The organism is Pseudomonas sp. P116, from assembly GCF_020149425.1.
Classification (GTDB): domain Bacteria; phylum Pseudomonadota; class Gammaproteobacteria; order Pseudomonadales; family Pseudomonadaceae; genus Aquipseudomonas; species Aquipseudomonas anatoliensis.
Map to the genome: position 1 here is coordinate 1 of NZ_JACVHB010000007.1, position 57,671 is coordinate 57,671.

A 57,671-nucleotide genomic window follows, 5' to 3' on the forward strand; every position below is an offset into this window, starting at 1 on the left:
GAACTCAGCAGTGAAACGATGCATCGCCGATGGTAGTGTGGGGTTTCCCCATGTGAGAGTAGGTCATCGTCAAGATTAAATTCCGAAACCCCAATTGCGAAAGCAGTTGGGGTTTTGTTTTGCCCGCAGGAAAGTTCTTACAGAATTTGTGGATATAGTCCGGTAGTCACCAAGAATCAATTCACACAGTCAATAATGACAGGCAGGGGGAAACCATCTTGCAGCTTTTCATTACGTGCCGCTCCGTCTCTGTTCAATCCCTGCCAGACATGTCCCACGTCATCAATACCTGAGTGATCGCCGCATCAATCACTTCAATCGAGGTGTCATCCCGAGCGAGGATGGAAATCCCCTGCAGGAAACTGTCAAAAACCGTCGCTAGGGCGGCTGCGACAGTACTGGCCGGTAACTCACCAGCACTCATTCCTCGGTTGACGCACGCCAGGATCCCCGCACGAGTCCTTGCACGTGACTGGGTGAGGGCTTCGACCACTCGGGCGTTTTCGGGGCTGGGTGCGCTCATTACGCCAAGGGTAACCATGCAACCCTTGGGGTGGCCATCCTCGCACTGCATGCGTGCCGACTGGCGCAGCGCGGTTTCGATGGCTTGGCGTGGTGGCAGTGTTTCGTCCCACAGGCATTGGGTAACTTGAGCGAAGGTCACCAGGTAACGCTGCACGCATTCATCAAACAGGGCTTCCTTTGAGCCGAACGCCGCGTAAAAGCTCGGCGCGGAAATTCCGCCGCCCAATTGTGCTTTCAGCAGGGCGAGGGAGGTGGAGTCATAGCCGTGTTGCCAGAACAATTGCATGGCTTGCTCGACGGCGTCGTCGCGGTCGAAATTGCGGGGGCGGCCCGTTCTTGCCATTTCAGAATTCCTCGGTGAGATGATTTAAATACTAGACGATACATAAATCGTTGACAACGAGTGGTCGCTGCCATCAGTATTTTATATCGATCGGTATTTAAATCTGTAACCACCACTCAAGGAATTTCCCGTGACCCCCTCAATCACCTTATCGGCGACGCCGAAGAGCCTGCCAATTGGGGCGTTGCTGGCGTTGGCCATGACTGGCTTTATCTGCATCGTCACCGAAACCCTACCTGCCGGTTTGCTGCCGTTGATCAGCGAAGGCCTGGCGATCTCTCCGTCGATGGCCGGCCAGATGGTCACGGCCTATGCGTTGGGCTCGGTGCTGGCGGTCATCCCGATGACCATCGCGACCCGTGGCTGGCGCCGGCGTAACGTGCTGTTGCTGACTATCGTCGGTTTCTTGCTGTTCAATACCATTACGGCGCTGTCCTCTCACTACGGCGTGACGCTGGTGGCGCGCTTCTTCGCTGGCGTATCAGCCGGGTTGACGTGGAGCTTGTTGGCCGGTTACGCGCGCCGAATGGTCGAGCCCGATCAGCAGGGCAAGGCGTTGGCGCTGGCCATGGTCGGCACACCAATTGCGCTGTCGCTGGGTGTGCCACTCGGTACATGGCTGGGTGGTCTGGTGGGTTGGCGCACCGCGTTTGGCATCATGTCGGGCCTGACGGTGATTCTGATCGTTTGGGTATTGGTGAAAGTACCTGACTACCCACCACAGCCCGCGCACCAACGCATGTCGCTGCGCAGTGTGCTGACCACGCCGGGTGTGCGGCCGGTGCTGGCGGTGGTGATCAGCTGGATGCTCGCGCACAACATCCTCTACACCTACATCGCACCGTTCGTGGCGTCGGCGGGGTTGGAAAGTCGGGTGGATCTGGTGTTGCTGGTCTTCGGGATCGCTGCGCTGGTGGGGATCTGGTTGACGGCGAAATTGGTTGAGCCGCTGTTGCGAAAAACTACACTCGTCAGCCTCGCGGCATTTGCGGCGGTTTGCGTGGTGCTGGGTTTTTCAGGGCGTGTGCCGGAAGTAATCTATATCGCAGTAGCGGTGTGGGGATTGAGCTTTGGCGGCGCCGCGACGTTGCTGCAAACCGCGCTGGCTGATGCTGCCGGCGATGGCGCAGACGTGGCGTTGTCACTGAATGTGGTGGCATGGAATAGCGCAATTGCCGGCAGCGGCGTTGTCGGTGGGGTACTGCTGGATACATGGGGCGTTGCGTCTTTTCCGTGGGCGATGACGCTGCTGGTGGCTGTCGGGTTTGCCATTGTCTGGCGGGCGCGAGGGCATGGCTTCAAGTCGGGGCCGCGTGGACATGGACGGCCGGTGGTTGCCGGGCACTGAGCCCCGAAGCGCTACCTTTCGAACGTCCCTTGCGCCCGGCGAAGAGGGACGTCGTCAATGGCAAAGCTTTCTATTCTCAGTCTGAAATGGCTGATCGTTGGCCCGCAGAGATTGGCGGCGTATTTACCTAGCTCGTCGTGGCCTCAGAGCAAACTCCACGAAACCCCGACATAAACTCCCATCCCTTCACCCGGCGTCGACCGCGCCGCATCCAGCCCCTTGTCGTCATACCCCGGCGTGACCGTCGCCGCATAGTGTTTGTTGGTCAAATTGCGCATGTCCACCCAGGTCTGCCAGTCACCCTTCGGCGCGTTGTACCCCAGCGTCGCGCCGAACAGCGCGTACGGATCGGCGTAGTAACTATTGGCGTAATCCACTGCAACTTTCGACACCAGTTGGGTGTTCAAAGCGGCGAAGAAACCCTGCGGCCAGTCGTAGCGCAATTCACCCTGGTAATAATGCATCGGCAACCCCGGCAGGCGGTTATCACCGAAGCGATCATCATCACGGTAGTGGAAATCGCTGAAGGTGTATGCCTGACGCAAACTTAACTGCTGCCCGTCGGCGGAAGACCAGAGTTTGCTGTTCAGGCTGGCTTCGACACCCTGGTGCACGGTGGGGCTGGCGTTGAGCTCATACGGCGTGACCGCGGTGGCATCTGGCAGCACCGAAAGCAACTCGTGGCGCACTTGCGCGTAGTACCAGGCCAGGCTCCATTCGCCCACGGCGCTGTCGCCACGACCGCCGAGTTCGAGGGTGGTCGCGGTCTGGTTTTGTAGTTCGATCGGGTCTTTTTGCGTACCAGTCGCCGCGCCACTGTTGGCAGGGAAGCGCACGTTGGAGCTGTAGATCAGCGACCACGGGTGCGGCGCTTCGACCGAGCGGCTGAGGTTGCCGAACACTTGCAGATCCGGGGTCACCTGGTAGCGCAGACCGAGACGGGGCGCGTAGTCCCAGTCGTTCATGCTGGTTTTGCCTCCGCTCTGCGGATAGGTGACGGCACTTTCGCGGCGGGTGTAGATGGCGGCGAGGCCGGTTGTCAGCCACAGGTCATCGGCGATTTCCAAGTCGTTACCGAAATGCAAAACGGTGTCAGAGCCCTGATAGGTGAAGTTGCGCATGCGCGTGCCCGGTGCGTAGGCGGCGGTGTTGCCGGTGGGGATGCGCACAAACTCACTGGCGCCATCGTTGGGCAGATGTTTGGTCACACGCAGGCCCACATTGCTGCGGCTTTCCATGCCCCACAAAGTGTCGCGGCGCTTGTAGTCGAAGGTGCCGCTGACGTCCGTGTAGGCAACCTTCAGACGATTCGGACCTTCGCGCAGATCCATCGGGTAGTCGTGGTAAACAAGGCCGGTCTGGATGCTGGAATCGTCGTCGATATAGAAGGTGGTCTTGTTGCCGATGAAGGTGCTGCCCGGCTGCTTGCGGCTGTCATCGCGCGACACGTACGCCGGGTTGGCTGCCCGTGGGTCGTGTTCGATGGAGTGCTTGGTCACGCGTCCGGCGAGGTCGTTGTCAGTTTCGCGGTAGCGGATATAGAAGCGGGTTTCCAGGTTCGGGTTGAAGCGATAACCGAAGTTGGCAATCAGGCCTTTGCTTTCGCTGGCGGTGTGATCCTGATAGCCGTCGGCGTTCGCATCGGTCAACGACACGTAGTAATCGAAGTCGCCGAGTACTTGCCCGGAACTGACCTGACGCTGCTGATAACCGTGGCTGCCGGCGGCATAGCGGACTTGCAGTTTCGGCGCGTCGTAGCCGGTATGGCTGACGTAATCGATGGCGCCACCGAGGGCCAGCGAGCCGCGATCGAAGCCGTTGGCGCCGCGCAGCACTTCAACATGGTCGACCCACAATGGTTCGAGCAATTCGTAAGGCGTGCCGCCGGGGCCGGTCAGCGGCAAGCCGTCGAGCATTGTGTAAAGCCCAGAAGCATGAGCGCCTGGCGCACGATTGATGCCCGAGCCGCGAATCGAAATCTTCACACCTTCGTTACCCGCCGACTGCGCATAAACCCCCGGCTGATAGGCCAGCACATCCTGATTGCTCGCCACACGGCCCTGCAGCGGCTGGCGCATGTCGACCACGTTGGTGGCGCCGGGCACTTCGGCCAGGCGCACCTTGGCGTCGTCGACAGCCGCGTCGGTGCCGCTGCGATCCTCGGCGGAAATCAGCACCTGCCCCAACTCCATACCTTGAGCCTGGGCCATGGTCGGGCAAGCGAGGGCCAGCCCCAACAGCGCGGTGGGTAGGGAATTGGGCGAAGGCATCGAGAAAACTCCAGACAAGACAGGCACGGGCAATGAACAGTGCGACGTTAGAAAGAACGAAGGAAACACATCACGATTTTGCTTATTGTCCGGGAATGGAAAACAACGCGCCATAAACTAATCTCACGAGTCTGGTTCACAGCAAATTCCCAATCAGTGAGGGCTCGATCATGGCAAAGGACAAGAAGAAAGCCGCAAAGACGCCTGAAACCCCCAGGTTGAAAAACAAGGATTACCTGGAGCAGTTACGCACGCTGCACGTCGAGCTGGTCAAATTGCAGGAGTGGGTTATCGCCAAGGGCGTGAAGGTTTGTATCGTCTTCGAGGGCCGCGATGGTGCGGGGAAGGGCGGGACAATCAAGGCGATCACCGAACGGGTCAGCCCACGGATCTTTCGCGTCGTGGCGCTGCCGGCGCCAACAGAACGCGAGAAAAGTCAGATGTACGTCCAGCGCTACCTGCCACATTTGCCCGCTGCGGGCGAAGTGGTGATCTTCGATCGCAGTTGGTACAACCGCGCGGGCGTCGAACGGGTGATGGGTTTCTGCACCGAAGAGCAAGCCAACAAGTTCCTCAGATCAACGCCGCTGGTCGAGCGCGCAATCGTCGAGTCTGGGGTGATCCTGATCAAATACTGGCTTGAGGTCAGCCCGCAGGAGCAGACCCGTCGGCTGGAAGCCCGAATCAACGATGGCCGCAAAACCTGGAAGCTGACGGGGATGGATCTTAAGTCCTACAGCCGCTGGTATGACTACTCACGCGCGCGTGACGAGATGTTCAAGCATACCGACACCAACCACGCCCCTTGGCTGGTGGCCGATTCCAACGACAAACGCCGGGCGCGACTGAACATCATCACTGATCTGTTGAGCCGCATTCCCTATGAGGACGTCGCACACGAGCCGGTCACGCTGCCCAAGCGGCAGAAACCGGGCAAGTACCGTGAACCGGACTATCAGTACAGACGTGTTGCAGACAAGTTCTGACGGCTCGCTCTCGGCCCAAAACCTGTCACCGATTTGTGCCGGTATCGGAAGGCTCATGGGTCAGCCTTCCGCCCGTCGACTGCGCTGAACCACCGCGCCACCGCTTCTTTCTATTAGGGAAGTCCCCCATGAGTTAAACCCTATGTTCGATCAGCGCAAGAAAGAATTACTGGCGGCATGGCGCAAACTGGCGACCCAGTCGCAATCGCAGATGGATCCGGAGCAGCAGTACGACGAACTGCTCAAGGCGGCGGATGAAATGGAGGAGGCGGGGCTGATTACCAGCGCCGAATGGCGGCAGTTGGTTCGGGATGCGGGCAGTGTGTTCACCAGCGACACGAGTCACACGCGTAGCTGATCGCGCTCAAACGGTTGACCCGCCTTACAAACCCTCAAGATTCAGGCCGCTCCTGACGCGGCCTTTTTTCGCCTTCGGTTGCTCTGCCTGGCCACTTCTCGACGTTTGCAGCAGACGCATAAACTCGGTTTTGTCGATCGGACGACTCATGAAGTAACCCTGTACTTCATTGCATTGATCAGCCCCCAGAATGTCCAGTTGCTCCGCGGTTTCGACGCCTTCAGCAGTGACGGTCAGGCCCATGGCCTTGCCCAGGCCGATGATCGCCTGCACCACCGCCCGATCATTGGCACCACTGCTGATCGAGGCGATGAAGCGCTTGTCGATCTTGATGCCATCGAACGGATACGCGCGCAGGTAACCGAGCGATGAGTATCCGGTGCCGAAGTCGTCCATGTTCAGGCGCACGCCCAGCTCTTTAAGAGCGTTCATGGTGGTCAGCGCGCCGTCGGTATCGTTGAGCATGACGTTTTCGGTGATCTCAAGCTCCAGTCGACTGGCCGGGAAGCGAGTGTCGACAAGCACTTCGCGGACATCCTCGACCACGTCGGTCATCGCGAATTGCGCAGGCGACAGATTGACCGATAGCAAAATGTCTTCCGGCCACGTCAGCGCCGTTTCGCAAGCCTCACGCAACACCCAGCGCCCGAGCGGGACGATCAGGTCTGTCTGCTCCGCTAACGAAATAAACAGGTCGGGCCCAAGCAAACCCTTGGTCGGATGCTGCCAGCGCACCAGTGCCTCGACTGAAACGATCTGCTTTCCATCAACTTTGTAACGCGGCTGGTAGTGCAGGATAAACTCGTTGTGCTTGAGCGCATGGCGCAGGTCGTCTTCCATTTGCCGGCGTGTCTGGATCTGGTCGCTCATGTGCGCTTCGAAATAACACCAGGTGTTCTTGCCCTCGGATTTGGCCTGATACAGCGCAATGTCGGCGTAGCGGATCAGCTCGCTGGGGATGTAACCGTGGTGTCGGCTAAGGGCGATGCCGATGCTGGCGCCGATGTGCAGCGGGTGATGTTCGAAGATCACCGGTTGATGCAGGTTGCCGATCAGGCGGGTGCAGAACTTGTTGATTTCGTTAGGCGTGTCCATGCCATTGAGCACCACGACAAATTCGTCCCCGCCAAGCCTGGCGACGATGTCATCTTCGCGGGTGCATTCACGCAAACGGGCGGCGACTTCTTGCAGTACCGCATCACCGGCCGGATGGCCGAGCGAATCATTGATCGGTTTGAAGTTGTCCAGATCGATCATCAGCAGCGACAGCGCCGGCGCGTGCTCCCTGAGCATCAGCGCTTCATCCAGATAGCGCGCGAGTTTGTTGCGATTAGGCAGCCCGGTCAGGGCATCGTGCATGGACAAGTGCTGGATTTGCGCATGGGCGGCGACCTCGTCGGTGATATCGCTGGCAGTGCCGCGATAACCGATGACGACATGTTTGTCGAAGATAGGGCGAGCCGAAAGACGGCAATGACGTTGCTGGCCGCAATGGTCGCGGTAGGTGCAACGCAGGTCGCTGGCGTGACCTTCCTCGTTGAGTTTCTTCAGCCACAGTTCCAGGGGCGTGGTGTCGCAAAACAGCAGTTGACCGATGTCCTTGCCCTGCCAAAGGGTTTGCGGGTAACCAGTCACTTCGCTGAATCGCGCCGACAGATAGGTCAGCGACAGATGTCGGTCGACCTCCCAGATCCAGTCCGAAGCGGCTTCCGCCACTGCACGAAAACGTTCCTCACTGGCTTCCAGGCCAAGGTTGGCGGCTTCCAGTGCAAGGTTGGAGGACTGCATCACCGCAAAACTTTCGTCGACATACCGCGACGAACGCAAAGCGTGGCGGAAGAAGTAGGCGGTCAGTAGCATCAATACCACCATCGTCGCACCGAGGGTGGGCAGCAGTGACCACAATAACTGCTGACCCGGCCGCTCCAGATCGGCTACCAGGCTATAACCGGTGCTGTCCAGCGGCACTCGCGGGCGCGCCGGGTCAAGGGCTTCATCCAGGGCAAGGGTCAGGTTTTTCAAGCCGTAACCGCTGCCGATCTTGCGCAGTTTGGTCGGGGTGAGTTTGTCGACGAATACCAGCACAGAGGTTTCCTGCGCAGTCTTCTGCGGCCGCTCATCGTTAGGCAAAATAACCGCTGCCGACACCAGCGCCGGCCAGCCTTCGAACAGTGAGTAGCGGCTGACGGGTTGGGTCAAGTCGCTTTGGCCTTGCACCTGATCCAGCAGTGAAGTCACGCTGACCTCCACGAACGCCGCGATATCCGTATCGAGCATTTGTCCGCGAACCACGGCGTATTTGGTGCGCTCGCGATCCAGCACGAACACGCCGTCATAGCCGTCAGCGGTGAACAGCGTTTTACCCAGGTTTTGCTCGGTATAGGCCCATTGGGTGTCGACCTGATCGCTCAGACGTTCATAGGCCGTGGTCCAGTAAGCGTAACTGGTGATGTAGTTTTTCGAGGCAGTGATGCGATTTTCGAGGGCGCGAACCGAGTAGAACTCGGTTTTGCGGACTTCTTCCTTATCCAGTCTGTTGGCGATGCCAAGCAACGCAACGGCAGCAGCAATCACTCCAGTGACAAATAGCGCACCCACGGCAACCGCCAGACGCCGGGTGACGATGCTCTGGCGGGGGGGAAGCGGCGCTGCGTAAGTGGAAATGTCCATTCGCTCGTCCTTGATCCGCTGTCTTCTGAATCTAGAACAGTGCCGCGGGGGCAATGTTCAGATTCTTCTTCAGGATCATGCTGATCGGAATCTGTAGAAGCGTAGTGAACACCGGGAGACTTTGCTTTTGCCAGTTTGCAACAAGTGACGACTGACCCGCCCAAGCCGCGCCGCAGAAGGCTTTGCGCGCCGAAGGCGGCGTCGCCCCGGTCAGCGGCGAATCCCGAAAGCACAAGACTTCCCGCTCAAAAACCGGATAATGGCCGCCATTCGTTTAGCCGTATTCTGGTAATCCCGCATGGAAATCAAGGTCAACTTTCTCGACAACCTTCGACTTGAAGCCAAGTTCGACGACTTCACGGTGATCGCCGATCAGCCCATCCGCTACAAGGGCGATGGCTCGGCACCGGGGCCGTTCGACTACTTCCTGGCGTCGTCGGCCTTGTGTGCGGCTTACTTTGTGAAGTTGTACTGCGACACGCGCAATATCCCTACGGAAAACATTCGCCTGTCGCAAAACAACATTGTCGACCCGGAAAACCGCTATAACCAGATCTTCAAGATCCAGGTCGAATTGCCGGCCGACATATCTGAAAAGGATCGCTTGGGCATCCTGCGCTCGATCGACCGCTGCACGGTGAAGAAGGTCGTGCAGACCGGCCCGGAATTCATCATCGAAGAAGTCGAGAATCTCGACGCCGATGCCCAGGCCTTGCTGATGCCGCACTCGGGCTCGGAGGCGGGTACCTACATCGCCGGCAAGGACCTGCCGCTGGAGCAGACCATCGCCAACATGTCGGCAATTCTCGCCGACCTGGGCATGAAAATCGAAATCGCTTCGTGGCGCAATATCGTGCCCAATGTGTGGTCGCTGCATATCCGGGACGCGCACTCGCCAATGTGTTTCACCAACGGCAAGGGCGCGACCAAGGAAGGCGCACTGGCGTCTGCGCTGGGTGAATTCATCGAGCGGCTGAACTGCAACTTCTTCTACAACGATCAGTTCTGGGGCGAAGACATCGCCAGCGCAGAATTTGTGCATTATCCGGACGAGCGCTGGTTCCAGCCTGGCCCGAAAGACGAATTGCCGAGCGAGATTCTCGACGAATACTGTCTTGAGATTTACAACCGCGATGGCGAGTTGCGTGGCTCGAACCTCTATGACACCAACTCCGGCAACACTCAGCGTGGCATCTGCTCGCTGCCGTTTGTGCGCCAGTCCGATAATGAAGTGGTGTACTTCCCGTCCAACCTGATCGAAAACCTGTTCCTCAGCAACGGCATGAGCGCCGGCAACACGTTGGCCGAAGCGCAGGTGCAGTGTCTGTCGGAAATCTTCGAGCGCGCGGTCAAACGCGAAATCCTCGAAGGTGAAATGGCGCTGCCGGATGTTCCGCAGGAAGTGCTGGAGAAATACCCGAGTATTCTCGCCGGCATCAAGGGCCTCGAAGAGCAAGGCTTCCCGGTGCTGGTCAAGGATGCGTCGCTGGGCGGTGAGTTTCCGGTGATGTGCGTGACCCTGATGAACCCGCGCACGGGTGGCGTGTTTGCCTCATTCGGCGCGCATCCAAGCCTGGAAGTCGCGCTGGAGCGCAGCCTGACCGAGCTGTTGCAGGGCCGCAGTTTTGAAGGTCTTAACGACCTGCCGCAGCCGACTTTTTCGGGGCAGGCAGTGACCGAACCGAACAACTTTGTTGAACATTTCATCGACTCCAGCGGTGTGGTGTCGTGGCGCTTCTTCAGTGCCAAGGCTGATTTCGAGTTCGTCGAGTGGGACTTCTCCGGTCACGGCGAAAACTCCAATGCCGAAGAAGCCGCAACTCTATTCGGCATCCTCGAAGACATGGGCAAAGAAGTCTACATGGCGGTCTACGAGCACATCGGCGCCAAGGCCTGCCGGATTCTGGTGCCGGGCTACTCGGAAATCTATCCGGTCGAAGACCTGATCTGGGACAACACCAACAAGGCCCTGCAATTTCGCGCCGACATCCTCAACCTGCACAGCCTGAGCAAAGTCGGCCTGCGCAACCTCGCCCAGGGTCTGGAAAAAAGCGAGCTGGACGATTACACCGACATCACCACCCTGATCGGCATCGAGTTCGACGACAACACGCCGTGGGGCAAGCTGACCATCCTCGAACTGCGCCTGCTGATTTACCTCGCGCTGCAAAAGTTTGATCAGGCGAAAGACCTCGTCGAAGCTTTCCTGCAATACAACGACAACACCGTCGAACGCGGCTTGTTCTACCAAGCGGTGAACGTGGTACTGGAAATGGAACTGGACGAAGATCTGGAACTGGCCGACTACGAAGCCAACTTCCGCCGCATGTTTGGCAACGAGCGCATGGACGCGGCCATTGGTTCGGTGAGCGGCAGCGTGCGTTTCTATGGTTTGACGCCGACGAGCATGAAGCTGGAAGGCCTCGATCGGCATTTGCGCTTGATCGAGAGCTATAAGAAGCTGCATTCGGCGCGGGCCAGCGTCGCGGTGTGATTTTGAAATGATCACCTGTGGCGAGGGAGCTTGCACCCTTGCCACAGTTTTCCGAAGTTAGCGCTTATGCGCAACATCCGCCAACTGCCCGGTATCGACTCGCACAAACACCGAATCACCCACCGCTGTCAGCACGTCGCCCGCAAACACCTCGCAGATCACCCGGGTTTTACGCCCGACCTCACCCTCGACTTTCGCCCGCAAGGTCAGCGCTACGCCCATCGGTGTCGGTTTGATGAACTTGATGCCGAGGTTGCCAGTGACGCAATCGATGCGGGGCAGGGTGCCGGCTTCGCGGTTTTCTGCGCGGTAGTGACAGGCCATCGCCGTCCAGTTGGAATGGCAGTCGACGAGCATCGCGATCAGTCCGCCGTAGACCAGATCCGGCCAGCCGCAGTATTTGGCATCCGGCAGATGCTCGGCGATGACGTGCACTCCGTCTTCATGCCAATGGCTCTTGATGTGCAGGCCGTGGGGGTTGCTGCCGCCGCAGCCGTAGCAAACGCCTTCGGGTGCGGCGCTGTCTTGCAGTGAGGTATCGAGGCTGGACATGGGTGTGGTCATCCTGAAGTAGTGAGCCCGGTCAGGCGATTGCGTCTGAATTCTCGGTCATTCTTCAGGCGTGATCCACGTGTCGACAACCCGTCGATCCAGCTCTTCCCAATACGCCATACCCAAAACCCGCGTGGTGTTCAGCCCGCGCAAATAGCCGCGCAACTGATTGGCGGTGTCCCGAATCAGCTGCCGGTCAGCGTCATCCTTGTTCAGCAGGACACTTTCGTACTGGACCAGGTATTCAGCCACGCGATCGCGATATTCCGACAGAACGGCGTCGCGGATCAGGTCAAATGTTCTCAAGGAGGATTCCTCATTCATCTTGTTCTAGTTGTGATCGAGTGTGTAATCAGTCTGCACATTGCGCAACTATCGGTTGAAGTAATAGTGACCATCAATAAACGCAAGTTCTGCTTTGCCGGCGATGGGCGGAAAATCGCCCCATCGAACACGCAGCTCAAGGAATTTGCGCGATGAACATTCTGACTCGACTGGCTCTGGCGGCCCTGCTGATGGGGGCTGTCGCTACACCGACATACGCCGACAATGCCCGGTCGTGTCATTTACAAACCATCACCGGCAGCAGCGCCACGTTGCAGCATTCGCAGACTGTTGGCGTGCTGTACAGCGAAAACACCCTGGACAACCTGCAATACCTTGAGCGTTATCACGACATGGCCATCAACGGCGCGAAAGATGCGCTCGACTCGCGGATTCGCGACGCTTTCGTCGCCAGTTCCGATCCGGAGCTGGCCATCGACTGGTTGATGAGTTCGTTACAACAGCAGTTCTTGTCCGTGACCGTCTACGACAGCCTCGACGCCTTGGTGCAGGCCCATCCCGATGTGGTGGTGAAACTCGACACGTTCAATCGTCTGCTGACCCAACGCAACAATCTGGTCGAAGCGCGTTTTACCGCGAGGTTCTACGACGCTGACTTGCAATACATCGGCAAGGCTGAAGGCGCTGTAGAAAAGCAGATGCCGTCGGTCTGGGTACATAACCAGGCGGCGCCGCAAATTGCCGCGCAGATCGACAAGCAACGTGACTTGCAACTCAACGCATTGAAGCAGTTCGACAACTCGCTCAAGGCGTTGGTCTCGGCAAGCTGAACATCGCAACCCCAATGGCAACGCCGTGAAGCTGAACCGTTGCCGGTTGAACCGAAACTTTATTTTCAGGATTACACCGATGCGTCCTTTATCTGTTTCTGCCATGGCTGTCGCTTCCGTGCTGCTGGCCGGCTGCGCCTCTGCACCGAACGACCCGACCCTGACTTTGCAGACCCGCAAGACGCCTGCGCAATACGCCGATTGCGTCGTGCCCAAGTTGCAGGGCATTGCGCTGAACCCGACCGTCTCGCAGACCCAGCGCAGTTACCGGATCGTGGTGCCGAGCAAGGTTTCGGCGGACAACGTGCTGGAAGCCTACAAGGCTGGCAGCGGCGGCAAGGTGTTCCTTTACGAGCGCCACCTGCTGGCCTCGAACTTCCTGCCATCAAGTTTTGAAAGGGCAGCCCAGGACTGCATCTGACTGCGCCCGTTAACCGTATCTGACAGAGCTCCTTTGGTTGGCCGCAACCAACCAATTTTTTGCCCCGCCCCTTAATTGGGTTGCGGGGTTTTTTTTGCTCGGATTTTGAGGGGGCGAGTCGCGTCGATTTTTTCCGGCATGTTCGGGGGCCACGGGCTCAAACCCATTTGAATTGCGCCGGGAATCTCGCGACAAAACAGGTTCCCGATTCGCGGTCTGAGGTGACGCTCAAGCTGCCGTTATGTGCCGTCGCAATCTGCGAAGCGATGTAAAGGCCCAGGCCCAGTCCTTCGCAGCGCTGCCCGGCTTCGGAGCGGGAGAAGGGCTCGAACAGCAGCGGCATCAACTGCGGCGCAATCGGTGTGCCCTGGTTGGTCAGCGAGATCACAATCTCGTCGTTTTCGGCCCAGGCGTTGAGGATGATCGGTTCACTGGTTGAACCATGGGTGACCGCATTGCCCAGCAGATTGGAGAGCATCTGGCTGATGCGCAAGGCATCGCAATAAACACCTGTCGGCACATCCAGCGTATGAATGAACGTTGCCTGCGGATGGGACACCTGAATCTCTTCAAGCGTCATCCGCAGCGTGCGCTGCAAGTCGTCTACCAGTTTTCGCTGCACTGGAATGCCACCGCCGAGGCGTCCGCGGGCAAAGTCGAGGATGTTTTCTATCAGCACACCCATGCGTACAGAACTGGTGCGGATCGCCGCGATGAAATTGAGCGAACGCTTGTCCTGGGTTTTGGTTTCGAGCAAATCGGCACTCATGCGAATGGCGCTCAGCGGTGTGCGCAGATCATGCCCCAGGACCGCGATGAACTGCTCGCGCAGCCGGCCCATCTCATTGGCACTGTCCAGTTCGGCTTTGGCGGCGTGCAGACGCGTTTGCGTGTCGAGGCTCATGGCGATCAGTTGCGCGAACAGCGTCAGCGTCTTGGCGATGGCCGGTTCGTCGAGATTGGCCGGGACGGAGTCGATCGCACACAGCGTGCCAAAAAAGTCTCCATTGGCTTTGACGATAGGAATGGAGATGTAGCTCTCCAGTCCATAGGTTCTCGGCGTGTGATGCACTGAAAAGAGCGGATGCAGGCTGGCATGGCCGAAGATGACAGGCTGTTTATGCTGGCGGATCTCGTGGCAAATGGTCGATTCGAGGACCAGTTCACCGCCGGGTTTGAGGCCGAAATCGATCGAGTCGTCGACCGCGCACGCCACCCAGTTTTTTTCGGTAACCCGGGCCACCGCCGCGAAACGCATGCCGGTGATGTGCTTGACCATGCTCAGGATGACAGGCACCGCATCAATGCTGCGGATGGCTTCAATGTCTGATGTGAACTCAGGGTTGGTCATGGCGGCGCTTCGAAATAATGTCGTCGAGAGACTATCTCTTATTGCCAGTCATGGCTAATTGGCCCGTCCGAAAAAAGGGCGCCATGGCTTGTCCAGGCGCCCTTGCGTGTGCCGAGGTGAGGGTTACACGACTCAGAACTTGTATTTGGCCGTCAGCATGTAGCTGCGCGGAGTGCCGTAGTTGTCATTGGAACCCCAGGTGACGTTACTGCCGATGGCGGAGTAGTAAACGCGGTCGAAGATGTTGTTCGCGTTGACCTGCAGGTCGAGGTGTTTGCTGACTTCGTAACCGGCCATCAGGTCGGCGGTCGCGTAGCTGCCCTGTTCGAGACGATAGCTGCTGCCATTGGCGAGTGCGATGTCGTTATACATACGGCTCTGCCAGTAAACGCTGCCACCGACGCGGAGTTTTTCCAGTGGGCCTTGCAGGCGATACATCGTCGAGACCTTGAACAAGTGCTCAGGCGTGTCGCTGTCGAATTTCTGATTGTTGTTGGCCGGGTTTTCGTCCTTGATGTAATGCGCGCGGGTGTAAGTGTAGCCAGCGCCGAGCTGCCAGTTTTCGGTCAGCGCGCCTTGCAGCTCCATGTCGATGCCTTGGCTGCGCACTTTGCCGGACGCGTTATAGCAGGTCATCACCGGGCAACCCAACTGGTTGTCCGCTGTGGTCGAGCGGCCGGTCTGGTCCATCTGAAACACGGCCAGGCTGGCGTTGAGTGCACCGTTGAAATATTCACCCTTGATGCCGACCTCGTAGTTCTCGCCGACGATGGGCTCCAGCACTTTGCCGGAGAGGTCTTTGCTGGTTTGTGGGGTGAAGATGTCGGTGTAGCTGGCATAAACGGAATGGTGGTCGTCAAACTTGTAGATCAGCCCGGCATAACGCGTCAGGTTGCGGGTGATTTTATAGTCGCCGTCGGTGGTGCGGTCATCGTAGTCATACCAGTCCAGACGGCTGCCGAGGATCAGCGTCAGCGGATCAGCGAGGCTCAAACGGGTGGTCAGGTAAACCGCATCCTGAGTGGTGACGCTGCGCGTCTTGCCATCACGCACGAAGTTGGGCTTGGGTGCACCGATCGGCCAGGCCGTGGTGTAGGGATCATATTCCTTGGTAGTCGCATCGTAGACGCGATTGCTGGCGCCGACGACCAGCTCGTGGGTGCGGCCGAAGGCCTCGAACGGGCCGCTGGCAAATCCGTCGAAAGCGTGCTGCTTGTCGGTATGGTGCGATTGATAGGCCGTGGTTTCCAGCGGGCCGGCGTAACGCGACAGGTACGAACCAGAGAATTCGCCGTTCAGCGTTGAGGAGGAGCCGGCTACATGCAGTTTCCAGTCGTTGTCGAAGCGATGCTCGATGTCACCGAAAACGGTGTCGATCTGCAGTTTCTTGTTTTCCCAATCCGTGCCCGGGTAGGTGGAGCGGGGCAGGTCGAGGTGGTGGCCGTTGGTGCCGATCGGCAAGCCGCCCCAGAAATAGTTGGTCTGCTCATTTTGCCGAGAGAAGCCCAGCGTCGCCGTCGTGGCGTCGCTGAGGTCGGCTTCACCGATGGCGTAGAACAGACCGTGATCATTTTGCTCTTTGTCGCGGAAACTGTCGGCGCCCTGATAGGAACCCACTACGCGGCCACGCAATGTGCCGCTTTCGTTGAGCGCGCCGGAGGCGTCGATCTCGCCGCGGTAATCATCCCAACTGCCGGCTGCACCCGTGAGCGTCACTTGCGGGGTTGCCGTCGGGCGTTTGCGCACCATGTTGATCGCTGCCGAAGGGTTGCCGGCACCGGTCACCAGGCCGGTCGCACCACGCACGATTTCAACCCGGTCGAACATCGCCAGATTCGGCTGCACTGCCATCGAGTACGGCTGGTAAGAGCTGGGCAGGCCGTCGTACATGATGTTGTCGATGTCGAAACCGCGGGCGCTGTAATTTTGCCGACCCGGGCCGCTGGATTGATTGAGGAACAACCCCGGCGTGCCCCGCACCACATCGTTGATGCTAGTCATGCCCTGATCATCCATGCGCTGGCGGGTGATGACGGTCACCGCCTGGGGCGTTTCGCGCATGGTCAGCGACAGTTTGGTCGCGGTCTGCATCGGGCCTGTGGTGTAGGACTCTGAACCTTCCGTTGTGCTGCTCATCTGCGTGGCGCCGATTTCGGTCGCACCCAGCTCCAGCGTGGCAGGCGCCGCGGTGTTTTCTGGCGTAGAAGGTGTCGCTTCAGCGGCCAGCGCTGGCGCGACGCCGGCCATGCAAATGGCCATTGCCAACAAGTTAGGCGAAAGGTTCGAACGGCGATAACGGGTATGAAACGACATCAATCTGCTTCCCCAAGGATACTAAAACGAATCTGATGCATATGCGTGTAGGAATTATTCGCATTAGTCTGTCAGATTGATCCCCTCGGAGAAAGCCGTACGAGTCAGTTAGTTAACAAATTTTTCACATCTGGCTTATGACTGAACAGTCATCGCCGGGAAGTGGATGAAGGTTGGGATTGAAAAAAAACGGCCGATCAATTTGATTTGATCGGCCGTTTTTAAACCAGAGGAGGGCGTTGCGCGAGTATCAGCTTAAATCTGTGGCCTGATGCCGCTCGGGTACCTGGCTCGCCTCATCACCCCAAGTGCGGTTGACGCGCTGTCCACGGATGACGGCTGGTCGCTTGGCTATGTCTTCTGCCCAGCGCTGCACGTGGGTGTATTCATGGGCCGCGAGAAACTCCGCCGCCGAATAAACATTGTTGCGCACCAGTTGGCCGTACCACGGCCAGACTGCGATGTCGGCGATGGTGTAGCTGTCGCCAGCCAGGTACGGGCTCTCGGCCAGGCGCCGATCAAGCACATCGAGCTGCCGCTTGGCCTCCATCGTGAACCGATTGATGGGGTACTCAAGCTTCTCCGGCGCATAGGCATAGAAATGTCCGAACCCACCGCCCAAGTAAGGCGCCGAGCCCATCTGCCAGAATAGCCAGTTCAGGGTTTCGGTGCGTCCAGCCGGATCTTCAGGCAGGAAGGCGCCGAACTTTTCCGCGAGATACAGCAGGATCGAGCCCGACTCGAACACCCGAATCGGTGGCTCGACACTGCGGTCGAGCAGTGCAGGAATTTTCGAGTTGGGATTGATCTCGACAAATCCGCTGGAGAACTGATCGCCCTCGCCAATGCGGATCAGCCACGCATCGTACTCGGCGGCGCTGTGGCCCAGCGCCAGCAACTCCTCGAGCAGGATGGTCACCTTGACTCCATTGGGCGTGGCCAGCGAGTAGAGCTGCAGCGGATGCGTGCCAACCGGCAGAGTTTTCTCGTGCGTCGGCCCGGCAATCGGACGATTGATGCTGGCAAACTGGCCGCCGGACGCTGCTTCGTTTTTCCAGACTTTGGGCGGAACGTAGGCTGTGTTGCTCATGAAACAGACCTCATCGTGGCTGGCTGAGAATAGAGGGACACCGTAGAGAAAGATGTCGTTTCATTCAATGCTTCAGATTTGAGTCATTAGCCGCCCGCGACAAAAACTCGCTGATCAGCGTAATAACCTGCTGTTGGATCACCTCACGCGTACGTCCACCCTCGCCATCGGTGCAGATGATGCCATCACCGGGCACGTCCTCTTCGAGCATGGCCATCGCCCCCGGTTTGCACAGCGACAGAAAGCTGAAATGACTGGCATCGCCAATTTCAACGTACTGGCTCGACGTTTTCGGCAGACGCTTGGCCAGGTCGGCGGACTCCAACTCGGCCGGCAGATCTTCAGACGGCACACCCGCTGCGATCACCAAGACCGGTACTGGCAGCGCTGCGAGGCTGGCATCCGTGAAGCCGCGTGACAAACCCAGGTCCAATGCCACCACGGCAGTGACGCGCGTGTCGCGCAAATCGGCGGCAAGTCGGGCTTTTGATGCCGGGTTGCTCGCGGGATTCATGGTTTGGTAAACGCCGCAACTGGCTAACTTCTGATGAGCGCTGCACTCGCGGGCAAACCGGTCCGGGTCGAAACGCGCGCCGGCGATTTCCATTGCTGTCCAGCCGCCAAGTGAATGACCGACAACGGCAATACGCCGCGTCGCGACAGCGCCAGATTTTTCCGGCTGAGCCGTCACCGCATCGATGGCCCGGCCAATGTCCGCAGGACGCTGCCATAACTGCGCCGCCGCTTGCGGGCTACGGTCATGGGTGGTGCTGCCGGGATGATTGACCGCCGCGACGATGTAACCCTGATGCGCCAGCGCGCTGGCCAGCCATGCCTGGTTAGTCCAATTGCCGCGATACCCGTGGGAAAGCACCACCAATGGGTGTTCGCCTTCCGCCGGTGGTGCGTTTTCGACAGACATAACACCGACAAAAGCCGGATTGTCGGCGATCAACTTGGGGGCAGTGGTGGTTACACGAGAAGGGTACCAAACGACCATTTCCAACGGACGGATGTTGTCCGCGTCAGGCAGTGTAGAGCGCTGGAAACCGATAGGCGTGTCGTCAGCGAATGCGTGGGTGGTCAGGCAGAGCAGGAGCAGGAGCAGGGCGCAGAAAGCCTTTTTCATTGTTTTTATCTTCCATGATGAGCCTCGATTGGCGATGTGGACTTTGCCTTAGTCCGCATGTTTCAGCGAGTATCTTCTAGCGCCCCGATGACACCTGTTCCATCGGCCAGCGCAGCTTCAAATGTTCGATTAGATAGTCCATGAAGGCTTTGACCTTCGGCGTCATTGCCGCGCGATCCTGTACGCAGGCGTAAATCTCCATGGGTTCGACAATTGCGTGTGTTGCGCCGTGACGGGTTTCGAACAGCGGCAGCAATTGACCGCTGGCGATGTAAGGCGCTGCCACAAACTGCGCCAGACGCGTGATGCCGGCGCCGCTGATTGCCATCTGCGCCAGTGCGTCGATGTCGTCGCTGATTGCTGTGGCATTGATGTTTGCCTCGTAACGCTGGCCGTCGCGTAGAAAACTCCAGCGCAGAAATCGCCCATCCAGGGGATAACGAAACGCCAGGCATGCATGGTTTTGCAGGTCGTGCGGTGATTGCGGCACGCCTGCGCGTTCGAGATAGGCGGGAGCGGCGCACAGGATGAAGGGCAGCGAAACGATCTTGCGCGCGACAGTGCCTTCTTCCAGTTGCGGTTTGATCCGCAGGCTCAGATCGATGCCGTCCTGAATGTGGTTGATCTTGCCGTCGGTGGTCGACAGCTCAAGCAGCAGGCGCGGATGTTGTGCGGCGAAACCGGCGATCAGTGGAGCGAGCACATGCCGGCCGAATGCACAGGTAGAAGCGATGCTCAGGCGCCCCTGCAATTGGGTTTCTTCATTACTGATTGAGCTTTGCGCCGACTCCAGATCCGCCGCGATGCGTTTGACCTTTTCGTAGTACACCGCGCCGTTTTCAGTCAGCGCCATGCTCCGCGTCGTGCGTTGCAGCAAGCGCACGCCGAGATGCGCCTCCAGGCGATTGATCGTCTGGCTCACCGCCGCTGCACTGACGCCCAGGATTTTGGCAGCACCGACAATGGAGCCCGATTCGACCACTTTGATAAAACTGGCAATCGCCGCTAACAGATTCATCCATGGCCTGCCGGGAAGAGGATTCGTAAGTAATGCTTTATAAAGTACCTGTGGTTGGCCGTCTAGTTGAGGGCAAAGGGCTTTGCTAAGGTGCCCGCTCCCTGTCAATGGATGCAAAAGCCATATGAATCAAAGAACAAGCTCCGACGCCCTGTATGTCAGCCGCCGCAAGCTGTCAGCACGTGCCACGCCCTACGTGTTTGCGTTGTACATGGCGACGATCATGGCGTTTCTGATGTCGCTGGTAATCACCGCCGCCAATTCCGGCATTGATAACGACTACCTGAGTAATGCGCTGCACGCATACAAACTGGCGATGCCGGTGGCATTCCTGTGCATCCTCTTCGTTCGGCCCATCGTGATCAAACTGGTGGCGATGACGGTGCATCCGCATCGTTGAAGTCGCGTTTTTCCTGAACCCACTCAGGGGGTTAGGGCCGCTTCGCGACCCAGCTGGAGCAAGCTCCCTCGCCACAGGGTGGGTGGCTCTGTCGTTCAGCCTCATGGGAAAAACAATCGAAACTTCGCCATCCACCCGACTGTCCAGACCCTTACAACTTCCGGCGGATGCGCTGCCGGAAAGCTTCATGCACCGGTGAAAGGCGAGGCACACGATGACGATGACAGTAGGAGATTTTCTGGTTGAGCGGCTCAGCCAATGGGGCGTCACGCGGATTTTTGGTTATCCGGGCGACGGCATCAATGGCGTGTTTGGCGCGCTCGACCGAGCCAACGGAAAGATCGAATTCATACAGGCGCGCCACGAAGAAATGGCCGCTTTCATGGCCTCGGCGCATGCCAAATTCACCGGTGAGCTGGGAGTGTGCATCGCCACTTCAGGCCCCGGCGCGTCACACCTGATCACCGGCCTCTACGATGCGCGGATGGATCACATGCCGGTGCTGGCGATTGTCGGTCAGCAGGCGCGCACCGCGTTGGGCAGTCACTACCAGCAGGAACTGGATCTGGTGTCGATGTTCAAGGACGTCGCTGGCGCTTTCGTGCAGCAGGCATCGGCGCCATCGCAGGTCCGCCATTTGCTTGATCGCGCGGTGCGCACGGCGATTGGCGAGCGCCGCGTCACTGCGGTCATCCTGCCCAATGACTTGCAGGATCTGGCCTATGAGGAACCGGCCCGTGCGCATGGCACCGCACATTCCGGTGTCGGCTACAGCAAGCCGAAAATCATGCCTTACGAGGCAGATTTGCAGCGCGCCGCCGAGGTTTTGAATGCCGGGGAAAAGGTCGCGATCCTGGTCGGCGCTGGTGCGCTGGAAGCGACTGACGAAGTGATCGCCGTGGCCGAAAAACTCGGCGCCGGTGTCGCCAAAGCACTGCTCGGCAAGGCCGTGCTCCCCGACGATTTGCCGTGGGTCACTGGCAGCATCGGCCTGCTCGGCACCGAGCCCAGCTACAAGTTGATGACCGAGTGCGACACCTTGCTGATGATCGGCTCGGGTTTCCCGTATTCAGAATTCCTGCCCAAGGAAGGCCAGGCGCGCGGCGTGCAGATCGATTTGCAGCCCGACATGCTCAGCCTGCGTTATCCGATGGAAGTCAATCTGCAGGGCGACGCGGCAGAAACACTGGCCGCGTTGCTGCCACTGCTCGAACAGAAAACCTCAGGCAAATGGCGCAAGAAAGTCGAAGGGTGGCGCGGCACGTGGGAGAAAACCCTGGAAAAGCGCGCCATGGTCAAAGCCAAGCCGATAAATCCGCAGCGGGTGGTGTACGAGTTATCGCCGCGCCTGCCGGACCAGGCGATCGTCACCAGCGACTCCGGTTCGTGCGCCAACTGGTTTGCCCGCGACTTGAAAATCCGCCGCGGCATGAAGTGTTCGTTGTCCGGCGGACTGGCCTCGATGGGCGCCGCGGTACCCTATGCGATTGCCGCAAAATTCGCCTATCCCGAACGCTCGGTGATCGCACTGGTGGGCGACGGCGCAATGCAGATGAACAACATGGCCGAACTGATCACTGTCGCCAAATACTGGCGGCAATGGGCGAGCCCGAAATGGATCTGCGCGGTGTTCAATAACGAGGACCTCAATCAGGTCACGTGGGAGCAGCGGGTGATGGAGGGCGATCCGAAGTTCGAAGCGTCGCAGAGTATCCCCGACGTGCCTTACCACTTGTTCGCCATTTCCATCGGCCTGAAAGGCATTTTCGTCGACCGCGAAGAAGACGTGGCGGGCGCCTGGGAGCAGGCACTGGCCTCGGACGTGCCGGTGCTGATCGAGTTCAAGACCGACCCGAACGTGCCGCCATTGCCGCCGCACATCAAGCTTGAACAGGCGAAGAAATTTGCCACGACGTTGCTCAAGGGCGACCCGGATGAGGCGGGCATTATCGTGCAAACCGCCAAACAGGTATTGAGTTCAGTGCTTCCCGGCAAAAAGTAACCTGAAGGCCAGCCAGGCCCCTGTAGGAGCTGCCGCAGGCTGCGATCTTTTGATTTTTTTTCAAGATCAAAAGATCGCAGCCTGCGGCAGCTCCTACACGGGGGCGACGCAGTATCTGGAGGGAATCGATTTGATTTACATCGGCTGCGCAGGCTGGAGTCTGGGGCGTGAGCATTGGCCGGCGTTCCCGGTTGAAGGTACGCACCTGCAGCGCTATGCAAAGCAATTCAACAGCGTGGAAATCAACAGTTCGTTCTATCGCCCGCATCGCCTACAGACCTACCAACGCTGGGCTGATTCGGTGCCAGACGGCTTTCGCTTTTCAGTGAAGATCCCCAAACACATCAGCCATGAACTGCGCCTGGCGGGCAGTGAAACGGCGCTCGATGAGTTTCTCGGGCAATGCAACGGCTTAGGCGATCGCCTCGGTTGTTTGCTGGTGCAGTTGCCGCCGTCACTGGCTTTTGATGAAGCCATTGCCCAAGGGTTTTTCAGCGCATTGCGCGAGCGTTTTGCCGGGGCGGTGGTGCTTGAACCGCGTCACGCATCATGGGTTGCTGCCGAACCGTTGTTGATCGCTCATCAGATTGCGCAAGCGGCGGTCGATCCCTCACGCATCCGCAGTGACTCGTCTCCGGGTGCCTGGACCGGAATTCAGTATTGGCGATTGCACGGTTCGCCGCGCATTTACCACAGCGCCTACGATTTGCCGTATCTGCAAAGACTTGCGCAGACGTTGCAGATCGCAAGTGCCGAAGGTGCCGCGGTCTGGTGCATCTTCGACAACACCGCCAGTGGCGCCGCGATCGGCAATGCGTTGACTTTGGCGAAGGAGCTTAACCAGTACGCGGCCCTGACGCCGTCGAAGCCCTCACCCTAACCCTCTCCCAGAGGGAGAGGGGACTGATTGAGTTGATAGCGAGAGTTTCACCGACCTGAACGATCGCGTTGATTTCAAGACCTCAAGCCATGAGAGCTGAGTCGAGCCGAAGTTTTGAACGGCATGAAGATCGGCTCCCTTTCCCCCCTCTCCCTGAGGGAGAGGGTTGGGGTGAGGGGGAAAGTCCAACTGACACCGCAAAAATCTCAGTTCCCGTCCGCGACCTTGCGCTCAATCTCATCGACTTTGCGCTGCAGCTCTTCAGCATCCTGCTCTTTAACCCGAGTGGAGGAAGGCGTGATGACCTCGTCCACAGCCTTGGTGTCATCGTCCCTGTCCGCCAGATCTCGCTCGACCACATTTACCGGCTTTCCGGACGTATCAGTAGGCGGGGCGTTCGGGTTTTTGCTGTCGTTGCTGTTCATATCGCTGACCTCCATTGGTGTAAACATTGGAGGGTGTCGCAAAGCAGAGCGTTCGATATTTCTGCAAAATGATGAATCAAAGGTGCAGGAATGTTGCGACGTGGCCATGGCCGTGCTCGATTTGTCTGCCAAGATCGACAGCCACAACATGGAGCTTGCCTTGGGGACCCGGTGCTGACTGTTCCTTACATCCCCCAAATGAAATCTCTATTCCTGCTTGGTCCGTTTACTGTTTGTGAGAGTTCGTTAAATCACAAATGTAAAATGATCGAGTAAATAGGCGTCATTCCCGCCGCGAATTTCTATTGCTGTTATCCCGGTATAGGAACCCTCCATCCTTACCAACGTAGATGGAGTTTCTGATTGAGTGAATGGCTTAGACCCGAGGACAGTCCCACCGCTATAAAAATAAACAGAAGTGGTACTTTTTGTTTGGTTGTACCAAAAGCTCACTTTGGAAAACGATGTTTTGAAGTCGAGACGGATAGTTGTCTGTACTCCCGAAATCGTGTCCAGAAAAAGCACATTGTTTTCCATTTTTCCCGGTTGAGGTAAGGGTTTTGGGTAAGGAATGACTGCTCTGCTGAGTGCGATAATTCTTAAAGTGGATTGTTGAGTCATCACTCGCATAGTCATGAGAGGCGTTTCAATACGCCCCCCAATTCCAATGGACTGCTCAGGAAGCTTATCGAAGTTCTCCTCTAAAGCCGCAACCTCGAACGTTCGCGGCGTGGACGCCGGGCCATCGCCATACAAGGCAAGCGCGGTGAGGTTGTAGGCTTTCACGCTTAATGAACTGACGATCTGGCTCCAGTCGCCGCTGCCATTCGAGGACGGTTCATGCAGTGTGCTGTTGCCATCGCGCAAGCGGATTTTCTGGCTTGGACTGGCCTTGCCGCTAACGGTGACGGTACGGTCAAAAGTAGTGCCTCCGTTCGCGACTGTGCCTTTGGTGTCGGTGACATTGGCGATGGTGGGCGTGACAGTTTGGGCAACGGTAAACGTGCGTAACGGCGACGCCGGGCCATCGCCATACAAGGCAAGCGCGGTGAGGTTGTAGGCTTTCACGCTTAATGAGCTGACGACCTGGCTCCAGTCGCCGCTGCCATTCGAGGACGGTGCATGCAGTGTGCTGTTGCCATCGCGCAAGCGGATTTTCTGGCTTGGACTGGCCTTGCCGCTAACGGTGACGGTACGGTCAAAAGTAGTGCCACCGTTCGCGACTGTGCCTTTGGTGTCGGTGACATTGGCGATGGTGGGCGTGACAGTTTGGGCAACGGTAAACGTGCGTAACGGCGACGCCGGGCCATCGCCATACAAGGCAAGCGCGGTGAGGTTGTAGGCTTTCACGCTCAATGAACTGACGACCTGGCTCCAGTCGCCGCTGCCATTCGATGACGGTTCATGCAGTGTGCTGGTGCCATCGCGCAAGCGGATTTTCTGGCTTGGACTGGCCTTGCCGCTAACCTTGACGCTTTTGTCGAATGTGACGCCGTTGTCGGGGATTTCGACTCCTTTGGCATCGACCACCGAATCGATCGTCGGCGAAACCCGGCCAGCTATCAGCAGATCGAGCGTTTCCGAATACTCATACCGACCAGTGGAGGCTCGCCGCAACACATAACTCACCTTCACTGTTGTTCCGATGTTGGGAGCCACGAACTGTTTATCCAACCTGAATCGCAAAGGCTGGCCTTCGATCACTGTCGTAATAGTCACCCTGTCACTGGTACTGCCTTGGGGATTATCCGCGCGCCAGTAGTAAGTGAAGATGTCATCCTTGGTGGTCTGCGCCTCGATCAATAAGTGAACCGGGTCTTTGGACGGATCCAGCATATCCGGCGGATCGGCCTCCTCGACCACTGGCACTGGCAGCGTGGCACGGATTTTCTCGACCTTGGCCAGCAACGGTTCGGACTCACTGACGCCGTAGAGCGCCACTTGGTCGTTGGACACCCGGTATGAGACATCGAGGGTGCCATTGTTGAGCACGCTGATGTGCTCATTGTCGACATGCAAGGTGACGATCCCTGCCTTGGCGTCGTTGTCGCTGACGATATGCTCAACTGGGTGCGCATACGGGGTACCGTTGGATCGCGTGCCTGTCCACCTCAGGTTGATGACGTCGCCGCTGCGTATGCCAAGGTAACTGATGCCCACGGTGGCGCGAGCTTCGTCTGGCGCCAGAATGTTGCCCGACAGCTCACGAATGGTCGGCTCTGGCAGCATCAAAACGTCACCCACTACCTGGGCGAAGGTGCGCTTGGATGAAAGCAGTGGCTCGCCATTCTGTCTCTTCAACACATATGAAGCATCCGCCCGACCCATGGCGATGGCTCTTATATGTGCATAGGGCACTTTCAATTCCAGAATGCTTGGAATACTGACAACAATTTTCGACGTTGAATGTATCAATGGCTTACCGGCCGCGGGCGTGCCGATGAAGGACAAGGTCACGGTGTCGCCTAGAGTGAAATCCTCGGGCTGCACATGGACCTGAACCGTGACATCCTCTTTCTTCAGATTCTTGATGGTAATGATGCCGTTGATCGATTCTTTGATCACGGGCGCCTCCAGGCGCCAGCCACCGGCATCAACGCGCACGCGGTTGGATTGCGAATGCCGGACCGCCCAGTTCCAGACCACATCGTGAATGTTATAGCGCACTACCAGCGCGTCACTGTCTCCCCCGGCCAGGATGGCTGCCTGGTCGGCGATGATCACGATGGGGTTTTTCCCATCGACCTCATCCTGCGTAACGGTATGGGGTGCAAGAATGTTATTGGCGCTCCCCCAATGTACCAGAATCGTGTCACCTAATGCCATTTCCGGGTAGAACGGTATGGTTACAGGTACACCTTTCTTCGCCCACTCGGCATCAATACCTTGCTGCACGACGTCTTTGGGCAACTGCGCCGGATGCAGTTCGGAATGGCCGTCCGGCAGATGCGGCGCCTTATCCCGCCCTCCGGGACGCGTGAGTTTGACCAATAATCGCAACGCCACAGAAGGGTCGTCCGGGGTGCTTTCGCCGAATCGGGTCAGCTGGTAATAGCACTCTTCAACCCAGCCCGGTTGGGCGATTGTCTTGGGTAGATAAAACAGCAGTTGTTTATTGACTTCGTCCGGTTGCACCTTCCCGGAGTACACGATTTGCGCGCCCCAGTGAACGTCATACTGATCGCCCAACTGCATCCCGATATACGGATTGATTGCACACAAAATGCCGGCGTCGTTGTCCTCGACTACATCGAGATTGATGCCGCCATCACCGTCCGCCAAGGGGCGCACCATGCCGGCTATCAGCAGGGGGCGCATTGCCAGCGATGAGTTGTCGTCGTCAAAACGCGGGAACAGAGAGGTATTGCTGGAGGGGATGCCGGAGTTACGGGCCTGTAGTGCGCGAACACCTTCAGCGTTCGAAGCTGTGTTTGTTTGACCGCCGGCAGGCTGAGGGTGGCTGCTGTTTTCGAGAAACTCATTGGCGGACATGATCAGGAACTCCGTTCAGAAAGGTGACGGAGTGATTGAACGTTGTATGGGAAAAATGCGCACCTGTCAGATCTGACAGGTGCGCAAGGTTTTTCGACGAACGGTAGGAGGCGAGAATCTGCGTCGGCTCCCGTGGGGGCAGAATCAGTCCTTGAGAATGTCGCGATCCTTGGTTTCCGGCAGGAAGAACGTACCGAGTATCGCCGTCATCACTGCAATCACGATCGGATACCACAGCCCGTAGTAGATATCACCGGTGGCCGCGACCATCGCGAAAGCCACGGTCGGCAGGAAGCCGCCGAACCAGCCATTGCCGATGTGATAGGGCAGCGACATCGAGGTGTAGCGGATGCGGGTCGGGAACAGCTCGACCAGCCACGCCGCAATCGGGCCGTACACCATGGTCACGTAGATCACCAGAATGGTCAGCAGCAGCAACACCATCGGGTAATTGGTTTTCGCCGGATCGGCTTTCTCCGGGTAGCCCGCTTCCTTCAGTGCGCCACTCAGGTTGGCGGTAAACGCATCGTTACGCGCCTTGAAGTCAGCGGCGGGCAGGGTGCTGCCCTCGAAACTCTCGATGACTTTGTCGCCGATGCGCACCTGCGCCACGGTGCCGGGCTCGGCCTCGACGTTCTCGTAAGGGATCGCCCGTTTCGCCAGCAGGGTCTTGGCCACGTCGCAGGAACTGGTGAATTTGGCCTTGCCCACCGGGTCGAACTGGAACGAGCACTGATCGGAATTGGCGATCACCTTGACCGGGTTTTTCTCCTGGGCGATGAACACGTCGGGGTTACCGTACTGGGTCAACGCATGGAAGATTGGAAAGTAGGTCAGCGCCGCCAGAATGCAGCCGACCATGATGATCGGCTTGCGGCCGATACGGTCGGACAGGCTGCCGAAGATCACGAAGAACGGCGTGCCGATCAACAGTGATCCGGCGATCAACAGGTTGGCGGTTTGCGGGTCGATCTTCAGCGTCTGCAACAGGAAAAACAGCGCATAGAACTGTCCGGTGTACCAGACCACCGCCTGGCCGGCCGTACCGCCGAGCAGCGACATGATCACCACTTTGAGGTTGTCCCAGCGCGCGAAGGATTCGGTCAGCGGCGCCTTGGAGGCCTTGCCTTCAGCCTTCATCTTCTGGAACACCGGCGACTCGCTCAGTTGCAGGCGGATGTACACCGAAACGATCAGCAGCAGGATCGACAGCAGGAACGGAATCCTCCAGCCCCAGGCTTCGAACGCTTCGGTGCCCAGCGCGGTGCGGCAGGCGAGGATCACCAGCAGCGACATGAACAGGCCCAGGGTCGCGGTGGTTTGAATCCATGACGTGAAGAAACCGCGTCTGCCCGGTGGCGCGTGCTCGGCCACGTAAGTCGCCGCGCCGCCGTACTCACCGCCCAGCGCCAGGCCTTGCAGTAGCCGCAGAGTGATCAGAATCACAGGCGCGGCGACACCGATAGTCGCGTAGCCGGGCAGCAAACCGACGATGGCCGTGGACACACCCATGATCACAATGGTGATCAGGAAGGTGTGTTTGCGCCCGATCATGTCGCCGAGCCGGCCAAACACGATGGCGCCGAACGGCCGTACCGCGAACCCGGCGGCGAAGGCGAGCAGGGCAAAGATGAACGCAGTGGTCTCGTTGACGCCGGCAAAAAAGTGCTTGGCGATGATCGCGGCCAGTGAGCCGTAGAGGTAAAAGTCGTACCACTCGAACACCGTGCCCAGGGACGAAGCGAAGATGACCTTGCGCTCCTCCTTGGTGATGCCGCCGCTACGGGGTGGACTGCCTGAGGATGTCGTGTCGATTGTGGCCATGGGTGTACTCCGTCGTGCTTGTTTTTTTGTAGGCCGGAGTCCCCCAATACCGCTTTATTGCACCCTGGCCTTGTGGCGTATGCCGCAATTGCTGTCGCGTGAAACCTGCACAGTCTGACCGCCTCGCCGGTCTGCGAGGTTTCCTGAAGCATAATCAGCTTCTGGCAGATATCCACTCGCCAGCATTGGCACCTACGCCTTGACCCAGCGCTGACGGCTCCATGCACTCAGCCAGTCCACCGCAAACACCAGCACCAGCATCGCCAGAATCACCGTACTCGCCTGCGCTTCCTGAAACAGGCTGAGGCTTACATACAACATCTGTCCCAAGCCGCCCGCGCCGACGAAACCCAGCACGCTGGCCATGCGAATGTTGTTTTCCCAGCGGTACAGGACGTAGGCGAGCAGTTGTGGGGCGAGGTTGGGCAGGGTGCCGTAGCAGAAGGCGAGGACAGGGTTGCCGCCCTGCAAGCGGATCGCTTCGGCCGGTTGCGGCGGGGTGTTTTCCAGCGCCTCGGCGAACAAGCGGCCAAGCACGCCGGTGGTGTGCAGGGCGAGGGCCAGCGTCCCGGCGTTCGGGCCCAGCCCGGCAGCGAGCACCATCAACGCGGCCCAGACCAGTTCCGGAATCGCCCGCAGACCATTGAGCAGCAATCGCGAAACACTGCGCAGCGGCCAACCGAAACGCCCGGCAGCGGGCAGGGCGAGGACGATGCCCAGCAGCGCGGCGAGCAGGGTGCCGAGCGCCGACATGGCCAGGGTTTCCAGCGAGCCATGGAGGATCGCTTTCAAGTAATCGGCGCTCAGATCCGGGCTGAGAAAGCGCTGCACGTACGCGCCCATCTGTTTCAGGCTGGTGGCAGTGCCCAGTTCGCCGAGGTCGAGCCCCAAGTAAATGAACGACGCTATGACGGCCGCGCCGATACCGGCGATCAGCAACAGATTGATCAGACGGTTCATGCCAGCCTCCAGCGCAGCAAGCGGCTGAGTTGATCGGCCACCAGCACCAGCAGCAGGAAGGTCAGCAGAATGCTCGCCACTTCACCGCCCGCGAACATGCGGATCGACAGGTCGATTTGCTGGCCCAGGCCACCGGCGCCGACAAAGCCCATCACCACCGAAGCGCGGATCGCACATTCCCAGCGATAGACCGTGTACGAGAGCAATTCCCCGGCGACATTCGGCAGGATTCCATAGGCAAAACTCGCCAGTCGACCGCTGCCCGACTGCAACAGCGCGTGCGCCGGACGCTGGTCGGTGGATTCGAAAATCTCTGCGTAGACCTTGCCGAGCATGCCGCTGTAAGTGATCGCAATCGCCAGCACGCCTGCCGCCGGGCCGAGGCCCACGGCGCGCACGAACAACAGCGCCCAGACGATTTCCGGCACGCTGCGCAGGAAGATCAACAAGCCGCGAATCGGCCAGCGCAGCAAGCGGCCTAGACGACTGGGCACGCCACCCCGTGAAGCCGCAGACAGCGACAAGGCACGGCTGGCGAGCAAACCGGCGGGCACTGCCAGCAGCAGCGCCAACGCCATGCCGGCCGTGGCGATCGCCAAGGTTTGCAACGTGGCTTTGAACAACAACTGTAAAAAGGCTTCATCGTGAGCGGGCGGCCAGAACTGTGCGACAAACCGGCCCATTTCATTCTGGCTATCGGGCAGCAGCACGCTCAAATTCAACTCGCTGAGTTGTATTCCCGGCCACAGCACCGCAATCGCCAAGACCGTCAGCAGCAGACGCGGCCATGCCGCAGGATCGCGTGAATCGGTCTTCAGCATCGTGGAATCTGCACAGGCATAACCACAGCCGCAACGGTCGGCGATTGCAGATGTTCATTGGCGTACAGCGCGTCGAGCATGTCGTGGCTGACTTGATCGGCAGGGCTGTCGAACAGAATCTGCCCGTCACGCAAGCCGATTATGCGCGGGAAGTGCGACAGCGCGAGGTCCACCGCATGCAGGCTCGCCACCAGCGTGACGTTATGTTCGCGGGCATGGCGCGACAGGACCGTCAGCGTGTGCCCGGCCATGACCGGATCCATCGCCGAAACCGGTTCATCAGCCAACAGAATCTCCGGCGCCTGATACAAAACCCGGGCGATGCCGACACGCTGCAGCTGACCGCCAGACAATTGCTGGCAGTGGGCGAACAATTTATCGCCCAGATCCAGCCGCGCCAATGCCGCGCGAGCACCGGGCACATCGAGTGGATGCAGCAGGTTCAGCAAACTTTTGCCCAAACTCCATTGCCCGAGTTTGCCGGCCAGCACCGCCGTGACCACGCGCTGGCGCAGCGGTAGGGGCGGCGCCTGATGCACCAGGCCAATACGCGCGCGCAGGCGTTGTCGCTGGCGGGCAGACAAGTGCCAAGCGCGTTCGCCGAGCACTTCGATCTCGCCGCTGCTGGGCCGCAGTGCGGTGGCCAGCAGGTTGAGCAAACTCGATTTACCGGCCCCGGACGGGCCGATGATCGCGACTTGTTCGCCGACGCCAATCTGCAAGTCGACGCCGCGCAGGGCATCGACTCCATTGGCGTGGCGCAAGCTGACGTGGGTGAGGCGTAGCGTCATTTCAGCAGATCGGCAGCGCGGGCGGCTTCCTCGATGCCCTTGTAGTTCTCAGGCTTGGTGTCGATGAATTTGCTGGCGGCCTGCAGATCAAGGATCTTCTTCTGTTCCGGGTTGGCCGGGTCCAGATCAAGGAAAGCTTTTTTGATCTTCGCTGCCAGCGCCGGGTCGAGGGTGCCGCGCACGGTCCAGTTGTAATCGAAGTACGGCGGGGTGGTGGCGAAGACTTTGACCTTGTTGGTGTCGACCTTGCCGGCGTCCACCAGTTTCTGCCAGACGCTGGCGTTCAACACACCGGCGTCGACCTTGCCGGCCTGCACCCAGGCAACGGTGGCGTCGTGGGCGCCGGAGTAGGCGACGCGACTGAAATACGCCTCGGGCTTGATACCGTCATTTTTCAGCATGAAATAACGCGGCATCAGGCTGCCGGAAGTCGACGACACGGAACCGAAAGCGAAGGTCTTGCCCTTCAGATCGGCCAGGCTTTTGACGTTCGGGTCGGCAGTGATGAATTTGCTGGTGAACTGCGCATCCTGTTCGCGCTGCACCAGCGGAATTACCGGGGTGGTAGCGTCGGTCTTCAGGCGTGCCTGCACAAACGTGAACCCACCCAGCCAGGCCATGTCGAGACGGTCGGTGGCCAGTGCTTCAACCACTGCCGGGTAATCGGCTACCGGAACGAACTGCACCTTCATGCCCAGTTGCTGTTCCAGATACGTACCCAGCGGCTCGAACTTGCGCAGCAGTTCGGTCGGGGCTTCATCGGGAATGGCGCTGACCCGCAACACATCAGCGGCTTGCGCTGCCAGCGCGGAAAGGGACAGGGCCAGGCCGGCCGTCAGTGCCAGGGTTCGTTTGAGCATGGAATTCTCCGTTTCGTGAGCGTCAAAGTCGAAGCGCCGCCGTTGTGCAGTCGAGGCTGGGCGCAAAGTCAGGTTAGACGAAACGGCGAGGTTATACGCATTTGAGGGTTTAAAGGCCAGCACACGATATTTGCGTCAGGTTTCACCTGTAGGAGCTGCCGCAGGCTGCGATCTTTTGATCTTGTTTTTAAAAGTCAAAAGATCGCAGCCTTCGGCAGCTCCTACTCGGGTGATCACTGGGTGTCGGGGAGTCTGGCGATCACCTTGATCTCGAAGTCGAAACCATACAGCCAGGTCACGCCGACGGCGGTAACGGTCGGATGCGGCGCATCGCCCCAGAACTCCGTCAAAACGACATTCCAGATCGTCTCGAACTTCGATTGCGGATCAACCATAAAAAGGGTGACGTCGACCACATCCTCGAACGTGCAACCGGCCTCGTCGAGAATCGTATTCAGGTTATTGAAAGCCTGACGCACCTGGTTCTGCAGATCCGGCTCCGGCGTACCGTCCTCAGTACTGCCGACCTGGCCCGAGACAAACAGAAAACCGTTGGAGCGGATCGCCGGCGAGTAGCGATGGCGCTCGTACAGGGTTCGGCGTGCAGGTGGGAAAACAACATCGCGCTGCGTCATGGGGTGTCTCCATCAGTGAGGTGATGGCCCGACTTTAGGGATTTGCAGGCGCGCGATAAACGCGCAAGCTTGGCGTTAACTGTTTGTAAAACCCAAACAATCGGAAGCCGGGTAATGGACCGTTTTGATGCAATGCAGGCATTTGCGCGGGTGGTCGAGGCGGGGAGCTTCACCAAAGCCGCCGAAACCCTGCACATGAGCAAGACCACCGTGACACAACTGGTCCAGCAGTTGGAGGCACGGTTGCGCGTGAAACTGCTCAACCGCACCACGCGCAAGGTCAATGTCACGGCTGACGGTGCGGCGTATTACCAGCGCGTGATCAAGTTGCTGGCCGACATGGAGGATGCCGAAACCAGCCTGCCCGGTGCCTCGGTGTCACCCAGTGGCCGCTTGCGCGTGGACGTGCCGAGCCCGTTCGCTCGCTTGATTCTGATCCCGGCATTGCCTGAGTTTCACGCGCGGTATCCGGATATCCAGATCGACATGGGCGTCAGCGATCGCATCGTCGACATCATCGATGAGAACGTCGACTGCGTGGTGCGCGGCGGCGAGCTGCTGGATCAGTCACTGATGGCGCGCAAGGTTGCAGACCTGCAACTGGGCGTGTTTGCCGCGCCCGGCTACCTCGCTCGCGCCGGCACGCCGATGCATCCGCAGGAACTGGAAGACTCCCATCATCGCGTGGTTGCGTTCCTCTGGGCGCGTACCGGCAAGCCGATGCCGTATGCACTGCATAACGATAAGCAAAGCCTGCATGTCAAAGGTCGCCATGTGTTGGCGGTCGACGACGGCAATGCTTACCTTGCGGCGGGTCTGGCTGGCATGGGCGTGCTGTGGCTACCCAGGTACATGTCCGACATCGCGGTGGCACGCGGTGAGCTAGTGCCGCTGTTCGAGGGCTGGCAACTTGAATCGATGCCTCTCTACATAGCGTATCCGCCGAACCGCCATATCAGCTTGAAGTTGCGAGTATTTATCGATTGGGTTGTGAAGTTAATGGCTTAGCAGGCGTGTGGTGCGCTTTTTGCTTGGAGGTGCGCTATGTCGTCAAATAACTAACACATCCGGCAACCCGAAAGCCTGCGGCGTTGACCAGAGTAGCGTTGAGCTCAAGGAGCTTTACTCATCATGAACATGTACATCGATATCGTCGGCGCCTGCAACCTGAGCTGTCCTTCTTGCCCGATGGGCAACTCGGAAAACCTCAACTTCAAAAAAGCCATGCAACTCGACATGTTTCGGCAGATCGTCGAGAAAGCCAAACGCGAAGGCGTTCGGGCGATTTTTCTCTACAACTGGACTGAGCCTTTGGTGCATCCGAAGATCGGCGAGTTCATCGAGATCATCAATGCCGCCGGCATGAACAGTGGCGTCAGCACTAACCTGAATCTGGCCAAAAACATGGAAAAAGCCTTGTTGGCCGAGCCAGGTTTCTTCCGTATTTCGCTGTCAGGTTTTTACCAGGAGACCTACGCGAAGGGGCATGTAGGCGGGGATATCGAAGTTGTAAAACAGAACATGATCACCCTGAGTGAGCTTGTACAGCGCCATGGTCTGAACACCCATGTCGAGGTTTATTACCATCGCTATCTGGACAACCTGGCAGAAGAAGCACTGATGCGCGAGTTCAGTGAGCGTCTGGGCTTCACCTTCAGCACGGGTTATTCCGTGATGATGCCGCTGGAGAAGGCGCTGGCCATTGTCGAACGCGATCCTTCCGTGACCGACACTGACCACGAGACCCTGAAAAGGCTGGCATTGCCGCCTTACGATGATCTGGTCAATGTCGTACAACACTTCCACAAGCAAGCGTGCACACTCAAAGATAACTGGCTGGTGATCGACTGCAACGGCAATACAGTGCTTTGCTGCACCATCTTCAATCAAAGTGAATATCAGGTCGGAAAGTATCTGGACATCAATGTCGACGAATTGATGAAGCGTAAAAACACGCAGAAAAACTGTGTCGACATGTGCAATCGGTGCGTAAAGAAGGGCATGCACATCTACGCGATGTACCCAGGGCAGGGCGCGCTTGAAAGTCATGCAATCAATCGCATGATCGATTTCCAGCAGCGCACGATTGCGGGTTTGCCGATTGATAGTGAGCAACTCGGTCGGGCCGGTGAAGTCAGTGCGCAAAACTTCGATGAAGCCCAATACCTTCAACTGAACGACGACGTCCGGCAGGCGGTTCGCACCGGCGCTTTCACCAGCGGCTATCAACACTACGTGCTCTTCGGTCGCCTGGAAGGGCGAGTGGGCGCCGGTCTTTTTTCTGCGGTGTAAACGCCGTCAGGATGCCCCCGTCAACCGCAGGCGTGATTGACTCCGGCGCGGTTCAGGCCAACTATCGGCGCATAACAACATGACCGATGGACCAGACCTTGATCGAACGACGGCAATTCAGCGGGGGCATGAAGGGCAAAAACCTCCGCTATCTGAATGAGCAATCCGCTGACCAGACCCGCGTGACGCGCGCGGGTTTTCTACTGCTTGAACACTTTTCGCTACCGGCCTTCACCCAGGCGCTGGACACGATCATTACCAGCAATCTGTTGCGCGCAGAGCTGTTTTCTACGCGCACGTTTGGCTTGAGTGAAGCTGAAGTCGTCAGCGACCTGGGGTTGGTGATTCGGCCAGATGCGCGGATTAATCTGGCGGCACTTCAGGACCTGGACTTGCTGGTGGTGTGCGGCGGCTATCGAACCGAAATGCGCGCCAGTGACGAGTTCATCAGCCTGTTGAAAGCGGCAGCAGAGCGCGGTGTCAGCCTCGCCGGTTTGTGGAATGGCGCGTGGTTTCTCGGCCGCGCCGGACTGCTCGATGGCTATCGTTGCGCGATCCACCCGGAACATCGCCCGGCGCTGACCGAAATCGCCAAGTCCACCCACGTCAGCAGCGAACCCTACGTCATCGACCGCGACCGACTCACGGCATCGAGCCCCTCCGGAGCGTTTCACATGGCCCTGGACTGGATCAAGTGCCTGCATGGCAAGGCCTTGGTCGAGGGCGTCGAGGATATCCTCGCGTTTGAGGAATCGCGCTATCGACGGATCAAACCGGATGAAAACATCTGCGTCAGCGCACCGCTGCGTGAAGTGGTAAAGCTGATGGATGCCAACCTCGAAGAACCGTTGGAACTGGAGCAACTTGCAGTCTATGCCGGCCGCTCCCGGCGCCAGTTGGAGCGCTTGTTCAAGGAACAGCTGGGCACCACTCCACAGCGCTATTACTTGGAACTGCGCATTACTGAAGCGCGGCGGTTGTTGCAACACACTGAGTTGTCGCAGGTGGAAGTGCTGGTGGCGTGTGGATTTGTCTCGCCGAGTCATTTCAGCAAATGCTATAGCTCATACTTCGGCTATCGCCCGTCAAAAGAAAAACGCCTCGTCAAATAACCCAAGCCGTTACCAGCCCGAGTTCACTTCGGTATTTCCAGGCCGATGTTGTTTACGGTGACTGATCTGATGCGGCGCGGGTGGCTTGCCTGACATCCGGTAAGGAAATAGTCCAAACTTGATGCCGCCCAAGGCAAGATAATCCCGGGCCCAGATCCCTCCCCATAATGGTTGGAAGAATTCATGCTGACCGCTTTTTTGCAGTACCCGGTTTCATTTGGCGACTCAGCAGCAAACTTCAATAAAATTCGCGATGCTGTTGACTCGGAACAATTTGATCTCTTGGTAATGCCCGAGCTTTGCACCATTGGTTATTTTCACGAATCGCGTGAGGCATTGTTTCTTCATGCTGAATCGGCGCTCGATGGGCCAACGGCGCAGTTTTTACTGCAGCTGTCGGCAGACAAGAATGCAACGCTGATTGCGGGCATCGCCGAGCGTGACGGCGATCAAATCTACAATACGGCGATTGTCGTATCGCGCGGGCGCTGGCTGGGAAAACAGCGCAAGTGCCACCTGTCTCGTATAGAAAAGCTGATCTTCACCCCAGGCGATTCATTAGCGTGTTTCGATGACGGAATCTGCCGTTTCGGCGTTCTTACCTGTTTCGACCTTTGGATGCCAGAAGCCGCTCGCCTGTTGGTGCGCCAAGGTGCGCAGTTACTGTGTTGTCCAGCCAATTATGGTGGGCCCTGGACCACCCAGCTTGCGCGCATTCGCGCAATGGAAAACGCCACTCCGCTGATCTGTGCCAATCGTACGGGTGTGGAAATGTATGCGGGCGCAGAGGCGACATTCCGAGGTGAAAGCCAAATTGTCGGGCCTATGGGAGAAGTCTGGACTTGCGCCACAGAAGAGACGTCGCTGGGTTTGTCGATAATCGACCCGGCTGCACACGTTCTCAAGGCGAATCCTATGTGCGATGACTTGATGGCAGAGGCAAGCCGCTATGCTTTATCAGGCCCACACTTAAAATGAACCGACGCAAGTAACGCTATTTGGCCCGACTCTTTGCCAAGGCACCTCAGGACCAGGACCAGGACCAGGACCAGGGCATGCAGGCTGTTTAAACACTATTTCGCACACACGTTTAACTTACACGCACTGTTACGCCATAACGGCTACAACACCTTGCGCCGTTGCCTACGCGTACGCCAGAATCCGCCGGCTTACGCGCCTTGAGGCGGGCTGTATCGTTTCCCTGTCACTGCAAAACAGTGATCGGGTTTGGTAGCCCGCTTCATTTACAGTTATTGCGTCGCCATGCGCAGCCTCGTTTTTTAAGGCTGAGATTATATGGTGGCCATGCGTGGGGCTCCCTCGGGAGCGCCGGGTTTACTGTTTTGACCGGTCTACCAACCCACAAATGGCCGCCACCCTTCGTTTGGTAGCGAGAGTGATGGCTCCTTTTATCTTTTAAAACAGGTGTCATCTATGTTCAAAATTACGCCAAACCCACCAGAAACCGATCCAATCCCCTACGACGCCGCCCTCGAACCTCAAAACATCAAAGAGGCAACAGAACGCGCGATCAACTTCTATCTCAATCCCTCGGCATTGAAGACTTCAATCCCCACACGCAAGACCGGCCGAATCTATCTCATCGACCCCACCGTGGATGACGAAACGCTGCTGGTCGAGGCGACTGAAACCTTGTCTTCCGCCAGTGATATGGCGCGTGAGTTCGCCGAATTGATGGAGGGGCCACACCGCAAAAAGATGCTGGTGCTGCAGCAAGTGATCATGCTCAGCGAATTGGTGGTCGGTCGAGTCCTGGATAACCAGCGCTTGCCGCAATAGTCGCGATGCAGATGAGTGGGGGGGGCTTGCTCCCTCATTGCAGACAAGCGTCTACGGTCGCGATCGTGACGCTTCTGGCTTTCTGGCTCTTATGGAGTTTCAGCTGATGTCCAAGACACCCGAACCACCCGTCACAGATCCGGCGTCGCCGTACGCATCACCCAACTCAAGAAAACTCCACGAAGCGGCAGAGCGTGCGCTTGACCATTACCTGCTGCCAGCAGCCGGGATCATGGCAACACCCTATACGCCCAGCACTATGTTCATGGTCAACCCGCAGTCCGACGCCGAGTCTTTGCTGACCAATGCCAGCGGCTCTTTAGCGTCTGCCACGGTCATGCTCGGTAATTTTGCAGGGCTGCTGGAAGGGTCGAACCGCCATACCTTGTTGGGTATCGCCCAAGTGGTCATGTTGGGAGAGTTGGCGGTCAACAAGGCGTTGGATATCGTTGTGCCAACGGAGTAATCACGCACGTTAGCCATTAAGCAGTCAGCCTTTGCGGCTGACTGCTTTTTTGCTGGGGCAGGGTGACGCTTTACAAGTGATCCGCATCAATCACAGCCTTGGCAAACGCCTGCGGATCTTCCTGCGGCAAGTTGTGGCCAATGCCGCCATTGATCAAACGGAACTGGTATTTGCCGGTAAAGCGCTTGGCGTAATCCTCCGGCGCCGGGTGCGGTGCGCCGTTGGCGTCGCCTTCCAGGGTGATGGTCGGCACGCTGATTGATGGGGCGGTGGCCAGTTTCTGCTCCAGTGCCGCGTATTTCGCCTCGCCCTGCACCAGGCCCAGACGCCAGCGGTAATTGAACACGGTGATGTCGACGTGATCGGGGTTCTCCAGCGCTTTGGCGGAGCGATCAAACGTAGCGTCATCGAATTTCCACTGCGGCGACGCGGTTTGCCAGATCAGCTTGGCGAAGTCGTGGGTGTTTTTCGCATAGCCGGCGCGGCCGCGGTCGGTGGCGAAGTAGAACTGATACCACCACTGCAATTCAGCCTTGGGGGGCAGCGGGTTCTGCCCGGCAGCCTGATTGCCGATCAGGTAGCCGCTGACCGCCACCAGCGCCTTGACCCGCTCCGGCCATAGTGCCGAGACGATGCCCGCCGAGCGTGCGCCCCAGTCGTAACCGCCGAGCACCGCTTGCTTGATCTTCAGTGCATCCATGAAGTCGATGACGTCACTGGCCAGCGCCGCCGGTTGGCCGTTGCGCAGGGTGTCTTTGGAGAGGAACTGCGTATCGCCATAACCCCGCGCATACGGCATCAACACGCGATAACCCTTGGCCGCGAGCAACGGCGCGACTTCATCGTAACTGTGAATGTCGTAGGGCCAGCCGTGCAACAGAATCACCACCGGACCATCGGCGGGGCCGGTTTCGGCGTAAGCGACGTCCAGCACACCCGCCTTCACATGTTTCAACGGACCGAACGGCGAGGGCGAGGAATAACTCGCCGCCGCAGGTTCTGCGGTTTGGGCTTGAGCCGTACTCAAAGCGCCGAACAACGACAGCGCCAGAATCGAAAGTCCGAATGCGGTTTTGCGGGTGTGCATTGCCATTTTCATGGTGACGTCTCCTGTGCGAACTGTTGGTTGAGGATTGCGAATGAATCCTTCAAACCGTGAGTGCATTTGAGCGCCGAGACGTATCTGGCCTGTGTCGAAGAGGGGCGAAGTTGAAATCCGCTGTATCGCGGCGGGGTTCGTACACAGTGTGATACACGCCGCCAAACGGGCCGATCATTGGGCGCAATCCAGCCAAAAAAATAAGTCGCTGTTTTAAAACAAAAAATATTTCATTTCGGGCTTCCCAAACGTAACGAATGTTGATAAATTGCGCCCCGTTCTTGCAGTGATCCTCACGGAGCCGCTGACAAGTGCTGTAGGGGCGTCGCCAAGCGGTAAGGCAGCAGGTTTTGATCCTGCCATGCGTTGGTTCAAATCCAGCCGCCCCTGCCATATACCAAAAAACGCCAACTTCGAAAGAAGTTGGCGTTTTTTTATGCCTGCGATTTGGCCTCGATGGAGCGGGGCAGGCGTGCGCGGCGCCGAAGCACCGCGCACGCCGACCACTCAGTGCGGTGCGCGCGGGATGGTTTTCATCAGGTCTTCAGGGCTGATGTGGCCAACCACGCTGCCCAGTTGCGGCAGGTTGAGGATGTGGCCTTTCATCTTGCCGATGATGTGCATCTCGCACGGCTTGCAATCGAACTTCAGCGTCAGCACTTCATCGCCGTGGATCAACTGCATCGGCGCGACTTTGGTACGCACGCCGGTCACGCCTTTGGCCTGTTTCGGGCACAGGTTGAAGGAGAAACGCAGACAGTGCTTGGTGATCATCACCGGCACTTCGCCTGCTTCTTCATGCGCTTCGTACGCGGCGTCGATCAGCTTCACGCCGTGACGATGGTAGAAGTCGCGCGCCTTCTGGTTGTAGACGTTGGCGAGGAACGTCAGGTGCGAATCCGGGTACACCGGTGGCGGCGTGGTTTCGGCTTTGCGGCCGCCGCGCGGATGAGCGGCGACGCGGGCGGCGGTCAGCGCTTCGATCACTTCACGGCGCAGGGTTTTGAGCTGCGAGTTAGGGATGAAAAAAGCCTGTGGCGCATCGAGTTTGATGTCGGTGGCGTGGTACTGCGTGGTGCCGAGTTGGCCAAGCAAATCGCGCAACTGCTCCAGTGCCTGCTCCGGTTTATTGGCAACGCCAAACGGACCGTTCAGGGTGACGCTGGCGCTGATGCCTTCTTCACTGGTGGCGGTGACTTCCAGCTGATCTTCACGCAGGCGGGCAACCCAGCTCAGGGCCACGCGACGCTCGGAAGAGGTTTTTTGCAGCGCCTGCTGCCAGTTGTGGTCGAGGTTGCGATTCAACGGGTGGTTCGGGCGCAGTTTGTACAGGCCTTCGGGCATTTCGTTCGGCTCGACGCGGTAGCGGTAACGCTTCTCGCCGTCTTCTTCGAACTCGCCTTTTGGTTCGGCGATGTTGGCGCGGAAACCGACCACTTCACGCTTGACCAGTACGTTCAAACCGTCACCGTTGGACAGCGGTTCGTGGGTCACGACCTGCATGTCACGCTTGCCGACTTTCTCGACCGTGCCCACCGGCAAACCGGTGAAGGTCGGCGAATCGAAGGCGCCGATGTCGATCTTGCGATCAGTCACGAAGTAATCGGTGCTGCCGCGGTGGAAGGTTTTTTCCGGGTCTGGCAGAAAGAAATGCGCGGTGCGGCCGCTGGAAGCGCGGGCCAGGTCCGGGCGGTCTTCGAGCACGTCGTCGAGGCGCTGACGGTAATAGGCGGTGATGTTCTTCACGTAGCCCATGTCTTTGTAGCGACCTTCGATCTTGAACGAGCGCACACCGGCTTCGACCAGGGCTCGGATGTTGGCGCTCTGGTTGTTGTCCTTCATCGACAGCAGGTGTTTTTCGTAGGCGATCACGCCACCCTTTTCGTCTTTGAGGGTGTACGGCAAGCGACAGGCCTGGGAGCAATCGCCACGGTTGGCGCTGCGCCCGGTCTGCGCGTGGGAAATGTTGCACTGGCCGGAGAACGCCACGCACAAAGCGCCGTGAATGAAGAACTCAACGGCGGCGTCGGTCTCATCGGCGATCGCGCGGATTTCCTGCAGATTGAGTTCGCGGGCCAGCACCAATTGCGAGAAGCCGGCCTGATCGAGGAACTTCGCCCGCTCCAGCGTACGAATGTCGGTCTGGGTCGAGGCGTGCAGCTCGATCGGCGGTATGTCCAGCTCCATCACGCCCAGATCCTGGACGATCAATGCATCGACACCGGCGTCGTACAACTGATGGATCAGCTTGCGCGCCGGCTCCAGTTCGTTGTCGTGCAGGATCGTGTTGATGGTGGTGAAAATTCGCGCGTGATATTTACGGGCAAATTCCACCAGCCCGGCGATCTCGCTTACTTCGTTGCAAGCGTTGTGGCGGGCGCCGAAGCTTGGGCCACCAATGTACACGGCGTCGGCGCCGTGCAGGATCGCCTCGCGGGCAATGGCCACGTCGCGGGCAGGGCTGAGCAATTCCAGATGATGCTTGGGCAAGGACATAGTTTTTTTTAGTCAGGCTGTCACGGTTGAGGCGCGCATTGTAGCCCCGAAACGCGCGCCGGGCACGCCCGTGCTGCCCGATGGCAAACGCAACGTGCCAAACCCTGTGGGAGGCAGCCAGCCTACCTGCTGGCGATAGCGGTAGATCAGCCTACAAAGATGTCGACTATCAGTACGCCATCGCGGGCAAGCCTGCTCCCACAGTGATTTATGCCAGACACAAACCTTGCGACCACCCTCAAACCTGTGGGAGCGGGCTTGCCCGCGATAGCGGTAGATCAGCCAACAAAGATGTCGATTGTCAGTACGTCATCGCGGGCAAGCCTGCTCCCACAGTGATTTATGCCAGACACAAACCTTGCGACCACCGACAAACCCTGTGGGAGCGGGCTTGCCCGCGATAGCGGTAAATCAGCCAACAAAGATGTCGATTGTCAGTACGCCATCGCGGGCAAGCCTGCTCCCACAGTGATTTGTGCCAGACACAAACCTTGCGACCACCCTCAAACCTGTGGGAGCGGGCTTGCCCGCGATAGCGGTAAATCAGCCAACAAAGATGTCGATTGTCAGTACGCCATCGCGGGCAAGCCTGGTCCCACAGTGATTTGTGCCAGACACAAACCTTGCGACCACCTCAAACCTGTAGGAGCCAGCCTGCTGGCGATAGCGGTAGATCAGCCAACAGAGATGTCGACGATCAGTACGCCATCGCCAGCAGGCTGGCTCCCACAGGTTTTTGTGTTTACTTCAGATCGGCGCTCAGGCCTTGGCTGCCATCGCGGTGACTTCCACGCGCATGCCTTCGACGGCCAGCGAGGCAACGCCAACCGCCGCGCGCACCGGCCACGGTTTGGCGAAGAAGCGCTGGTAAACCTCGTTGAACGCGGCACGATCAGCCATGTCGGTGAGGTAGATGGTCAGATGCATGACCCGGTCCATCGAACTGCCCGCACGTTCCAGTGCAACTTTCAGCGCTTGCAGCGTGCATTCGCTTTGCTCGGTGATGCCGCCCAGTTCGAGGCTGCCATCGGCGCGGGTCGGAATCTGCGTGGAAACCATGATCCCGCCGAAGGTCGCGACGTCGGAGGAAATGGAGTCGGCGTCCGGATCGGGCGTGAAGGTGATGTCTTGGTTGGCCATGTGGATCCCTTGTCTGAGCGAGTAAAGATCGCGGCAGTTTACAGATTCGTTGGCCAATCGGCACAGGTCAAACCGGCTGAGTTGCCTCTTCTGCCGCAATCGCCGACTGCACGCTAGGACGCTCGGCGATGCGCCTCAAATACCCGGCCAGCGGCGGCCAATCCTCGATATCAATGTTGAACACCGGCAGCCATTTCAGCACGCTGAAAAGGTAAGCATCTGCCACCCCAAATGTGCCCATCAGATAATCCTGCTCAACCAGTGTCTGGCTCATAAAATCCAGACGCGTGAACAGTTTGTCTTTGAAAATCGCCTGGGTCGATGGCGCAATCTCTCTGTTGAATAGCGGTGCGCTACCACCATGAATTTCAGTGCTGATGAAATTCAGGTGCTCCTGCAACCGCGCTCGCTCCCAACTGCCGGGTGGCGGTGCCAGTGCATTGCCGGGTACTTGGTCGACAAGAAACTGCACAATCGCCGGGCCCTCCGTCAGCACTTCACCATTATCCAGCTCCAGCGCGGCGACGTAACCTTTCGGATTGATCTCGCGAAAGTCGCGCCCGTCGGCCGTACGTTTGGTTTGATTATTCACACGAATCAGTTCGAACGGCAGGCCCAGTTCGCGCAGCACGATGTGCGGCGACAGCGAACAGGTCATCGGTGCGAAATACAGTTTCATGGCACTTCCTTGCTGAATGAAGGCCGCCAGAATCCACCTTGGCGGAAGCTTTCGCAAAGGTCATTTGAAATGCTAGCGTATGACAAAATCTCATGAGCACCGAATGTCATATGCCCGTCAGACTTCCATCTCTCAATGGCTTGCGAGCCTTCGAATCAGCCGCCCGGCACATGAGTTTTACCCAGGCTGCCGAAGAGTTGAACGTCACCCAAACCGCCATCAGCCATCAAATTCGCCGCCTCGAAGCAGAGCTTGGTGTGCCACTCTTCCTTCGGCTCAAGGATGGCTTGGCGCTAACCGAAGACGGGCAGGCGTACTTGCCCGGAATCCGTTCGGCCTTCCATGAGTTGCGCTATTCGACCGAGCAGTTACTCGCATCGCGTAATACCAGCGTGCTGACCATCAGCACCTTGGTGTCGGTAGCGTCCAAGTGGTTGCTGCCGCGTCTGCCGGCGTTTCAGCAGGCCTTTCCCGATATCGATGTGAGGGTCAGCGCCTCCACCGATCTGGTGGACTTTCGCAAGGGTGGCATTGATGCGGCGATTCGTTATGGCCGGGGTGACTGGAAGGGCTTGCGCGCGGATTGGCTAATGTCTGATGAGGTTTTCCCAGTGTGCAGCCCGGCATTGCTTGCCGGCGCGCAAGCCTTGAAAACACCGGCAGATCTGCTCAACCACACGATGCTGCAAGTCAGTGGCATGACCTCCGGCGACTGGAACACCTGGCTCAGCGCGGCGGGGCATCCGCCGCAACTGGCCAAGGCTCCGCGGTTGACTTTCGATCTGGCGATGATGGCGGTGCAGGCTGCGGTGGATGGGCAGGGTGTGTGCATCGGTCGTTCGACCTATGTCGATGATGATTTGCGCGCAGGGCGACTGGTGGCGCCGTTTGATCTGCGCTTGCAGGATGATCTGGGTTTCTATCTGGTGACGCCTGTTGAAACAGCTGATTCGAAGAAGATCGTCGCTTTGCGAACATGGCTGCTGGCGCTACGGCAGAACACCCAAGCGTTTGTATAACCGTGTATCAATCCCGGCCCGGTACACACGCCAATAACAAACCAAGGATTCACGACACACCAGCACTACAAGCCCTGTTCAAAGTGGCATCACCACACACCACTGAGTTTAAGAGGGCAACATCATGCGCCGTCCATTGTTCCTGACTACTGCCGCCATACTTGCTTCGATGATTGGTATCGCACACGCCGCCGAGACGCAGCCCAAGAGCTGGCAGCAAGGCCTGAGCCGTACCGATCTGGTACGCCAGGACCTCGGCGCTGCCGACCGCGAAGTCATTCAGGCACGAGTCGATTTTGAACCCGGTGTGACCTCGCCACGCCATGCGCATCCGGGCGTGGAAGTCGCGTACGTGATCAGCGGCACGTTTGAATATCAACTTGAGGGCAGGGCGCCAGTGACGCTGAAGGCGGGTGATTCGCTGTTCATTCCGGAAGGTGTGGCGCATATCGCCAAGAACATCGGTACTGACAAGGGCTCGGAGTTGGCGACTTATATTGTGAAGAAGGGTGACCCGCTGTTGATTCTCAAGCCGTAGGGTTTAGTGCAGTGTCACAACCCGTCGACTCTCGCCAATCCGGATCCGGTCGAGCGCGCGGTTCAACGCATCAAGTGCGTCGAGAAGTGCTTTGGCTTCCGCTTCTCGACCATCACCCCACAAACGTTCGGCCATTTTGTTCAACGCCTGAATCGATCGCTCGATTTCCGCGGCGGTGGCGGCCTCTTTGCTGACCGGTTGTTTCTTGGGCATTCGGTGGTTTTCCTGCAAAACGGGTGGCTGCCGTTTTAGCACGATGCCCGCGTGCCGTGAAGTTCAAAGGCACATTGGCCAATGTGCTCTTAACTTTTTCCACCATGCTTTTAACAAAGGTTTACACCAGCTTTTTAATGCGATCGATATAGTTTGGCGTAACTAACGTAATGCAGAGAAAGTGGTAATGCAGTCGAGCAACAATCTAATAAACCCTGAGCTGATAAAGATTCGACGGCTGTTCGCCACGCCTCTGGCAAGTATCCAGTACCCCGACGCCGACAGGCTCAACACAGAGCTGAAAACCCTGATCACCCGACGCATGGCCGAAGATCGCAGCGGTGCAAAGCGTAGCAATGACGGCGGCTGGCAGTCTTCGAATGACTTTCCTGCGTGGGGAGGCGAGGCCTGCGACGCACTGGTCAAGTTCGCCACGGAGTTTGCCGTTCAACTTACGGCTGTTCACAGCGATCAATACGGCCTGACCGAGCCCGCATTCGAATGGAAACTTAATGCTTGGGCAAACGTAAACGAGGCTGGCCACAGTAATGCGCTGCATGGCCATCCGGGTGCGTTCTGGTCTGGGGTTTATTGGGTCGACGCCGGCGGCCGGGAAGGCGATCCAGCAGTGGGCGGTGATCTGGAATTCATCGACCCACGCGGGATGGTCGCATCGACCTACAATCCTGCTCTGCGCATGAGAGTTGAAGATTGCATCAGTGCGGGTTTTAGCACTACGTGTGTTGCCCAAAGTGGCACTTTCCTCATGTTCCCGTCGTGGTTGATGCACTCGGTGAAACGTTATGAAGGAACGAGGCCGCGGATTTCTATCGCATTCAACTTCGGTGCGTGAAGAAACTTCATTCTGCTTTCATCGGCGAACACATCGCGTCCGCTTTGATCATTGTTTTTCTAATGTTGGTTATCAAGCCATGCAAATCATGGGCACGTGTTCACGCTCGCGACAACATCCAGTTCGTCGCCTAACCTGTTACAGCAAGTTCGCATCTGACAGGGAGGCCAAGACATGCCAATGGACTTTAGAAGTGATCTCGTCGCAGCAATTCTTTTGATCGTTCCATTGTTCCTTTTCGCAAGTATGGGGACCGACCCGTTTTATTCGGGCACCTGGTATCTCAGCGGCGTGCCTTTGGTCGCGCTGATTCCGGGACTGATTTCGCGCGCGCCAGCGTTGTTTTTGACGGGAACAACAGCCGCAGCAATCACGACTCTTTTGATCTACAACTCACTCATGTCCAGCATGGGTAGAGAGGCGGGTCTTGTCGGACTTGGGCACCTGTTTTCCGTCCCTGGCATGCTGGTAGGCACATGCCTGTCGATTTGGTTCTTGAAGTACCGCGTCAAAGCAACGTTGCCGTGGATTGTTGCGAGTGTTGCGTTTCTGGGAGCTGGCCTTGGTTTTTTGTTAGCGCAGATGATCGTTTGCAATACGCTCATTTATTGCGGCGCACTTTCGTTTGGCATTTGGAGTTGACGTAAGGGCGCGTCCGCTTCTAGCGCAGCGCGTTTTTACACACTCAGGGTCAGAAACGGACGTTCGACGGATGAGTGCCTGGAAGTGAGTGAAACCAAGAAACATATTGTTTCAATTCTTTGAATCTCCCGCGTACTGGGTCTCTCCGGGCAACTGCGCAACTTCTTGCGCAGTTCAAGCACGTTATGATTGCGCGCCTCACAGAGCTGCTCGCCCAGAGCCCCCATGTCTCACAGACGAGCTTGGGTTTTAAGGAAGATCTACAGCACGTCAAGGAGCAACAAAAGATGTTCAGTCCTGCCAACCAAGCTCATTTCAGCCTGACCATCGATAATCTTGAGCACGATCTTCAGGTGCTTTCGTTTACCGGCACCGAAGGTATTAGCCAACCCTACGCATTCGATGTGGAACTGGTCAGCGAAAACCCCGACCTGGACTTGGAAACCCTGCTCCACAAACAGGCGTTCCTGGCGTTGGACATTAACGGCAGTGGCATCCACGGCCAGATCTACCGCGTCGCCCAAGGCGATGCCGGCAAGCGCCTGACCCGCTACAAAGTCTCGATGGTGCCGCAACTGCAATACCTGCATCACCGCACCAACCAGCGCATCTACCAGCAGATGTCGGCGCCGAAAATCATCGCGCTGATCCTCGAAGAACACGGCATCAAGGGCAACGCCTACAGCTTCCAGCTGAGCCAGCCGTGCCCGGATCGCGACTATTGCGTGCAATACGACGAAACCGACCTGCACTTCGTCCAGCGCCTGTGCGAGGAGGAGGGCATTCACTACCACTTCCAGCACAGCGACAAAGCTCACCTGCTGGTGTTCGGCGACGACCAGACCGTATTCCAGAAACTCGGCCAGCCGACCGCTTACGTGCAAGGCAGCGGGATGGTCGCCGACGAACCGGTGATCAAAGGCTTCAAGCTGCGGCTAGAAACCCGCACCAGCCGCGTCACCCGACGCGACTACGACTTCGAAAAACCGCGCCTGCAAATGGAAGCTGCTTATAAGCCTGAAGGCGACAGCACTGAGCCGGATCTCGAAGACTACGACTACCCCGGCCGCTTCATCGAGCGTGCGCGCGGCAAGTTCCTCAGCCAGCGCGCCCTCGAACGCCACCGCGCCGACTATCGCCAGGCCGAAGGTCGTGGCGACCAGACCAAACTGGTCAGCGGCCACTTCATGGAACTGTCCGACCACCCGCGCAGCGAGTGGAACGATCTGTGGTTGCTCACCGAAATCGTCCACGAAGGCAAACAGCCGCAAGTCCTCGAAGAAGGCGTGACCAGCGATACCACCAACAACAAGGACGACTTCCACCAGGGCTACCGCAACACCTTCCTCGCCACCCCATGGGACGTGTTCTATCGCCCCGCGCTGGAGCACCCGAAACCCCGCGTGCTCGGCAGCCAGACCGCCCACGTCACCGGCCCCAAAGGCGAAGAAATCCACTGCGACCAATACGGCCGTATCAAGGTGCAATTCCACTGGGACCGCGAAGGCCAGGCCGACGACAAAACCAGCTGCTGGATGCGCGTCTCCAGCTCCTGGGCCGGCGACCGCTACGGCGCCATCTCCATCCCGCGCATCGGCATGGAAGTCCTCGTCACCTTCATCGAAGGCGACCCCGACCAGCCGCTGGTGACCGGCTGCCTGTACCACAAGGAAAACCCGGTGCCGTACGCACTGCCTGCGAACAAGACTCGCAGCGTGTTCAAAACGCTTAGCTCACCGGGTGGCGGTGGGTACAACGAACTGCGTATTGAAGACAAGAAAGGTGCGGAGCAGATCTACATTCATGCCCAGCGCGATTGGGATGAAAACGTAGAGCACGATCAGAAGATTCGGGTCGGGAATGAACGCCACGACACCGTCGAGAAGAACACCTACACCGAGCTCAAGGCTGAAGAGCATCGCACCACCATCAGCGACCGCAAGGTTGAGGTCAAAGCCGATGACCATTTGGTGATAGGCCAAAACCAGCACATCAAACTGGGCACCGCGCAGTTGATGACGGCAGGCAAAGAAATTCATCTCAAGGCCGGGCAGAAAATGGTTATCGAAGCAGGCACGGAGCTCACCGTGAATGCCGGGGGTAGCTTCATCAAGCTGGATGCCGGTGGCATTACCGTAGTGGGTCCGGTCATCAAGCTGAATGCTGGAGGAGCGGCGGGTGTCGGGACCGGAAATGCCGCGCTCCTGCCGCTAGTGCCACTGCCAGCGGCCTCTGACAAGGCCGGCGAAGCCCCCGAGCGGGGCGAGTCGCAACCGGCGCCGGACGTCATTCACAAACTCAGCGCAACCATCAGTGCAGTGCCCGGTCATCCCGGTTACGAAGATGAGCCCTATACGCTATTCGCCGATGGCGCCGTGATTCAGGAAGGCCTTACGGGCGAAGACGGTAAGATCAAGTTCGATCACGTTCCGGGCACTCAGGCTTACGCGGTGGAGTTGGTTAATGGCCATCGTTTCGAGATTGAACCCAAAGAAGAAAGCAGCCAATCCGCTTCACAGAACCAACAACTGGCACGTCAAGGCTATCGCGACTATCACGCTCAGGCCGATCAGCTCGAACCGATGGGCTCGACGGATGACTACCGCGCCGTTACGTTGAACCCGGCCAGCAAGCCGAAGAGCCATTGAATGCAGGAAGCAATCGAATGACGACTGATTACAGCAAAGAAGTTATCCAACTGACGCCTACAGAACACAAGTCCACTTCCCTGACCATGGACTGGTTTGCGAGGAAAGCGCTCTACCCACCACGTGCCGGCATTAAGGTCACCCCATTGATCAATGGTGATAAGGCATTCGGCGCTGTATACGATGCCATTGAGGCCGCGACGAAGAGTGTCGAAATCATCAGTTGGGGGTTCGACCCGGCGATGCGTTTCAAGCCGGGCAGCGATCGCATCGGCGAGCTGCTGGATATTCGAGGTCGCCACGGGGTCAAGACGCGTGTGCTGATCTGGAAAAACCCAGTGGCCAATTTTGTTGAAAACACCATCATTGGCGATGGCCTGACTGGCTCAGGCGGGACGGCCATGGGCTCTGGCATCACCAAGGGCAGTGCCGGTTCCAGCCGCACGCTTGAAGATCGCCAGAAACTGGAATATCGCCGCACGATTCATCAACATGAACTGACCAAACTTCGTGCCGGTGAAATCCCCGCCTATGGGACCAGTGGTTTTCGCTACGACCAACGCGAAACGGAGCTGCTGGCCATTCTGCTCGTCATTGAAACCGAACTGAGCGGACAAGGTGGCTACAACAAACTAAGAGGATCCGGTGCGCCCAAATATTCCCCGCAGGATCAGGAATATACCCGGGAATGGTTCAGCCGCGTCCACGACGGCCGGATGCAGAACGTCGAGTTTCGCACCCGTGACTTTTCTACAGAGATTCCCCTTAATGCCGCCATACGCGGACCGCAGATGAGCGATGAAAAAGGACGTGTTGCGACCCTTTTTCGATTGATGAAAGGGGAAGCCCCCGATACCAATTTTGCGCATATGTTGCTGTTAACTCTGTTTGGCAGCCACCACCAGAAAATGGTGTTAGTGGACTACGAAGACACTGCGAACGCGGTTGGCTTCGTCATGGGGCACAACATGCATCGCAATTATTGGGATACCAGCGCGCACCTGTATGACGACAAAGCCGCGCGGCGTAGCCCAGGCTTCGGTCCCTGGCAGGACTTGTCGATGAAAGTGCAAGGTCCTGCTTTGCACGACCTGAACCACAACTTCAGCACTGCCTGGGATCGGGAAACCTTCTGGGTCAAAAAATGGTTTGCCGATGGCCTGCGCGATCAACGCCAAGCCATCAAGCCGGACAACTTCAAAGCCGCCGGTTCGACGATGGCGCAGATTTGCCGCACACAACCACAGGAAGGGGCCGAGACCTCGATTCTGGAGCTGTACCACAAGGCTCTGGGCAACGTGCGCAACTACGCCTATTTTGAAAACCAGTATTTCCGCTACCCGCCGTTTGCCAAACAGTTGCGTGAACTGGCGGCGGCTTATATCGCAAAGGGTAAAGACAAGGATCTGTACTTGTTCGTGGTCACCAACAACCCCAACGACAAGGGTTTTTCCAGCACCACTTATGCCACCTTGCAGGAACTGGGGCAGGAGCAACTGATGCCCCAGGCTCAGCGCACTCTGGTGGAGGAAATGTTGCAAAAACGCAGCCGCCTAGCTTATCTGAACGAGAATCTCAGTCCCAATCCCGGCGTGCAGAGGAATCAGCTAAAAAAAATAGGGTGGCTGGAAAACGATATTACCGACCTGGAAAAAAAAGGGGTTACCCCTGAGTTAGAGCAGCGCCTGGGAGGTCTCAAACCAACAGATATTCCTGAACTTGGCAAACCGAAAAACGGAGAGGAAGAAGATCAAAAGCCCTACGCCCTGAAAGACATACCAGGCCTCAAGATCGCCATCGCGACACTGAGTGCTTGCACTCCAGAGCCCGGAAGCACGCTAGCCGAGGGCGAGCAGGCGTATTTCAGGGACATCTACGTGCACTCAAAATTGCTGGTGGTGGACGATGTCTTCAGTCTGCTCAGTTCTGCAAATATCAACACTCGTAGCCTGCATACAGACTCTGAGTTAGGTCTGGCTGCACCGGATGCTGAGTTAGCCAAGCGTTGGCGGGAGGAGTTGTGGAAGTTGCATGTTGGTGAGTCGATTAACGATGACAAGGGGCGTTGTGATGCTGCTAAAAACTTCATTAAGTGGAATAGAGTGATGGATGAGAACTGGAAGAACAAAAATAAAAACGAACCGTTATTAGCCCACTTGACACGTTTCTGGGATGTGGAGACGCCTTATGCCAAAGCCATTGACTAAAGCCATCTCTTTTTTTGCCCTCATTTTTTCACTTTTGTTGAGCGGAGCTCCAGCCATGGCCTATCCAACCTTTACCTGTGCCTACGAAAAAGACCACAACCCGCCGCTGGATGGGGAAGCGGAGCGCTGGTTTCAAGAGGCCCGCGCGTTGGAGAAGGTACGAGGCGTCAAAGACTGGATAACCATCGTCGGGCTCTACGAAAAAGCGATCGCCAAAGATCATTGGAAGGCGATGCATAACCTGGCGGGACTTTACCGCACGGGTTGGCCAGGGCAACCGGGTGTTGAACAAGATACCAGCAAGATGCTCGACCTCTACGAGCGCATGGTGAAGCTCAAAGTCCCGCTGGGTTATTACAACTGGGCGGTGGTTGCCGAAAATGGACGAGGAGTGTTGAAGTCAGATCGCATGGCGAGTTCCTATATGTTCCAGGCGGCGCAGTTAGGCAGTCCTTTAGCACAAGTTCGAATCGGGAATTACTTTTCATTCGAATTGCCTCGGGACAAGCAGGATGACCGAATGGCAGAGCCATACTTTCGATGTGCTGGCGCTCAAGACTCGCCGGAAGCAATCATAGAAACAGCCGCATTCTATAAAATCTCTAAAAAAAATAAGCCTCTCGCATTATTCTATTATCAGCGTGCTGCATCGCTGGGCAGTTTGTCAGGGTTAATGACTCTCATCGGGGCATTTTCGGCTCAACCTGAACCTATAGATAATTTTGGATATCTGCCAGATGAAAAGCTCCATGAATTTTATTCAGGTCTATTGAAACAACTAGATGCTAACCCTGAATTGCGCTTCCCTAATCTGATGAAAGACCACCCGCTTCCAGCCCACCCCAAGCAGGGCTTTGACGCAGAACATCCGGATCGCCGGCCGGAAATATGAGTGATCTCCTTCAACAAGAAATGCGTCGGCGCATACCGGGGCGAATGATTAAAGCAATGGCTTTTTGTGCTGTCTGCATGTGCGGCGTATTCAATGTCACTCCAGCTATGGCCTATCCAACGTTTACCTGTGCCTACGAAAAAGACCACAGCCCGCCGCCGGATCGGGAAGCGGAGCGCTGGTTTCAATTGGAGCAGGTTAGAGCTACGAGATCACGTTCGTACAGAAACTCGAAAATCCAGGTATTTACCTCATACACTTTCTCGCCCTTAACGGTATAGATCCGCCTACGGAAGAATTTTCAGTTACAGGTGGTTTGCCATACAAGTATTCCGTTGGCGTGGACCAATACGTGGTTGTGGAATAGACCGATGAGCCCCTTGGCGCGCGTCTGTTATGGCCGAAACCAGTTAGCCAGCTAACTACTTCAGCCCCCGTAACGCATCAACCACCACTCCAAACGCCGAAGAATGCTCACGTCTATGCCGCTAATAAGGGTAATACCCTGGAAACGGCTGACCCTGTTTTTAAAGCCAGAATCAAGAGATCGCAGCCTTCGGCAGCTCCTACCAATGCCGCAATTTGAGGTGATGTTTGCTCGTTCATCAAATCCTTTGAACGATCCCGAGAACTGATCCGTCCTTAACTTTAAGGGGCTCAGGGCAATGGTGCTGCGAAGTCCCGTACGACGTTTTCAGCAGAAAGCGAGGGACGACATGAATACTTCAGACAGCAGGGCCGGCACCCAGTCCGGTGCGCGAGATGATGGCAAGCCGCAGGACTTTCAACATTTAAAGGACGATGTCACCGAAGCAATCGGCGGCGCTAGGCAACAGGCTGACGCACAATTCGGCCAGTATCGCGACACCGCCGCTGACCAGATCGAGGCCTTGGCGCAGGGGGCGAAAAGCTTCGTCTCGGAGCTGGAAGACAAGGACACGCTGGGCATGTCCGATTACCTGACCGACATGGCCGAGTCCATGACCGGGCTGGCAGGTAACCTTCGCGGCAAAAGTGCCGAACAGTTGTTGCATGACGCTGCTGACCTGGCTCGCAGCAACCCCGGTTTGTTCATTGCCGGCAGTATCGCGCTGGGTTTTGGCCTGTCGCGGTTCCTCAAGGCGGGCAGTTCCGCCGCTGTCACGGTCAGTGCGAATCACGATCCGGCGGCGGGCACCTCGACACCGCCCGCCGCGGGCTATGGCGCGCATCGACCTTACGAATCTTCCCCGGCACCGACCGCCAATTCCAACCCTGGATTGGCCACTGGCATCACTCCGACGTCGCCGAACGAATACGACCATCCCACTGATTTTGCCGGGTCATCGACGCCTGTTTCGCCAAGCACGAAAGGAGAGTTGTGATGAACAGAGACGATTCCGAACTGCCGGGTGCAAGACCCGTTAGCCAGCCTGACGACGCATCGATGGTCGGGCTTTTACGGCAACTGTCCCGCGAAGTGCCCGCGTTGTTCACCAAGGAACTGGCGCTGGCTAAAGCCGAGTTGCAAGCCAGTCTGACCACGCTGAAGGCCGGCATTGCCGGGGTGGCGGGCGGGGCGATCGTGCTACTGGCGGGCTTGATCATTCTGTTGATGTCGGCGGTCTACGCCCTCAGCACAATGATGGCGCCGTGGTTGGCAGCACTGATTGTCGGTGTTGTGGTGATGGTCATCGGCTTCATCATGCTGCAATCGGGCAAAAAACAATTCGAGCCGTCCCACTTCAAGCCTGACCGGACGCTGGACGCTTTGAATAAAGATCAGGAAGCGCTGCGGAGGAAAGTCTCATGAAAAGTGAACTGGACATCGAATCGGAAAAAAGCCCAGAGCAAATCGAGCGGGAAATCGACGCGCAGCGCGCCAGCATCGGCAACATCGTCGACAAGCTGGAAAGCAAATTCACGCCCGGCCAGATGTTCGATCAGGCGTGGAGCATGATGCAGAACAATGGCTCGACGTTTGTCAGCAATCTCGGCACCAGCGTGCGCAACAACCCCGTGCCCGCCGTGCTGACATCAGTCGGTTTACTGTGGCTGATGATGAGTCAGAACCGCCCGCCAGTGCCGCAACCGGTGTATCGCAGCGGTCCGGATCAGGACCGGGCGGGGGAATGGGCGGATGGCCTGGCTGACGGCATCGACAGCGCTCGAGATAGTCTGCATCACACTGCCGACTCGCTGAAGGACGGTTACCAGTCGCTGAAAAACAAGGCCAGCCACTTGGGCGATAACGTTGGCGCTGCTGGCGAGAACCTGAGTCATGCGATGCACGATGCCGGCGACCGCCTCAATCGCAGCACCCAGGTGTTGGGCCAGCAATTCAATCAAATGCTCAGGGAACAGCCATTGGTCGTCGCGGCAGCGGGCATCGCATTGGGCGCACTGATCGGTGCGGCATTGCCGAGCACTTCGACCGAGCAGCGTTACATGGGACGCACCAGCGCGGGCCTGGTCGACAAAGTGAAGAAACAGGCTCAGGAGGGTTACGAGGCTGTGCGTGACACAGTGACCAAAACCACTGAGCAAGCGGATGTGGATGCGACATCCAACGCATCGCAAAAAACCGCATCCAGCACATCGGCGGATCTTTCTCAGGGGTTAGGCACTTCCTGAGGTCCATGAAAACGGGAGGCCTGCGACAGGCCTGCCGTTATTGATCGTCACGGTTTACTCGCGTGCCCGTCGTCCGTAGGCGGGACATCCATTGGTTTCACCTCGGGAACACTGAAACTGACGGTCGTACGGGTGAGAACGGTGTGGTTCGGGTCGGCGATTTCCAGAAGTACCTTGTGCGGACCAGGCGTCAGTCCCACGAGAATGATCGGGTCTTCACTGGTGTGCGCCCACGTGCCTTTCCAGTCATCTACCGTCACGTGAAGGTGGCCGAGACGGGGTGATACGTCACCCGCGACTTTGCCAAACACCGGCATGATCCTGGCGTGCTCTGTTCGATACTGGATGATTACCACGCCGCGCGCGAGCGGCCCGGCCAGCGGCGGATAGGCGATGATTTTTGCCTGCGATTCGGATTCCAGTGGGAGTATTGCCGGCGGCTGATCGGCGCTGGCGGGTTCCTGAGCAATTGCCGCGATGCAATAAAAGCCTGCCAAGGACAGCACAGACAGATTTCTGAGAGCGATAAACATGGCGTTTTCTCCCGAGTGGTTTTGTACAAGGCTAGACGAGCGGATGCAGGCATTAAACTCGCGCCATGTACCAATCATCAGAAGACCGAAATGTGCTCGGAAACAGTTCTACCGATCAGTCTGGCTCTACGGACGTTGCGTCCAGACCTTCACATAGTCGACACGAAACGTGGAGGGCAGGTCAGCATCATCGACCACGCCGAACCAGTCCCACATCGCCTCGCTGTCGAACACGATCTGCATCGGGAAGAACCAGTGGGTGTTCTTTGCCTCGCGCACCAGCACCCCGTCGACGTACCAGCGTAGGGTGTCCGCCCGCCAATCGAAACCATAGACATGAAAGGTGTTCGCCAATCGCCATGGCGCAATCCAGGTGCTGCCGTCGCTCAGGTGTTCATCGCTTTGGGGTGTGGCCCAGACGTGCGCGTTCATGTTGTACATGACATCGAATTTGCCGTTGAGGGTCTTGCCGCCGATTTCGAAGATATCGATTTCGGTGGCGTTGTCCGGCAGCCCGGTCCAGGCCAGCCAGAACGCGCTGGAGCCCGCCGAGTTCATCGGTTTGGCGCGGGTTTCGTAATAGCCGTAGAGCCCGCGTTCAATGGTGCGCACCATCGCCGAGCTGTAGTCCTTGTAGCCCAGGCGCACGTATTTTTCGGGCAGCGTCTGCTTGCGAAACGAGATGTTCAGATTGCCGTTGGCGACCTTGGCATTCTCGGGCAGAAACAGCGCCGGTTTGCGCCCGAGGGAGTCGGTGCCGGTGGCGTTGTTGACGTGCCAACGCGTCGCGTCGATGGCGTTGCCGTTGAACTCGTCAGACAGCCGCGTATCCAGCACCCACTTTCCGGCATTCGCCTGATCGGATAACGGCAGGTTGGCGTTGGTTCGCACCGGCGTCGGGCCGAGCGGGCCGGTGCGGGTCCAGGCGGTTGACGGCTGCGGCAGTGTCACTGCCCACTTTTTGCTGAGGTAGTCCGACACCTGCTGACGTTCTGCCTGAGAGGCCAGCAACCGGTCGTAAACCAGCACTTCGGCAATGTCGCCGCGCAGGATTTCCGAAGTACCGACCACGTTGCGCGCCACGGCGAACGGGCCGATGGGCACGTTGGTGGTTTCCAGAAACGCCACTGTCGGCGCGTAAGCGCTGGTCTGCTGCACGCTGAGACCGAAGTTCGGCGCCACGTTGTCGTTGTCGGCCAGTTGCGGGCGCGAGCTGAACAAGCGCTGCCAGGCTTTGCCCCCGGCCTGATCCGGCAAGCGGCGCGAGACCACGAACACCGTTACCGAACCCTTCGCGGTGCGGATTGCCTGACCGGTGAAGGCCGAGGCACCGTTGAAACGCAGCACCGAACGACC

50 protein-coding genes and 1 tRNA gene (1 of these 51 running past the window's edge) are annotated in these 57,671 nt (G+C 57.9%); 26 read left to right on the plus strand and 25 right to left on the minus strand.

Annotated features, from left to right (window positions below; genetic code table 11):
* Positions 1-253 precede the first annotated feature (253 nt).
* Positions 254-868, minus strand: a complete 615-nt coding sequence (locus ICA15_RS21975) for a TetR/AcrR family transcriptional regulator (protein ID WP_210554604.1) — start codon at positions 866-868, stop codon at positions 254-256.
* Between the two features lie 130 nt (positions 869-998).
* On the opposite strand from ICA15_RS21975, the gene ICA15_RS21980 reads away from it, so the two are divergent.
* Entirely contained in the window at positions 999-2,216 is a 1,218-nt protein-coding gene (locus tag ICA15_RS21980; protein WP_210554605.1) for an MFS transporter, read from the plus strand.
* A 143-nt stretch (positions 2,217-2,359) separates the two neighbouring features.
* Here the strand turns inward: ICA15_RS21980 and ICA15_RS21985 are convergent, their stop codons facing one another.
* On the minus strand, positions 2,360-4,486 hold the full coding sequence (locus tag ICA15_RS21985) for a TonB-dependent receptor family protein (protein WP_210554606.1): 2,127 nt from the start codon (positions 4,484-4,486) through the stop codon (positions 2,360-2,362).
* A 170-nt stretch (positions 4,487-4,656) separates the two neighbouring features.
* On the opposite strand from ICA15_RS21985, the gene ppk2 reads away from it, so the two are divergent.
* Both ppk2 and ICA15_RS21995 read left to right on the plus strand, forming a co-directional pair.
* Positions 4,657-5,472, plus strand: coding sequence for a polyphosphate kinase 2 (gene ppk2 / locus ICA15_RS21990; RefSeq protein ID WP_210554607.1), 816 nt, complete (start codon positions 4,657-4,659; stop codon positions 5,470-5,472).
* 142 nt (positions 5,473-5,614) lie between these two features.
* Positions 5,615-5,830 (plus strand): hypothetical protein, encoded by a 216-nt coding sequence (locus tag ICA15_RS21995; protein ID WP_150615838.1) that lies wholly within the window; start codon positions 5,615-5,617, stop codon positions 5,828-5,830.
* A 24-nt stretch (positions 5,831-5,854) separates the two neighbouring features.
* Here the strand turns inward: ICA15_RS21995 and ICA15_RS22000 are convergent, their stop codons facing one another.
* Positions 5,855-8,500, minus strand: a complete 2,646-nt coding sequence (locus ICA15_RS22000) for an EAL domain-containing protein (protein WP_210554608.1) — start codon at positions 8,498-8,500, stop codon at positions 5,855-5,857.
* A 298-nt stretch (positions 8,501-8,798) separates the two neighbouring features.
* Here ICA15_RS22000 and ICA15_RS22005 point away from each other — a divergent pair, with 298 nt between their 5' ends.
* Positions 8,799-10,994 (plus strand): OsmC domain/YcaO domain-containing protein, encoded by a 2,196-nt coding sequence (locus ICA15_RS22005; protein WP_210554609.1) that lies wholly within the window; start codon positions 8,799-8,801, stop codon positions 10,992-10,994.
* Positions 10,995-11,051: 57 nt separating this feature from the next.
* On the opposite strand, the gene ICA15_RS22010 is transcribed toward ICA15_RS22005, so the two are convergent.
* Both ICA15_RS22010 and ICA15_RS22015 read right to left on the minus strand, forming a co-directional pair.
* Positions 11,052-11,546, minus strand: coding sequence for a PaaI family thioesterase (locus ICA15_RS22010; RefSeq protein ID WP_150615835.1), 495 nt, complete (start codon positions 11,544-11,546; stop codon positions 11,052-11,054).
* Positions 11,547-11,603: 57 nt separating this feature from the next.
* Positions 11,604-11,852: a hypothetical protein gene (locus ICA15_RS22015; protein WP_150603264.1), complete on the minus strand. Its 249-nt coding sequence runs from the start codon at positions 11,850-11,852 to the stop codon at positions 11,604-11,606.
* Positions 11,853-12,022: 170 nt separating this feature from the next.
* On the opposite strand from ICA15_RS22015, the gene ICA15_RS22020 reads away from it, so the two are divergent.
* The gene (locus ICA15_RS22020; RefSeq protein ID WP_210554610.1) at positions 12,023-12,661 is read left to right on the plus strand and encodes an ATPase; all 639 of its coding nucleotides are present in this window, start codon (positions 12,023-12,025) and stop codon (positions 12,659-12,661) included.
* A 79-nt stretch (positions 12,662-12,740) separates the two neighbouring features.
* Complete coding sequence (locus ICA15_RS22025) at positions 12,741-13,082, plus strand: hypothetical protein (RefSeq protein WP_150615833.1); 342 nt, start codon at positions 12,741-12,743, stop codon at positions 13,080-13,082.
* Positions 13,083-13,239: 157 nt separating this feature from the next.
* On the opposite strand, the gene ICA15_RS22030 is transcribed toward ICA15_RS22025, so the two are convergent.
* The 5 genes from ICA15_RS22030 to ICA15_RS22050 form a co-directional block, all read right to left on the minus strand.
* Positions 13,240-14,433, minus strand: a complete 1,194-nt coding sequence (locus ICA15_RS22030; protein WP_150615832.1) for a GAF domain-containing sensor histidine kinase — start codon at positions 14,431-14,433, stop codon at positions 13,240-13,242.
* Between the two features lie 132 nt (positions 14,434-14,565).
* Positions 14,566-16,746 (minus strand): TonB-dependent siderophore receptor, encoded by a 2,181-nt coding sequence (locus ICA15_RS22035; protein WP_210554611.1) that lies wholly within the window; start codon positions 16,744-16,746, stop codon positions 14,566-14,568.
* 250 nt (positions 16,747-16,996) lie between these two features.
* Entirely contained in the window at positions 16,997-17,836 is an 840-nt protein-coding gene (yghU, locus tag ICA15_RS22040) for a glutathione-dependent disulfide-bond oxidoreductase (RefSeq protein WP_210554612.1), read from the minus strand.
* Between the two features lie 64 nt (positions 17,837-17,900).
* Positions 17,901-18,965, minus strand: a complete 1,065-nt coding sequence (locus ICA15_RS22045) for an alpha/beta hydrolase family protein (RefSeq protein WP_210554613.1) — start codon at positions 18,963-18,965, stop codon at positions 17,901-17,903.
* A 76-nt stretch (positions 18,966-19,041) separates the two neighbouring features.
* Positions 19,042-19,983 (minus strand): LysR family transcriptional regulator, encoded by a 942-nt coding sequence (locus tag ICA15_RS22050; protein ID WP_210554614.1) that lies wholly within the window; start codon positions 19,981-19,983, stop codon positions 19,042-19,044.
* A 124-nt stretch (positions 19,984-20,107) separates the two neighbouring features.
* Between ICA15_RS22050 and ICA15_RS22055 the strand changes: the two genes are divergently transcribed.
* From ICA15_RS22055 to ICA15_RS22065, 3 genes are all read left to right on the plus strand, one after another.
* Positions 20,108-20,383 carry a DUF2798 domain-containing protein gene (locus ICA15_RS22055; RefSeq protein WP_210554615.1) on the plus strand — a complete coding sequence of 92 codons (276 nt, stop codon included), beginning with the start codon at positions 20,108-20,110 and terminating at the stop codon, positions 20,381-20,383.
* Between the two features lie 214 nt (positions 20,384-20,597).
* A complete protein-coding gene (locus ICA15_RS22060) occupies positions 20,598-22,385 on the plus strand; it encodes a thiamine pyrophosphate-requiring protein (protein WP_210554616.1) in 1,788 nt (595 codons plus the stop codon).
* Between the two features lie 130 nt (positions 22,386-22,515).
* Entirely contained in the window at positions 22,516-23,265 is a 750-nt protein-coding gene (locus ICA15_RS22065) for a DUF72 domain-containing protein (protein ID WP_210554617.1), read from the plus strand.
* A 206-nt stretch (positions 23,266-23,471) separates the two neighbouring features.
* On the opposite strand, the gene ICA15_RS22070 is transcribed toward ICA15_RS22065, so the two are convergent.
* From ICA15_RS22070 to ICA15_RS22105, 8 genes are all read right to left on the minus strand, one after another.
* Positions 23,472-23,690 (minus strand): hypothetical protein, encoded by a 219-nt coding sequence (locus tag ICA15_RS22070; protein WP_210554618.1) that lies wholly within the window; start codon positions 23,688-23,690, stop codon positions 23,472-23,474.
* 246 nt (positions 23,691-23,936) lie between these two features.
* The gene (locus ICA15_RS22075) at positions 23,937-27,182 is read right to left on the minus strand and encodes a hypothetical protein (protein WP_210554619.1); all 3,246 of its coding nucleotides are present in this window, start codon (positions 27,180-27,182) and stop codon (positions 23,937-23,939) included.
* A 144-nt stretch (positions 27,183-27,326) separates the two neighbouring features.
* On the minus strand, positions 27,327-29,006 hold the full coding sequence (locus ICA15_RS22080; RefSeq protein ID WP_150615822.1) for an MFS transporter: 1,680 nt from the start codon (positions 29,004-29,006) through the stop codon (positions 27,327-27,329).
* A 192-nt stretch (positions 29,007-29,198) separates the two neighbouring features.
* On the minus strand, positions 29,199-29,966 hold the full coding sequence (gene phnE / locus ICA15_RS22085) for a phosphonate ABC transporter, permease protein PhnE (RefSeq protein WP_150615821.1): 768 nt from the start codon (positions 29,964-29,966) through the stop codon (positions 29,199-29,201).
* Positions 29,963-30,787 carry a PhnE/PtxC family ABC transporter permease gene (locus tag ICA15_RS22090; protein ID WP_210554620.1) on the minus strand — a complete coding sequence of 275 codons (825 nt, stop codon included), beginning with the start codon at positions 30,785-30,787 and terminating at the stop codon, positions 29,963-29,965. The genes phnE and ICA15_RS22090 overlap by 4 nt, the downstream gene beginning before the upstream one ends.
* Positions 30,781-31,578 (minus strand): phosphonate ABC transporter ATP-binding protein, encoded by a 798-nt coding sequence (locus ICA15_RS22095; protein ID WP_210554621.1) that lies wholly within the window; start codon positions 31,576-31,578, stop codon positions 30,781-30,783. The genes ICA15_RS22090 and ICA15_RS22095 overlap by 7 nt, the downstream gene beginning before the upstream one ends.
* On the minus strand, positions 31,575-32,438 hold the full coding sequence (locus ICA15_RS22100; protein WP_210554622.1) for a putative selenate ABC transporter substrate-binding protein: 864 nt from the start codon (positions 32,436-32,438) through the stop codon (positions 31,575-31,577). The genes ICA15_RS22095 and ICA15_RS22100 overlap by 4 nt, the downstream gene beginning before the upstream one ends.
* A 233-nt stretch (positions 32,439-32,671) precedes the next feature.
* The gene (locus ICA15_RS22105; RefSeq protein ID WP_210554623.1) at positions 32,672-33,073 is read right to left on the minus strand and encodes a RidA family protein; all 402 of its coding nucleotides are present in this window, start codon (positions 33,071-33,073) and stop codon (positions 32,672-32,674) included.
* Positions 33,074-33,187: 114 nt separating this feature from the next.
* Here ICA15_RS22105 and ICA15_RS22110 point away from each other — a divergent pair, with 114 nt between their 5' ends.
* From ICA15_RS22110 to ICA15_RS22135, 6 genes are all read left to right on the plus strand, one after another.
* Positions 33,188-34,081 carry a LysR family transcriptional regulator gene (locus ICA15_RS22110; protein WP_210554624.1) on the plus strand — a complete coding sequence of 298 codons (894 nt, stop codon included), beginning with the start codon at positions 33,188-33,190 and terminating at the stop codon, positions 34,079-34,081.
* A gap of 123 nt (positions 34,082-34,204) precedes the next feature.
* Positions 34,205-35,365: a radical SAM/SPASM domain-containing protein gene (locus tag ICA15_RS22115; protein WP_210554625.1), complete on the plus strand. Its 1,161-nt coding sequence runs from the start codon at positions 34,205-34,207 to the stop codon at positions 35,363-35,365.
* An 86-nt stretch (positions 35,366-35,451) separates the two neighbouring features.
* Complete coding sequence (locus ICA15_RS22120) at positions 35,452-36,477, plus strand: GlxA family transcriptional regulator (RefSeq protein ID WP_210554626.1); 1,026 nt, start codon at positions 35,452-35,454, stop codon at positions 36,475-36,477.
* A 183-nt stretch (positions 36,478-36,660) separates the two neighbouring features.
* Positions 36,661-37,455: a nitrilase-related carbon-nitrogen hydrolase gene (locus ICA15_RS22125; RefSeq protein ID WP_210554627.1), complete on the plus strand. Its 795-nt coding sequence runs from the start codon at positions 36,661-36,663 to the stop codon at positions 37,453-37,455.
* A gap of 456 nt (positions 37,456-37,911) precedes the next feature.
* Positions 37,912-38,277 (plus strand): DUF6124 family protein, encoded by a 366-nt coding sequence (locus tag ICA15_RS22130; RefSeq protein ID WP_210554628.1) that lies wholly within the window; start codon positions 37,912-37,914, stop codon positions 38,275-38,277.
* A gap of 106 nt (positions 38,278-38,383) precedes the next feature.
* Positions 38,384-38,743 (plus strand): DUF6124 family protein, encoded by a 360-nt coding sequence (locus ICA15_RS22135; RefSeq protein ID WP_200617066.1) that lies wholly within the window; start codon positions 38,384-38,386, stop codon positions 38,741-38,743.
* A gap of 70 nt (positions 38,744-38,813) precedes the next feature.
* Here the strand turns inward: ICA15_RS22135 and ICA15_RS22140 are convergent, their stop codons facing one another.
* Positions 38,814-39,842: an alpha/beta fold hydrolase gene (locus tag ICA15_RS22140; RefSeq protein WP_210554629.1), complete on the minus strand. Its 1,029-nt coding sequence runs from the start codon at positions 39,840-39,842 to the stop codon at positions 38,814-38,816.
* A gap of 318 nt (positions 39,843-40,160) precedes the next feature.
* Between ICA15_RS22140 and ICA15_RS22145 the strand changes: the two genes are divergently transcribed.
* Positions 40,161-40,235, plus strand: a tRNA-Gln gene (locus ICA15_RS22145).
* 114 nt (positions 40,236-40,349) lie between these two features.
* Here the strand turns inward: ICA15_RS22145 and ICA15_RS22150 are convergent.
* The 3 genes from ICA15_RS22150 to gstA all read right to left on the minus strand — a co-directional run bounded on the left by ICA15_RS22150 (position 40,350) and on the right by gstA (position 44,157).
* The gene (locus ICA15_RS22150) at positions 40,350-42,338 is read right to left on the minus strand and encodes a peptidase U32 family protein (protein ID WP_210554630.1); all 1,989 of its coding nucleotides are present in this window, start codon (positions 42,336-42,338) and stop codon (positions 40,350-40,352) included.
* A 759-nt stretch (positions 42,339-43,097) separates the two neighbouring features.
* Positions 43,098-43,478, minus strand: a complete 381-nt coding sequence (locus tag ICA15_RS22155; RefSeq protein ID WP_150591651.1) for a RidA family protein — start codon at positions 43,476-43,478, stop codon at positions 43,098-43,100.
* 67 nt (positions 43,479-43,545) lie between these two features.
* Positions 43,546-44,157, minus strand: coding sequence for a glutathione transferase GstA (gstA, locus tag ICA15_RS22160; RefSeq protein WP_210554631.1), 612 nt, complete (start codon positions 44,155-44,157; stop codon positions 43,546-43,548).
* A gap of 110 nt (positions 44,158-44,267) precedes the next feature.
* Between gstA and ICA15_RS22165 the strand changes: the two genes are divergently transcribed.
* Positions 44,268-45,176, plus strand: a complete 909-nt coding sequence (locus ICA15_RS22165; protein WP_210554632.1) for a transcriptional regulator GcvA — start codon at positions 44,268-44,270, stop codon at positions 45,174-45,176.
* A 124-nt stretch (positions 45,177-45,300) separates the two neighbouring features.
* Positions 45,301-45,714, plus strand: a complete 414-nt coding sequence (locus ICA15_RS22170) for a cupin domain-containing protein (RefSeq protein WP_150597678.1) — start codon at positions 45,301-45,303, stop codon at positions 45,712-45,714.
* Positions 45,715-45,717: 3 nt separating this feature from the next.
* Here ICA15_RS22170 and ICA15_RS22175 read toward each other — a convergent pair whose 3' ends face one another.
* On the minus strand, positions 45,718-45,927 hold the full coding sequence (locus tag ICA15_RS22175; RefSeq protein ID WP_150603233.1) for a hypothetical protein: 210 nt from the start codon (positions 45,925-45,927) through the stop codon (positions 45,718-45,720).
* Between the two features lie 187 nt (positions 45,928-46,114).
* On the opposite strand from ICA15_RS22175, the gene ICA15_RS22180 reads away from it, so the two are divergent.
* From ICA15_RS22180 to ICA15_RS22215, 8 genes are all read left to right on the plus strand, one after another.
* Positions 46,115-46,780 carry a TIGR02466 family protein gene (locus tag ICA15_RS22180; protein ID WP_150615807.1) on the plus strand — a complete coding sequence of 222 codons (666 nt, stop codon included), beginning with the start codon at positions 46,115-46,117 and terminating at the stop codon, positions 46,778-46,780.
* Positions 46,781-46,954: 174 nt separating this feature from the next.
* Positions 46,955-47,422, plus strand: coding sequence for a hypothetical protein (locus ICA15_RS22185; RefSeq protein WP_210554633.1), 468 nt, complete (start codon positions 46,955-46,957; stop codon positions 47,420-47,422).
* 287 nt (positions 47,423-47,709) lie between these two features.
* Positions 47,710-50,070: a type VI secretion system tip protein VgrG gene (tssI, locus tag ICA15_RS22190; protein WP_210554634.1), complete on the plus strand. Its 2,361-nt coding sequence runs from the start codon at positions 47,710-47,712 to the stop codon at positions 50,068-50,070.
* Between the two features lie 17 nt (positions 50,071-50,087).
* Positions 50,088-52,277 (plus strand): phospholipase D-like domain-containing protein, encoded by a 2,190-nt coding sequence (locus tag ICA15_RS22195; RefSeq protein ID WP_210554635.1) that lies wholly within the window; start codon positions 50,088-50,090, stop codon positions 52,275-52,277.
* Positions 52,258-53,169, plus strand: coding sequence for a tetratricopeptide repeat protein (locus ICA15_RS22200; RefSeq protein WP_210554636.1), 912 nt, complete (start codon positions 52,258-52,260; stop codon positions 53,167-53,169). The genes ICA15_RS22195 and ICA15_RS22200 overlap by 20 nt, the downstream gene beginning before the upstream one ends.
* Positions 53,170-53,885: 716 nt before the next feature.
* Positions 53,886-54,533: a hypothetical protein gene (locus ICA15_RS22205; protein WP_210554637.1), complete on the plus strand. Its 648-nt coding sequence runs from the start codon at positions 53,886-53,888 to the stop codon at positions 54,531-54,533.
* On the plus strand, positions 54,533-54,961 hold the full coding sequence (locus ICA15_RS22210; RefSeq protein WP_150591653.1) for a phage holin family protein: 429 nt from the start codon (positions 54,533-54,535) through the stop codon (positions 54,959-54,961). Before ICA15_RS22205 ends, ICA15_RS22210 begins: the two co-directional genes overlap by 1 nt.
* Entirely contained in the window at positions 54,958-55,782 is an 825-nt protein-coding gene (locus ICA15_RS22215) for a DUF3618 domain-containing protein (RefSeq protein WP_210554638.1), read from the plus strand. Before ICA15_RS22210 ends, ICA15_RS22215 begins: the two co-directional genes overlap by 4 nt.
* Before the next feature lie 47 nt (positions 55,783-55,829).
* Here ICA15_RS22215 and ICA15_RS22220 read toward each other — a convergent pair whose 3' ends face one another.
* Positions 55,830-56,315 carry a DUF6130 family protein gene (locus tag ICA15_RS22220; RefSeq protein ID WP_210554639.1) on the minus strand — a complete coding sequence of 162 codons (486 nt, stop codon included), beginning with the start codon at positions 56,313-56,315 and terminating at the stop codon, positions 55,830-55,832.
* Between the two features lie 126 nt (positions 56,316-56,441).
* A protein-coding gene (locus ICA15_RS22225) for a family 16 glycosylhydrolase (RefSeq protein WP_224450904.1) crosses the window boundary here: on the minus strand, positions 56,442-57,671 show its 3' portion. It continues 246 nt past the right edge of the window; 1,230 of the gene's 1,476 nt are visible here — the last part of the coding sequence; its start codon lies off the right edge, out of view; its stop codon occupies positions 56,442-56,444.

Coding starts and splice junctions, on each gene's coding strand:
- ICA15_RS22135 (WP_200617066.1), top strand. CDS start 38,384: ATGTCCAAGACACCCGAACCACCCGTCACAGATCCGGCGTCGCCGTAC.
- ICA15_RS22195 (WP_210554635.1), top strand. CDS start 50,088: ATGACGACTGATTACAGCAAAGAAGTTATCCAACTGACGCCTACAGAA.
- tssI (WP_210554634.1), top strand. CDS start 47,710: ATGTTCAGTCCTGCCAACCAAGCTCATTTCAGCCTGACCATCGATAAT.
- ICA15_RS22050 (WP_210554614.1), bottom strand. CDS start 19,983: ATGAATCTGTTAGCGGCGATTGCCAGTTTTATCAAAGTGGTCGAATCG.
- ICA15_RS22215 (WP_210554638.1), top strand. CDS start 54,958: ATGAAAAGTGAACTGGACATCGAATCGGAAAAAAGCCCAGAGCAAATC.
- ICA15_RS22125 (WP_210554627.1), top strand. CDS start 36,661: ATGCTGACCGCTTTTTTGCAGTACCCGGTTTCATTTGGCGACTCAGCA.
- ICA15_RS22100 (WP_210554622.1), bottom strand. CDS start 32,438: ATGCTCAAACGAACCCTGGCACTGACGGCCGGCCTGGCCCTGTCCCTT.
- gstA (WP_210554631.1), bottom strand. CDS start 44,157: ATGAAACTGTATTTCGCACCGATGACCTGTTCGCTGTCGCCGCACATC.
- ICA15_RS22070 (WP_210554618.1), bottom strand. CDS start 23,690: ATGAACAGCAACGACAGCAAAAACCCGAACGCCCCGCCTACTGATACG.
- ICA15_RS22045 (WP_210554613.1), bottom strand. CDS start 18,965: ATGAAAAAGGCTTTCTGCGCCCTGCTCCTGCTCCTGCTCTGCCTGACC.
- ICA15_RS22020 (WP_210554610.1), top strand. CDS start 12,023: ATGAACATTCTGACTCGACTGGCTCTGGCGGCCCTGCTGATGGGGGCT.
- ICA15_RS22175 (WP_150603233.1), bottom strand. CDS start 45,927: ATGCCCAAGAAACAACCGGTCAGCAAAGAGGCCGCCACCGCCGCGGAA.
- ICA15_RS22200 (WP_210554636.1), top strand. CDS start 52,258: ATGCCAAAGCCATTGACTAAAGCCATCTCTTTTTTTGCCCTCATTTTT.
- ICA15_RS22185 (WP_210554633.1), top strand. CDS start 46,955: ATGCCAATGGACTTTAGAAGTGATCTCGTCGCAGCAATTCTTTTGATC.
- ICA15_RS22080 (WP_150615822.1), bottom strand. CDS start 29,006: ATGGCCACAATCGACACGACATCCTCAGGCAGTCCACCCCGTAGCGGC.
- ICA15_RS21995 (WP_150615838.1), top strand. CDS start 5,615: ATGTTCGATCAGCGCAAGAAAGAATTACTGGCGGCATGGCGCAAACTG.
- ICA15_RS22005 (WP_210554609.1), top strand. CDS start 8,799: ATGGAAATCAAGGTCAACTTTCTCGACAACCTTCGACTTGAAGCCAAG.
- ICA15_RS22090 (WP_210554620.1), bottom strand. CDS start 30,787: ATGCTGAAGACCGATTCACGCGATCCTGCGGCATGGCCGCGTCTGCTG.
- ICA15_RS22155 (WP_150591651.1), bottom strand. CDS start 43,478: ATGGCCAACCAAGACATCACCTTCACGCCCGATCCGGACGCCGACTCC.
- ICA15_RS22000 (WP_210554608.1), bottom strand. CDS start 8,500: ATGGACATTTCCACTTACGCAGCGCCGCTTCCCCCCCGCCAGAGCATC.
- yghU (WP_210554612.1), bottom strand. CDS start 17,836: ATGAGCAACACAGCCTACGTTCCGCCCAAAGTCTGGAAAAACGAAGCA.
- ICA15_RS22120 (WP_210554626.1), top strand. CDS start 35,452: ATGGACCAGACCTTGATCGAACGACGGCAATTCAGCGGGGGCATGAAG.
- ICA15_RS22030 (WP_150615832.1), bottom strand. CDS start 14,433: ATGACCAACCCTGAGTTCACATCAGACATTGAAGCCATCCGCAGCATT.
- ICA15_RS22105 (WP_210554623.1), bottom strand. CDS start 33,073: ATGACGCAGCGCGATGTTGTTTTCCCACCTGCACGCCGAACCCTGTAC.
- ICA15_RS21975 (WP_210554604.1), bottom strand. CDS start 868: ATGGCAAGAACGGGCCGCCCCCGCAATTTCGACCGCGACGACGCCGTC.
- ICA15_RS22220 (WP_210554639.1), bottom strand. CDS start 56,315: ATGTTTATCGCTCTCAGAAATCTGTCTGTGCTGTCCTTGGCAGGCTTT.
- ICA15_RS22035 (WP_210554611.1), bottom strand. CDS start 16,746: ATGTCGTTTCATACCCGTTATCGCCGTTCGAACCTTTCGCCTAACTTG.
- ICA15_RS22115 (WP_210554625.1), top strand. CDS start 34,205: ATGAACATGTACATCGATATCGTCGGCGCCTGCAACCTGAGCTGTCCT.
- ICA15_RS22025 (WP_150615833.1), top strand. CDS start 12,741: ATGCGTCCTTTATCTGTTTCTGCCATGGCTGTCGCTTCCGTGCTGCTG.
- ICA15_RS22130 (WP_210554628.1), top strand. CDS start 37,912: ATGTTCAAAATTACGCCAAACCCACCAGAAACCGATCCAATCCCCTAC.
- ICA15_RS22095 (WP_210554621.1), bottom strand. CDS start 31,578: ATGACGCTACGCCTCACCCACGTCAGCTTGCGCCACGCCAATGGAGTC.
- ppk2 (WP_210554607.1), top strand. CDS start 4,657: ATGGCAAAGGACAAGAAGAAAGCCGCAAAGACGCCTGAAACCCCCAGG.
- ICA15_RS22170 (WP_150597678.1), top strand. CDS start 45,301: ATGCGCCGTCCATTGTTCCTGACTACTGCCGCCATACTTGCTTCGATG.
- ICA15_RS22140 (WP_210554629.1), bottom strand. CDS start 39,842: ATGAAAATGGCAATGCACACCCGCAAAACCGCATTCGGACTTTCGATT.
- ICA15_RS22210 (WP_150591653.1), top strand. CDS start 54,533: ATGAACAGAGACGATTCCGAACTGCCGGGTGCAAGACCCGTTAGCCAG.
- ICA15_RS22205 (WP_210554637.1), top strand. CDS start 53,886: ATGAATACTTCAGACAGCAGGGCCGGCACCCAGTCCGGTGCGCGAGAT.
- ICA15_RS22165 (WP_210554632.1), top strand. CDS start 44,268: ATGCCCGTCAGACTTCCATCTCTCAATGGCTTGCGAGCCTTCGAATCA.
- ICA15_RS22055 (WP_210554615.1), top strand. CDS start 20,108: ATGAATCAAAGAACAAGCTCCGACGCCCTGTATGTCAGCCGCCGCAAG.
- phnE (WP_150615821.1), bottom strand. CDS start 29,966: ATGAACCGTCTGATCAATCTGTTGCTGATCGCCGGTATCGGCGCGGCC.
- ICA15_RS22110 (WP_210554624.1), top strand. CDS start 33,188: ATGGACCGTTTTGATGCAATGCAGGCATTTGCGCGGGTGGTCGAGGCG.
- ICA15_RS22075 (WP_210554619.1), bottom strand. CDS start 27,182: ATGTCCGCCAATGAGTTTCTCGAAAACAGCAGCCACCCTCAGCCTGCC.
- ICA15_RS22010 (WP_150615835.1), bottom strand. CDS start 11,546: ATGTCCAGCCTCGATACCTCACTGCAAGACAGCGCCGCACCCGAAGGC.
- ICA15_RS22060 (WP_210554616.1), top strand. CDS start 20,598: ATGACGATGACAGTAGGAGATTTTCTGGTTGAGCGGCTCAGCCAATGG.
- ICA15_RS22180 (WP_150615807.1), top strand. CDS start 46,115: ATGCAGTCGAGCAACAATCTAATAAACCCTGAGCTGATAAAGATTCGA.
- ICA15_RS21985 (WP_210554606.1), bottom strand. CDS start 4,486: ATGCCTTCGCCCAATTCCCTACCCACCGCGCTGTTGGGGCTGGCCCTC.
- ICA15_RS22150 (WP_210554630.1), bottom strand. CDS start 42,338: ATGTCCTTGCCCAAGCATCATCTGGAATTGCTCAGCCCTGCCCGCGAC.